The organism is Paenibacillus tuaregi (genome assembly GCF_900086655.1).
Lineage (GTDB): Bacteria > Bacillota > Bacilli > Paenibacillales > Paenibacillaceae > Fontibacillus > Fontibacillus tuaregi.
Genome location: NZ_LT575476.1, coordinates 1528958 through 1586628, shown reverse-complemented (window position 1 = coordinate 1586628; position 57671 = coordinate 1528958). Strand labels below are relative to the sequence as shown.

The window sequence follows — 57671 nt, the reverse complement described above, 5'->3', positions numbered from 1 at the left end:
TATTCAGTTCAACAACAAAGGACTGTCGTCTGCCATCCCTTTTGAGGAATACCGGACAGCATATCACTATGATGCGCTGCTGAAGGAGGATCAGACCGAGCGGTGGAGCATCGAGACCCCAGAGCAGAAGAACACGATCTTTCGCGGGGATTCTCTGAATAAATTGTTAATGACCAAGGTTCTGAAGAATGACGTCTCTCTCAAGCCGGAGGGGGTACTCATCCTGGGGATGGATGAAAAGGAGATTCGGCGGATTTATGATCCGGGCGGGGAGGATGCTACGGTAGTCATTGTCAATGCTGACGGGAGTATCCTGTCGGACAGCCGTGGACAGTGGGCTGGCCAGAGTGTGCGCCAGCTCCCCTTTTTTAAAGAGAAACTGCAATCGGTCCATCAGATCGATACTATTGTGGATCAGGATCAATGGATTTTCACCCGCAACCGCAACCCCATCTCCGGATGGCAGGTGCTCGTGTTCCAGCCCAGGGCCGATCTCTTGCAGCGCTTAAGCCGGATTCAATGGTTAACCGCGCTTGTTCTGCTTGTCACCTTAATGCTGAGTATTCCAGCTTCCTGGTTCTTGGGCAGGGTTATAACGCGGCCATTGTCCACACTGCTCACTTCCATGGGCAAGCTGCAGCAGGGGGACTTTACCCAGAAGGTGAACACCGAAGGGCTGGATGAGATCGGCCGGCTCGGCCAGGGATACAATGTAATGGTGCACAAGATCAGGGAGCTGATTGATGAGGGGTACAGCTCCGAGATTCGCAGGCAGGACGCGGAGCTTAAGCTGCTCCAATCGCAAATTAATCCGCATTTTCTGTACAATACACTGAATACCATTGCCTGGACCGCTCAAAAAAACGGGGATGACCAGGTAGCCGACATGATCTATTCCCTCTCAAGCATCTTCAAGATCAGCCTGAATCAAGGCAATGACATGATCGAGCTTCATAAGGAGATGGAGCTTGCCGAGCACTATTTATTCCTGCAGCAAATGAGATTTGCCCGCAGGCTGACCTATGAACTGGACGTGGCTCCCGAGGCCAGAGACATACGTATCCCTAAACTAATTGTGCAGCCGCTGATTGAAAATGCGATTGTTCACGGTATAGAGCCGCTGCCTAGTGAAGAAGGTATGATTCTGATCCGTGCCTCGCTCCTGCCAGGGAAGCCAGATTGGCTTGAAGTAGAAGTCACCGATAACGGTGTCGGGATACCCGAACAGAAGCTGGCAGAGATTACTGAACAGCTCCAGCCAACACCGGTGCTTGGTCCCGGAACCTCTGACAGCTTTGCCCTGGTAAATATCATGAATCGCATTCGGCTGATCTTCGGAAATGAAGCCGAGCTGAACATCCACAGTGTGGAGAATTCCGGAACCCGTGCGACTCTGCGTCTTCCGATACCAAGGAGGTAGCTCAAATGCTCAATCTGCTCGTCATTGAAGATGAAACAACGACCCGCGAGGGGCTCCTGACTATGATTGACTGGGGATCACTCGGGATTCAAATATGCGGCCAGGCTGCGAATGGTCTTGAAGCCTGGGAACTGCTTCAATCCATCCCCGCCGATCTGCTGCTGTCCGACATCCGAATGCCTATGATGGATGGTCTTCAGCTCGTCGAGAAGCTCAAGGAGCACGGAATGGATGTCTCGTGCGTGCTCCTGACGGGTTATGGGGACTTCGAGTATGCGCAGAAGGCGCTCCGTCTAGGTGTCGAGGATTATATTATCAAGCCATGCCATCCCCGGGAAATCGCAGCGGTATTCCGAAAGACAGTTACCCGCTTGCTTGAGAGAAGACAGACGGAAGATGCAGTCTCAGGAATCCGGCGTCAGCTGGAGCAGAGTCTGCCTGTGGTCAAATCCCAGACGATCCGGCAATGGCTGACGGTGCCGAAGCAGTATGGAGAAGACCGGCTCTCTCTGGCTAAACAGCTGGGCATCGCCATTCTCACCCGAAATGTGATTCTCATCGCCATACGTCCAGATGGCAAAGCCATGCAGAAGCTGGGTTATAGCGAGAGTGATATGCAGCTTATCCATTTTGCAGCTGCGGACATCGTTCGCGAGACTCTCAGCCAGATTCTCCGTCAGCTTATTGAGGTGATCCGAAGTCAGGATATGATTATCGCCCTGTGTAACGGAACCCATGATCTGATACAGGATAAGCTCCAGGCTGGGGTAGTCCAGCTTCAGTGCAATCTGGAAAGTTACTTGAAATTATCAGTCAGCGTAGGGATCAGTGACGTGCATCCGAATCTGGACAGCCTCGCAGAAGCATACGGGGAAGCATTACAAGCTCTGGAGCGCCGGTTCTATCAGGGGGAAGGAGGAATCTACCGCTACACTGAAATCAGCACTGCCGAATCTGGGGAAGCTTCGAAATCCTTAGCCATACTGGTCGGACTGGAGCAGTCTTTGATTGAGCATTTGAGCAGGGGGTTATTTGCGGAGGGAATCCGGTGTGCCGAAGATTGGCTGGGGCATCTGCAAACGGGCCAATCTTTGACCCGAAGTGAGATTAATCTTCAGGCTCTTTCCCTGCTGGCCCGAATCATCCAACTTGCCAAGGATCTTCCGGACAGTGGGAGTCCTTCCGGCGTATCCAGGCTTGTGGGGCTGGCCGGACAGATTGAACACATGGACACCCTGGAGGAAATTTCGGGCCTAATATTCCGCGTGATCCGTCAATTGGCGGAGCTGATGAATCCGCAGAAGATTCAGCCCCGCAAAATTCAGCAGGCCGTCGAGTACATTAATGAGCACTACAATTCTCCCTCCCTTTCTCTTGGAAGTGTAGCCCGGGATTTGTTTGTCTCCAGCACCTACCTGTCAACCTTGTTTAAACAGGACCTTGGTGTTAATTTCCTCGATTATGTTCACCAATTCCGGGTGGAACGCGCCAAAGCTAAGCTTCAGTCCAGTGACAGCAAGGTCCAGACCATAGCCCGGGAGGTTGGTTACAGCGATGAGGCCCATTTTACAAGAACGTTCAAGAAATGGACCGGACTCTCCCCTTCCCAATACCGCAAGGAAGTGATAGGTCCATGATTGGGCCGACCCAAATCAGGGGAAATATAAGCATGGAGTAAACAATTGATCCACAGTAGGGGAGGGTGTAACCATGAGTGACCATGTAACGCATCAAGAGGATGAGGATCTGGTAACCCAACGGGACATTGACAAGGACAGCGGGATGTTCGTTGAAGGTTCTTACCCGGACAGCGTGAAAATTCCTGATCGGTTAGCTCATGAGCGGCCGGATGGCACACGTCCATCGATAGAGGAATCAGAGGGGAACCGCTAACCAAGCCAAAGGCCATGAATCTCTATCCGGGTAGGGATTCATGGCCTTTATGTGTGTTCATGACTTCCATATTTAACTCAGACTCCAGCCATGGAAGCACCACTGTAAACGTTGTTCCTTCACCTTCAACACTCTGCACGGTTATGGAGCCGCGGCATAGCTCCGTCACCCGCTTCACAATCGCCAGACCAAGCCCGTTCCCTTCCCTGGCATGTGAACCTTCAGCCTGGAAAAAGGCTTCAAATATGCGCTCCCTCACAGGCTCCGGAATCCCGCTGCCTTCATCTTCAATGCTAATACGGACGCTTTGCTCTAGTGAGGTTAATCTGATAGAAATGCAGCTTCCATAACCCGAGAATTTGATCGCATTGCTGATCAGATTAATCCAAATTTGCTGGATCAGTTCCTCGTCACCCAAGTATATCGTCTTGGGCAGCTCAAGCTCGAAATCCAGCTCCTTCTGCTGCCATTCCTTCTCCAGCAGCAGAATTGTCTTGCGGATCTGCTCATCCAAGGCAAAGGAAGATCTTTGGGTGATCATCGTCTGATTCTCCACCCTGGACAGCTTCAGAATGTTGGAGGACAGCTTGGTCAGCCGCTCCGTTTCTTCGATAATGACGCCCGTATATTCCAGAAATTTGTCCCTTGGCAGAGATTCTGCCTGGATTAGCTGGGCAAACCCATGGATCGAAGAAATTGGCGTCTTGAATTCATGAGAGACACTGCTCACAAAGTCTTTTCGCAAGTATTCAATATGCTTCAGCTCTTGGACCATCCGGTTGAAATACTGGGCAAGCAGAGCGACCTCGTCCCTGCCCTTGTATGGAACCTGAACGGTGAATTTCCCTTGGGCCACCTCCCGGGTGGCTTCTGTCAACTTTTTCAAAGGCTTCATGATCTGCCGTACGGCAATCAGGATCAGTACAGCTCCAATAATCGCACAATTGATGATTGTATTAACCATCATCTGGGCAACGGGATCGAAATAAGCTCCAACATGGGGAGTCAAGAGCACGTACTGCTCCCGTAGTCTGAACAGGGTGGCGCGAATCTCCCGGTTCTCCCGCTGCGTGCTTACATAGATGCTTTGCCCCGTTTGAAGCAACTTCAGCTGTTTGGCATCCAATGTAACCGGAATATCCTGAACCCGGTAGTAGGCATCCGTCTGATAAAACGAAGTCCTGCTAAGCCGGATAATCTCCTCCGCCTCCAAATTGGTTTTCTCTGCAAGCTGCTTAATCAACCCCGATTCCGTCATCAACTGGGTCTCCATATCTTTGATCACTTTATCGAAATAGAAATTGATTGCAAACGTAAAGGCAAGCTGACAAGAACCAATCAGGATGCCCATAAAGATCAGAACCAGCTTGAGACGGATGGATGTAAAGCCAAGCCTCCTCATCCCCGCTTCTCCGCCTTGTACCCCAGACCCCGGACCGTCACAATCCGAAAAGGGCTCATCGGCTCCAGCTTCTCCCGAATCCGCTTGACATGAACATCAACCGTGCGCTCATCAGCCTCCGAATCCAGCCCCCATATCTCGTCCATCAGCTGCTGCCTAGTGAAGATTTTCCCCGGATAGCTCAGCAGCTTGAACAGCAGGTAGAATTCTTTCTTGGGCAGCTCAACAATCTGATCATGACCTAAGGATACCGTCAAGGTGTCATAGTCCAGAATGCTGTCGCCGATGACAATCCGGTGCTCACTTGCGATCTTTGCTCTTCTGAGCAGGGCAGCTACCCGCAGCAGCATTTCTTTCGTATCGAGCGGCTTCACCATATAATCATCGGTCCCGGCCATAAAACCTTCGCGTTTATCCTCATATTCTTCCTTAGCGGTTACCATCAGAATCGGAAAATGGTAATTAGCTTCCCGCAGCCGCCGGGTTAGCTCATAACCGTCCATTTCAGGCATCATGATATCGCTAATCATCAGGTCCACCTGGCTGCTCTCCAAATGACGCAGCGCTTCTGAACTGTTCGCCGCCTGGAGAACCTGATAATTGTCCTGTTCCAGCGAAGCGGCAATCAATTTTCTGAGATTTTTATCGTCCTCAACCACAAGCACACGAATCATAGAGATCTCCATTTCATAAGACAGTTAATGAATTAAGTGGAAAAAATGCCAGTTCAAAAGCAGGATTAGATAACTATTAATGATTACAGCTGTAATAATTTGTAGGGATGACAGGTGTTTGGATTGCGCACTCTTCCTGCCTCTGTAAACCGAATAGACCAACAGCAGATCTGCAAGTACAGCTAGTATCCAGTTTATCACAATTCCAGTATTTAACTGTGCAGCCGTCACATCTTGATTAAACATCACATTCGCAAGCAGAATCAGGACATTGATGACGATAATACTGCCGCATAGAATGACACCTTGAATCAGCCGTTCTACCGGACTGGACGACCCTCTTCCTTTTCTTTTACGAAGGAACCATCTTACGAGCAGAACAAGAGGGGCAATCAGGAAGAACAGCATGTCAGTCACAGCAATCGCCGCATAAGCAAGAAGTGCCGGGACAGCGCGGCCTGAACCAAGCGGAACAATATCTGTCGCCCTGCCCTTGCTGAGCCGAACCACCTTCCCGTTCTGCATTTCCGCATAAAGCTCGGGTGCGAGCTTCTGAAGCCGCGGTTCGGCACCCGGGTTCAGTCTATATACCTGAGGGGCGACCTGTGTGTATTCACCTGACAATCCCATTACGTTAATGACAAGATCATGTTCCCCCTTCGCCTCAAGCTTCACCAGCCCCAGGTAACTCATGAATTCCTGTATCGTGGAAAATGTGTTCTGTGCAATTACATAGCTGCCGGCCACCTCGCTTGACTTCTGCAAGTTCTCACCTGATGCTGTAGTCTCCCGCTTAGGGGTTTTGGTGAGGAGATCAATCACCCCTGAAGTTAAACTCTGCTCCACTTCAGCATTGGTCAGCACAACAACCCCCAGCTGTTCATCAGGCACTACCGCAAAATCGCTTGAAAAACCCATCGTATTCCCACTATGTCCTACCGCATGCGGCTTGGTGTTGTATTCCCAGAATCCGTGCGCGTTGCCGAGGAAATCCTTATACGGAGTATAGCTCTGGGACAACATGATCCCGAGCGTCTCCGGCTTGACGAATAGCGGACTGTGCCCGGAGGTTAACGCCTGGGCAAAACGCCCCAAATCTTCTGCTGTTCCCTGCATGGCTCCAGCCGGATATAACGGAATATAGTATTGATCTCTCGGCTCAAAGCCTCCACGTTCAGCAGATACATATCCCGTCGCTTGTGCGCGGGCCAAATCCGGATGATCCTTAAGTGTAGGGTGACCAGACGTATGGTTCATCCCAAGCGGGCGCAAAACCCGGTTCATTTCATAATCAGAGAAGCTGTGCCCGCTCACCTTCTCCACCGCAAAGGCTGCAAGCGCTGTGGAGTAATTGGAATACGCCATCACTTTTCCAGGTTCAAAGACCTGGGCGGGCTGAACGGATAACAAGGTCTCTTCCAGGGACATCAGCTTCTCGGGGGACTTTAAAAACAAGCCTAGCGGATGCTGTTCAAAACCAGCAGTATGACTCATCATATCGAGCATCGTAACCGGCTTGTCATAACGCAGTTTATCCGCGAATTGTTTCGGGAAATATGCCTTGACGTCTTGGTCCAGCTTCATCTTTCCCTGCTCCACAAGCTGCATTACCGAGGTCCAGACAAACATCTTATTAATCGAACCATAGTTAAACACCGTCGTGGCAGGGTCAACAGGAATTTGTTTCTCCACATTGGCGTAACCATACCCCTTGGAGAAAATCACTTTGCCCGCCTTGGTTACGACAACGGCGGCCCCTGGACTTGATTTCCCAATATACTTATTCACATACTTGTCGATTTCCTGCCCAAGCTGAGCGTATGGGATGCCTGAAGGCGTTCGTTCCATATGGATGCCCTCCGCCGCATTAGCCGGGGACGCAAGAGCTGGGGATGCAAAGACCGCAATTAGCACCACACTCAGCAAAAAACTAGCCATTTGATTCCGAAATCTTGTGTTCATCTTAACTTTCCTCCTGATTATAGCCATTCTGGATAAGTGCAGGCTTTCATTTGATGACTGAAGTATATCGGAGGAAAATGAACTGATTATGAACTTTCGGGCATGTTCTGAGCAGAACAAAAAAACCGCCATGAGCCCATCCTGCTTGCCGGCTTGTGCCGCCGCAGAATGGTTCCATGCCGGTTACCTATATACAATGAACTTATGAAAGTTACCCTATTCGAAGCGCTGCGATTCCGAGTGTTCTTTAAGGCCGCTGTTGTCTCCGAAATGCTTGAACTAGATATCCAAGTAGGGGCATTTCGAAAGACAAAGGCGGACGCTCCGCTCCTTCAGAATCGCTCGTCCTCTCCGCTGAGATCGGGACGGACTCAGCAAGATTATCCACCGATATGGGACATCTCAACGCGGGGCTCGTCCCCACCCTGAGTTCCCCGGTCGAGCGAATACTTATCGTGACGGTGTTCCCAAATTCCCCGGACATAGTCTGCAATCTCTTCATCCGTCTGTCCGGCTCTAAGCCGTTCCCGCAGATCATAACCCTTCGAGGCGAAAAGGCAGGTATACAGCTTTCCTTCAGCAGACAGTCTGGCCCGGGTGCAGGAGGAGCAAAAAGCATCCGTCACCGAAGAGATGATGCCGATCTCCCCTTTCCCATCCAGGAACCGGTATCTGGTAGCCACCTCCCCTGGATAATTAGGCGCGAGCGGCTCAAGCGGCCATTCCTCTCCGATCTGCTTCAGCAGCTCCTGCTTGCCTACCACATGCTCCCGGTTCCAGCCGTTGGAATTGCCGACATCCATATATTCCACCATCCGCAGAATGATACCCTGTTCCCGGAAATATTCCACCATGGGAAGAACCGCGTGGTCATTGAACCCTCTCTGGACCACCATATTCACTTTGACCAGAAGCCCCGCCTGTTTAGCTGCCTCGATTCCATTTAGAATGGGCTTCACCTTCGACCGTCCCCCGTTCATGTACATGAACGTCTCATCGTCCAGGGAATCCAGACTGACGGTAACCCGCTGAAGGCCAGCTTCTTTCAGCATTGCTGCTTTAGAGGCAAGCAGGCTGCCATTGGTCGTTAGCGACAAATCCTCTGCTCCCTGGATCGCCGCCAATTTTGCTATAATCTCCGGCAGGTCCTTCCGCAGCAGCGGCTCTCCCCCGGTAATCCGAAGCTTGCGTACTCCAAGAGAAACGAAGATCTCGGCTGTTCTGCGGATCTCTTCGGCTGTCAGAACACTCTCCTTCGGAAGAAACGCGTAGTCATCATCAAATATTTCAGCAGGCATACAATAGCGGCACCGGAAATTGCAACGGTCGGTTACAGAAATCCGCAGATCCCTCATTATTCTGCCAAGTTCATCGTGGATGGTCATAGAAGTCCCCCCATTCTTCCTTCCGAATAAATTGATCCTATTAGAATACCACTTTGGAAGGGGATTTGTCTGTACAATCTGTAATTCGCTGCGGGTGTGTATATACGTTACAGGAATTATTGCGAATAAAGCCAACCGTTGTAATGCCAAGCTGGTCAGCTAGTTCAAGCGCCAACGCCGTTGGGGCTGATTTGGACAAAATAACTTCACAGCCGATCTTCGATACTTTAAGCAGAATCTCTGAAGAGATGCGGCCGCTGAACACAATGATTTTGTCCTCCAGTTTCATCTCCTGCTTCAAGCAGTAGCCATAAATTTTATCAAGCGCATTATGTCTTCCAATATCGCTTCGTGCGAGCAGTACGTGCTCACGATCACAGAGCGCCGCGCTGTGCACCCCTCCTGTGCGCTGGAACAAATCCGCACCCTGCAGCACCTCGTCCATCAGCCGGAAGATATCTTCGAAACTTAGCGTGACATGAATACCTTCCATCACCTTGGCTGTTCGTGCATCACCGAAGAACACAAAGCCTGCTCTGCTGGCACCACAGCACGAAGTAATATATCTTTTGGTGAACAGTTTCTGCAGCTGCCCGTTCCACCTGTCCGTCTTGACGTGCACAAAGCCCTTCTGCTCCTGCACCCACAGCTCCTGGATATCCTTGTATTCCTTAATTACCCCTTCTGAAGCGAGATAACCGACCGCCATGTCCTCAATATATTCCGGTGAACATACCATAGTGGCTAATTCTTCCCCGTTAACCTTCAGTGTAACCGGATGCTCCGTAACAATCAGATCGTGATCTTGGGTTATGCGCCCCTGCCGATAGCGGATCACACTGCGTTCATGCTGCTGCTCCATCGTGGCCCTCACCCTTGCTCAATCGGATTTTCGAATATAAATACAGATACCGCCATGTCCTCGTCCACCTTCACATCCGTGAATAAATGGACCAGCCTGGAACCACACAATTCCTCCATGCCGTCCGGAACACGATTCGCATACAGCTTCTTAATCATGTGTGTTCTCGCGTTATGCACCATCTGCCTGCCTTCCGGCGTCTGGGCGATAAATTTCTCCGATGGGGTAAAATTCCCATACATCTTCGTAATGGCCATATTCTCAACAAAGGTGGTATGGATTCGTTCGGGCCCTTTCCCGAACGTGTCCTTGCGCACCTTTCGTACAAGGTCATTGAAAGCAGCTTCTTTTCTCATATCGGTCACCTCATCCGTGAGCATCCATTCCTTCATTCTCTTCATTGTAGGCACGAATGGCAAAGAGGTGCAATCTTGTATTTTCCCTGTAGAGGAGTATAATCAATTTAGTCACAAAATTGTCTGAAAATCCCGGATTGATGCATTAGTAGGTCATTGCTAATGAATTACTCCACTTTAAATTTACTGTCCAGCAGGAATGAACAGTGAGTTTGGGGTGGAGTTTTTTTGTGGCCTCGTCCTGCAAAGTGCCGGAATTCAGAGCTATATAGACCGGAAGCCGGGGATTCACTCCGCAGGCCGGTGAAGTATGAATTAAAGGGGTTGTCCAATGAGCGAGCGAATGTTGAGCATTACAATTAACGGGGAATCATATGAAGCCGCCCCCGGTATGACCATCTTGGACGTCATGAATCTGGCCGGAATGCAGCACCCTCAAATCTGTTACGTCCCGGAAGTGGATCCTATCCAGACATGTGATACCTGTATTGTGGAGGTCGATGGCAAGCTGAGCCGGGCCTGCTCCACGAAGGCCGCCAGCGGAATGAACGTGCGGACAGGCACAGATGCCGCAGAGGCGGCAAGGACTGAGGCGATGGACCGCCTGCTGGAGAACCATTTACTGTACTGCACGGTCTGTGATAACAACAATGGAAACTGCAAACTGCACAATACTGCCGAAATGATGGGAATTGAGCATCAGAAATACCCATATCAGCCCAAGGTTGATCCCTCCGGGGTCGATATGTCACATCCGTTCTACCGGTACGATCCGAACCAATGCATCGCCTGCGGACAGTGTGTGGAGGTCTGTCAGAATCTGCAGGTCAATGAGACCCTGTCTATCGACTGGGAAGCAGAACGCCCGCGTGTAATCTGGGATCAGGGCTCCGAGATCAACAACTCCTCCTGTGTCAGCTGCGGGCAGTGTGTCACGATCTGTCCGTGTAATGCGTTGATGGAGAAGTCCATGCTCGGTGAGGCCGGATTTATGACAGGCCTTGGCCAAGATCTGCTGTCCCCTATGATTGAGCTGGTGAAGGAGGTTGAGCCAAGTTACAGCGGAATTTTTGCGGTATCCGAAATTGAAGCGGCCATGCGGGAGACCAGAACCCGCAAGACCAAGACCGTATGCACGTTCTGCGGGGTAGGATGCTCCTTCGAGGTATGGACCAAAGGACGCAAGATTCTGAAGATCCAGCCTTCGCACGATGCTCCGGTCAACGCGATTTCCACTTGTGTCAAAGGCAAATTCGGCTGGGACTTCGTGAATAGCGAAGAGCGGCTGACGGTGCCCCTGATCCGTCAGGGTGATGCTTTTGTGGAAGCAACCTGGGATGAGGCTCTCTCCCTGGTGGCTGAACGTCTTGGCACCATCAAGAGAGAGTTCGGCAGTGACCGTCTTGGATTTATTTCGTCCTCCAAGATTACCAACGAGGAGAATTATGTTATTCAGAAACTGGCTCGTCAGGTATTTGGAACGAACAATATTGATAACTGCTCCCGCTACTGCCAGTCACCGGCTTCAGACGGTCTCATGTCCACGGTGGGCATCGGCGGAGATGCCGGAACGATCCAGGATATCGCTTCCGCTGGACTGGTCATCCTGGTGGGCTGCGCCCCGGCTGAAGGACACCCGGTCCTAGCCTCCCGTATTAAACGGGCGCACAAGCTGCATGGACAGAAGCTGATTGTAGCCGACCTGCGCAAGCATGAAATGGCAGAGCGCTCTGACCTGTTCATCCGGCCGAAGCAGGGAACTGATTTTGTCTGGCTCACCGCGGTCACCAAATATATGATTGACCAAGGCTGGCATGATCCGAGCTTCATAGAAGAGCATGTGAATTTTTATGAGGAATACAGGAATGTGCTGGACAAATATACCCTGGAATTCGCCGAACAGGAGACTGGGCTGTCCCGCGCGGAGCTCATCCGGATTGCCGAAATGATCCGGGATGCCGATGGAACGGCCATCTGCTGGGGGATGGGCGTAACCCAGAACATTGCGGGTTCCCATACGTCTGCGGCCATTTCCAATCTGCTGCTGGCTACCGGCAACTATATGCGTCCCGGAGCAGGAGCTTATCCGCTCAGAGGTCACAATAATGTGCAGGGCGCCTGTGATATGGGTACCCTGCCCCCATGGCTCCCGGGTTACCAGCACGTGTCGAACGATGAAGCCCGCAGACGGTTTGAGGAAGCTTACGGGGCAGCCATCTCCCCTGTTCCTGGTAAGGACAACATCAAGATGCTGAATGATATAGAGACTGGCGAGCTCAAAGGCATGTATCTGGTCGGTGAGGATATGGCATGGGTGGACTCCAACGCCAACCATGTACATGAAGTGCTGTCCAAGCTGGACTTCCTGGTGGTTCAGGATGTCTTCCTGTCCACAACCGCCCAATTCGCGGACGTCATCCTTCCAGCCGCCCCCTCTCTGGAGAAGGACGGAACCTTCTCTAATACGGAGCGGAGAGTACAGCGCCTGTATCAGGTGTTCGAACCGCTGGGCGATTCCAAGCCGGATTGGTGGATCACCTCCCAGATTGCCCGCTATATGGGATTTGATTGGGGATACACCCACCCATCCCAAATCTTTGACGAGATGGCAAGCCTGACCCCGTTCTTCTCCGGCTGCTCATACAATACGCTGGAAGGCTGGGACAGCTTCCATTGGGGATCAGCCTCTGGTGAGAACACCCCACTGCTGTATACAGACGGCTTCTACTTCCCGGACAAGAAGGCCCGCTTCTCTCTGGTCGAATATATTCCCCCAGTGCAGTATCCGTCTGAATTCGACCTTGTCCTTAATAACGGACGCCTGCTGGAGCATTTCCATGAAGGCAATTTGACGAATAAATCCGCAGGGATCAACCGCAAGTTTCCGGATGTCTTCGTAGAGGTGTCGCCCGAGCTAGCGAAGGAACGGGGAGTTGAAGACGGCTCGCTTGTACGGCTGGAGTCCCCTTACGGCGCAATTAAGCTTCGGGTGCTCGTTACCGACCGTGTCCGTGGAAATGAGGTTTATGTGCCAATGCACTCAAGCAGTCATGAGAGTGCGGTCAATCTGCTGACCGGAACTGCTGTCGATGTGCGGACCCACACCCCGGCTTACAAGCAGATGAAAGTCCGCATGCAGGTTCTAAACGTGAAGGGGGTTAACCCGCTCCCGCATACGAATCCGCGTTACAAGGCAAGAAATCCACAGAATGGCGTAGAGGTGCAGCGCAAATGGAACCGCCCGGACTACGTATCTCTGGTGGATTAGAGAGGAGAGGAGCTGATCTTATGGCCAAGCCGATATCCCTGATCCGAAAAAAACTCCTGACCGAGGAGGAACGCCAGGAAGCCACCATCTCCAAGCTGAAACAGCAGCTAGCGGAAAGCAATGAAGCGCTGGAGAAGTCGCTGTCCATTCTAAGAGAGCTTCATGATTCCGGGCTCCTCGAGGCCGCCGAATCCATGCTGAAGGCCAAAGCCAAAATCGCGGAGATTACACTTGGGCAGATCTCCCGCCCGGAAATCACGAATCTGATCAACAACGGAATGGCAGCAGCAGGGGCTCTAACCAGCCTGGAGCCAGAGATGACCACCAAGCTGATGAATGGACTTACAGCGGGCATTCAGGAAGCCCAGTCCCCGGATGAGAACCGAATTAGCATGTTCAGCCTTATGAAATCCTTGCGTGACCCCGATGTTAACCGGGCCGTCCGCTTTGGGCTTCGTTTCCTTAAAGGACTTGGACGGGAGCTGGGATCAGACGGCAAGCAGGACTGACATGGATTGTCCGGATCAAAAATTTATTGCTTACTCATTGCAATGATTAGATTATTTATGACCCGTGAGTAACACAAACAGCCTTTACCCGGCACAATGCCTGGCTAAAGGCTGTTTTATATTTAGAGACAGCTGTATATAAAATGGACTTTAGAATTTACCGTTCTCAGTTCATTTTATATAAATGATTTTATTCTATGTTTTCTCGACATGCAGCAGGGCAGCAGGCTTGACGGTATAAGTATCCTTCAATTGCTCCTCGGATATCACATTTAGTTTAAGCAGACTTGAGATTTTGGCCGAATCCGGTCTTGACGCCAGGCGCCAGAGCTCAGGATCAGGAAGAGCTTGGTACAGCTTGCTTCCATCATATTCTTTGCGCTCCTGATAAACCAGCTTTACCCGGTAATGCCCTATTTCCGCTTGTGTAAGCTGCTGCTCCGTCATATAACCGATAATATCTGCCCTAAGCTCGGTCTGCTCCTGCTCCAAGGACTTCTGCTGCTGTTTAAGCTCATAGTAGCGCGCAATTTTTTTATCCATAACCCGCCTCCTCTTCTGTTCCCAATATATGCGGCGTTTTGGGCGCGCTAGAAGGTTCAAGGTTGAATTTCATGCACCAAATTGTACCTTTAAGATGTTGGCATATATTATACTGGAATTATATTCATTTATATTTGCAGCCCTCACTATATTGATGAAAGAGGATGAGACATGGGACCTTTTCGTAGTGACTTGCTCAAAGACAAAGTCGTTCTGATCACCGGTGGAGGCACTGGGTTAGGGCTTGCTATGGGCCAGAGATTCGCCGAACTTGGCGCACTTCTGGCGATTACAGGCCGCAGGGAAGAAGTGTTGAAGGAAACCTCTGATTCTTTAGTTGCAAGCGGTTACAAATCGTTTTATCAAACCTGCGATGTCCGTGACCCTTCTCAAATTCATGATCTTGTAAATGCGGTTGAGCAGCATTACGGCCATATTGATGTGCTGGTCAACAATGCTGCGGGCAATTTCATCAGCCCGACCGAGCGTCTGTCCCCGCGGGCCGTGGATGCGGTGCTGAACATCGTGCTGCACGGGACTTTCTACACGACCCTAGAGGTCGGAAAACGTTGGATTGAGCAGCAGCGCCCCGGAACCATGCTCAATATTGTAACCACCTACGCCTCAACCGGATCAGGCTTCGTGACCCCGTCCGCAGCGGCCAAGGCGGGGGTGCTCGCCTTAACACGCTCGCTTGCTGTAGAGTGGGCCCCCTATGGAATCCGGCAGGTCGCGGTGGCACCTGGTCCCTTCCCAACCGAGGGGGCATGGTCGCGCCTCTCGCCCACACCGGAGCTGGAGCAGAAGATGCTGGACCGGGTGCCGATGGGCCGGGTAGGTGATCCCGGGGAGCTCTCCAATCTGGCCGCCTACCTCATCTCCGATTATGCGGCTTACATTAATGGCGAAGTCGTCACCATTGACGGAGGTGAATGGCTGCAAGGAGCAGGCCAGTTCAATGACCTGCGGGCGGTGACAGAGGAGCAGTGGGATGTACTCGCCCAGCTGACCCGGAAGAAGAAGCAGGGATAAAGAACATACAAAGCAGGAGATCCGGGGATCTCCTGCTTTTTGTGCCACGTGTATAGCCCATTTCTACTTGGATTAGCACCCAATTCGGGTCACTTGCCATAGCATAATAGTGAAATCGAACCGAAAGGAGCTTCATAAATGAGTCATAATAGAAATGAAATAACCAGGGAGCCGGTTGCCAGTCCATACGGCCATGGCCATGACCATCATGACGGTATGCATCATATGCATTACCCTACTTATCATCCCTATCAGTATTATCCTCATCATCCAGGCCATCATTACCACCACCATCATCACCATTACCACTATCATTATCCGAGTATGCCTGGGCATAAGCCTTATCAGGGTTAAATGGATGGGGCTGGCCCAAAACTCATTTAACCCAGAGAGAATACTTTATCTGTTATAAGGTCGCTGCGGAACGAAGCAATCCTCCAATCGCTCTTGTCCCCGAATATCCTGAATTCAATCTAAGAGGAAAATATATCGGGGACAAATGCGACCGCTACCGCTTTTCCAAAATTGCTTCGTTCTCTCCGCTGCTTCGTGCGTCACCAATAAAAAACACAAAAAGACTCTTTCCTTGGTTAAATAGATATGCAGCCCACCATTTACGAAAAGGGATGATTTCTTTGTCATTCCATATAGACCTTGAAGCCGGATGGCTTTCGATTGCCCATAATTTGCTTCAATAGGCGGCCATAGATCGAAATAAAGAAACAACGGCTCAGGAATAATCTTCTGGGCCGCTGTTTCTTTATATTTTGCATCATAATTTTAGGAAATGCGCTACCGCTTACTTATAGTCAACTTGTTTTGGGACATCTCCTTGTCATCCCTATCCCCGGTAATGCTTCAGGATTTCCTGCAGCTTCAAGGCTAGCCCGAGCTTGCCCTCCACCTTGAGCGAACCGGTCATAAAAGCCACCGTCGTATTCAGATCATTGTTCAACAGCTTGCGCAAATTGCCTTCGGACAGAATCAGTGTGCAGTCTGCGGCTGAATCACTCTTTTCCAAGACACGGACCACGCCATTCTTAAAGTGAACCTGGTAAGTTCCGCCCTCTTTCAAATTGAACTGATATACGGAATCCAATGAGGCCAATGGCTCTGGCCGCTCGTTCATCTCTGTGGCTAATTCCATGAATTCCTCCTTAATCCCCATCCGGCTGCCCTCCTGCTCCCGGATCTCCGGAGATCGGCTTATCCAGTACACGGAAGGTTCCTGTTCCGAAGGCCAGCAAGTCCCCATTCTCCTTATGAGCGTAAGCCTCCGCCGTCATCAGCTTGCGGGTGCTGTGAATGATCCGGGCCGTAACAATAACCCGTCCTTCACTTGTCGATGCCACATAGTTCATGTTCAGATTAATGGTCACCACACTGGATTCCGGCCTGGCCAGCATCAGCACGAGGCCCATGGCAGAGTCAATCACAGAGGCATGAACTCCCCCATGAAGAATCCCCATTAAGTTAAGATGATGCGGCTGGATGTCAAAAGAAACCACGGCCCGCGTGTCATCCAGTTCATCAATCCGGCATCCGAGATAATCCCAGAACGTATTTTGGGCCGCACGGGCAAGCCGTTCCAGGTTCGGAAAATGTTTTGCGGATTCGGCTTCCAAGTTAATGCCCTCCCTTGCAGTAAAGTGTAATGATGCATTATTACCAGGAATGTGAAAGACCGCTTCAGGTAATGGTCTTTCCCGACAGCGGCCGTGCTTCTAATCTTAATACACCACAGGGGCTGATCTGCGAGTGGCATCATCGCTCAAGCTTTCGCCGGTAGAGTTAGGATTCATGTTTACAAGTTATATAAAATGAACTTATGAAAGTTACCTTATGGGGCGCTGCGATGCCGAGTGTTCTTACGACCGCTGTTGTCTCCGAAATGATTGAACTAGATATTCAGTGGGGGCATTTCGGAGACAAAGGCGGACGCTCCGCTTCTTCAGAATCACTCGGGATCGAAGCTGAGTAAGCTTAATTTTTAAAGTTCGTTTTATATAAGAGGATAAGCCAACCGCCCTTACGCCTTTTCCTTATGCTCTGCGGCCTGACGCTCGTTCTCTTCATCAATCAGCTTGCGCCGCAGCACTTTTCCGACCAGTGTCTTCGGAAGCGCTTTCCTGAATTCATAAACCTTAGGAACCTTGTAGACTGCCAGCCGTTCCTTGCACCAGCTCTTCAATTCAGCTTCCGTTGTCAAGCAGCCTTCTTTAAGTACAATATATGCTTTTACCGTCTCTCCCCGGTAAGGGTCCACAGTCCCGGCAACGACCGCTTCTTCCACGTCTGGATGCTCGAATAGAACCTCTTCCACCTCACGCGGATATATGTTGTATCCGCCTGCAATGATCAGATCCTTACGCCGATCCAGAATGAAAAAGAACCCATCCTCATCCATCCGCGCCAGATCCCCTGTATAAAGCCATCCATCACGCAGAGATGCGGCTGTCTCCTCCGGACGGTTCCAGTATCCCTTCATCACCTGTGGTCCACGAACGATCAGCTCCCCGATCTCGCCAAGCGGCAGATCCTCTCCAGTCAGGGCATTCACGATACGCGCTTCCGTATCAGGAAAAGGAATGCCGATGGAGCCGGTCTTTCTAAGCTCCCAGAAGTTATTCGCGTGGGTTACCGGCGAAGCCTCCGTCAGACCATAACCCTCGATCAGTTTGCCGCCGGAGATTCTCTCGAACTGCTCCTGCACCTCTACAGGCAGGGGAGCTGCTCCGCTGATACAAATATTAATGGATGATAAGTCATACCGGCTCACTTCAGGATGATTGATCAGAGCAATATACATGGTCGGTGCTCCGGGAAAAATCGTTGGCTTCATCTTATCAATCATTTTAAGTACCTGATTAATCTCGAAACGGGGGAGCAGCAGCAGCGTTCCCGCATTGTATATGGCCAAATTCAACAGCACAGTCAGGCCAAATACGTGAAAAAACGGCAGGGCCGCCATGTAAATCTCCTTCGCTTTCCTTGCCTTGTAGAACCAGAGCTGGGATTGAATCGTATTGGAGATCAGATTCATATGCGTCAGCATAACTCCCTTGGCTACCCCGGTTGTGCCACCGGTGTATTGAATCAGCGCCAGATCAACCCCGGCATCGACCTCCACATGACAGGGCTGTTCAGAAGAATGCTTAAGGAACTGCTTAAACGCCAGCACCCGTTCATTGTACTGAACCACCGCGGACATCCCGTCTTTTTTAGCCTTAATTGGATAGAGCATATTCTTTGGAAAAGGCAGATAATCCTGCATACCCGTGACAATGATATACTCCAGCGGATGTTTCTCCATCGCCTTGTTCACCCGCTCCACCAAGGCATCCATCGTCACAATCAGGCGGACACCCGCATCGGTTAATTGATGCTCAATCTCCCGCGGGACATACAGTGGATTCGTCATCACCGCCACCGCTCCCGTCAGCAGGGTGCCGTAGTAGGCAATCACTCCCTGCGGACAGTTCGGGAGCATAACCGCGATCCGGTCCCCTTTGCGAATACCCAGCCGAAGCAGGGCATTCGCAAAACGGTATACGGATTTCAGCAAGCTTTCATAAGTTATTTTCTTACCCATAAAGTCCAGGGCCGTGTGGGCAGGATATTGAGCTGCTGAGTCAACCAGAAATTGTGCCAAATTTTGATTCGGATAATTGTAAGAATGCGGGACCTCTTTTGGGTAATGATTGAACCAAGGTTTGTTCTGCATTCAGACACCCCAATTCTAAACGAATGGTTACAGCACGTATTGCTCCGCCTCAATGACCTTGGATGCAATATCCCGTTTCAATTCAACCATATTGATCGGGGATCTCTTCGTCAGCTTCTTGAGAATGGACAGCTGTGTACGGAGTGTGTCCCCGGATTCCATAGCTGCAAGAACTTCTTTGGCCCAGGTCTCAATGTGGCCAAAGGCCTCATGGACAAACACGGTAGTCATCTCCACCGCCAGCCGGGCTTTGTCTTCGCCGGACCGTTCGATCATTTTGCGCGTGCGCAGCAGGGCGCTCTCCATCGCATATACCTGAATCATCATATCCGCCAGATGACTGAGAATTTCCTGCTGTTCTTCAAGCTTCATCTGATATTTCTGTACAGCCTGGGCTCCGGCCATCAGGAAGATTTTTTTGGCCATGGCCAGGAGATGGGTCTCCTGATCAAGCGTACCTTCAAAGACTTGGCTCGGAATCGGCTGCATCAGCTCGGATTGCAGTGCCATTGCTTTTTGCATCAGCGGCAGCTCACCCTTCATCGCACGTTTGATCAAGGTGCCCGGAATCAACAGGCGGTTGATCTCATTTGTGCCTTCAAAAATCCGGTTAATCCGCGAATCCCGGTAATTGCGCTCGACCCGGTACTCCTGAATAAAGCCGTAGCCGCCGTGGATCTGCACGCCTTCGTCAACCACAAAATCGAGGGTTTCGGACCCAAACACCTTGTTGATCGAACATTCAAGCTGGTATTCGGCAATCGCTTTGGCCGATTGGTAGCCAACGTTCTCGCTGGCATGATCCACCTCGGCCAGACCCACGTCGAACAGTCCCGCAGTCCGGTAAGCCATGCTCTCAAGCACATAGGTTTTGGTGTTCATCTCGGCCAGCTTTTTGCCGATCAGCGGGAAGGAAGAGATTTTCTTGCCGAATTGGGTACGCTCATTGGCATATTTGGCAGCAAGCTCAATCGTGTCCTTGGAAGCGCCTACACAGCCAACGGCAAGTTTGAAACGCCCAATGTTCAGGATGTTGAAGGCGATCAGATGGCCTTTGCCAATCTCCCACAGCAGATTCTCCACCGGCACCTTAACATCCTCAAGAATCAGGGGACACGTGGATGAACCTTTAATCCCCATCTTCTTCTCTTCCGGACCGATGCTTACCCCTTCCATCGTGCGTTCAACAATAAATGTACTAAAATCCTTGCCGTCCACTTTCGCATACACGATGAACACATCCGCGAAGCCGGCATTTGTAATGAACTGTTTGGTTCCGTTCAAAATATAATATTCGCCATCCTCACTAAGTGTGGCTGTCGTTTTGGCTCCAAGCGCATCTGAACCGGAAGAAGGCTCGGTTAAGCAGTAAGCGGCAATCTTTTCCCCTGAAGCCAGAGATGGCAGGTACTTTTGCTTCTGGGCTTCGGTACCGAAATACACGATCGGCAGGGTTCCAATTCCCACATGAGCCCCTACCGACAGGGCAAAGGCGGAAGCCTTGGTTAACTTCTCGCTGATCAAAGTTGAGCTTACCTTGTCTAAGCCAAGTCCGCCGTATGCTTCAGGAACTTCCGCCCCCAGCAGCCCCAGCTCCCCGGCCTTGCGGAGCAAATCTGCAGTCAGCTCGTAATTCAGCTTCTCAATCTCTTCGTCACGCGGGGCAATTTCACCTTCAACAAAATCCTCGGTGGTCTGGGCAATCATGCGATGCTCTTCGGTGAAGTCTTCCGGAGTTATGATCTGCTGATGATTTACGTCCTCAATCATAAAGCTGCCGCCAATCACTTTGTTCATCGTTGTACTCATGATTATTCGCTCCTTTTATCGTTCATGTTATTGTGCGTGAACTTCAAATACACCGGCCGCGCCCATTCCGCCGCCAATACACATCGATACAACACCATAACCTCCGCCCCTGCGGCGAAGCTCGCTGATCAGCGTGGTCGTAATCTTGGTTCCCGTACAGCCCAGCGGATGCCCTAAAGCGATTGCTCCGCCGTTCACGTTCACCTTCTCCTCATTAATGCCGAGCTCGCGGATGACCTGCACACACTGGGAAGCGAAGGCTTCGTTGATCTCGAACAGGTCGACATCCTCAAGGCCGATCCCCGCCATCTTCAGGGCCTTCGGAATCGCCTTCACCGGGCCAACCCCCATGATTTCTGGTTCCACCCCGCTCAGCGCAAAAGATTTGAACGTAGCCAGCGGCTTCAGACCAAGCTCATCCGCCTTCTCCCGGCTCATCACCACCACGGCGGCAGCACCGTCGCTAACCTGGGAGGAGTTGCCTGCGGTCACAGTCCCGTCGAGCTTAAAGGCCGACTTCAGCTTGCCAAGCCCCTCTGCCGTTGTATCACTGCGGACTCCTTCATCCGTATCGAACAGGAATTTCTTCCGGGTGACCTTGCCCTGGTCATCCACGCTGGTCAGCTCGGCCTCGAACGGAACAATCTCATCCTTGAATTTGCCCTCTGCGATTGCAGCCGCGGCCTTCGCATGGGACCGTGCCGCAAAAGCATCCTGATCCGCGCGGGATACGCCGAAGCGCTCGGCCACTTCCTCTGCCGTGTGCCCCATGCCGATGTAAACTTCCGGCATGTCTTCTACCAGCTTCGGATTCGGAGAAATCTTGAAGCCGGTCATCGGCACATGGCTCATGCTCTCCACGCCGCCGGCCACGATGATGTCGGCATGGCCCAGCATAATCCGCTCGGCTGCAAAAGCGATGGACTGCAGCCCGGATGAGCAGAAGCGGTTAATCGTCAACGCGGGCACGGTGTTCGGGTACCCCGCGTACAGCGACATGATCCGGGCGAAGTTCAGACCCTGCTCGCCTTCGGGCATCGCGCAGCCAATAATGACGTCCTCGACGTCTTCTTTCCTCAGCCCTGGCGCACGCTCAATGACGGCTTCCAGAACCACCTTGCCGAGATCATCGGCCCGGGTCTGCACCAGGCTGCCTTTCTTGGCCTTGCCAATAGCGGTGCGGGCCATCGATACAATTACTGCTTCTTTCATCGTTCTCACACTCCTTGGGAAGTTAAGATTTAAGCCGCTCATCACGTCAAAACACAGGTGTGACTTGCAGTTTCTTGCCCGCTCAGACGGCCTGGCAGTTGCTGTCCTTTCCTCGGCCGACCACTCCACTCCGGTTCAGAGCTAACGCTTTCGCTCCTTGGCCGACCACTCCGGCTGCGGAACATCCTTACGATCGCTGTTGTCCCCGGATAATTTGAATGAATCATCCAAAGATTTTATCCGGGAACAAAGGCGAACGCTCCGCTTCTTCAGGATTGTTCCGCTTCCGTTGCTCCGTGCGTAGGCATCAGTTTTAGATGAATTACTTAAATGGCCTTGCAGAGCCTTCCTTTCGGAAACTTCCTGCTTTGATCACTTACTTTGCGGCAAACTCCAGATTGGTCATGGCGACCACTCCGGTTCAGGGCTAACGCTTTCGCTCCTTGGCCGATCACTCCGGCTGCGAAACATCCTTACGATCGCTGTTGTCCCCGGATAATTTGAATGAATCATCCAAGGATTCCATCCGGGGACAAAGGCGAACGCTCCGCTTCTTCAGGATTGTTCCGCTTCCTCCGTTGCTCCGTGCGTAGGCATTGGTTTTAGCTGAATTGCTTCAAGGTTCTCTGTCACGTTACTTCCAGTTTTGTCCCTAGGTACCCGCTTCGGGGCTTCGCTAACGCTAACTTTTAGCCCACGCCTAATTTCTCAGCGCTTTGCCTTTGGTAAGCATGTGCTGCATCCGGGCCTGCGTCTTCGGCTCGCCGCAAAGGCTGAGGAACGCTTCACGCTCCAGGTCGAGCATGTACTGCTCCGTCACCAGAGTTCCGGCAGGAACATCACCGCCAGCCAGCACATGAGCCAGCTTCTTGGCAATCAAGAGATCGTGATCGCTGATGTAACCTCCCTGCCGCATGCCGATCGCGCCAAGCTGCATCACTGCTTTGCCTTCGGCCCCCACAACCCGGATTTTCTCCTCCGGGATCGGCTCATAACCCTTGGAAAGGCCAAGTACGGCCTGCTTCGCTTCATAGATGGAGTAGTCCTGATTCGTTACAACCCTGTCGGTTGGGCGCAGGTACCCAAGACGCTTGGCGTCATGACCGCTGCCGGATACCTTGGCCGTGCCCACAGTCTCGAACACCCGGTTGATAAACGGCTGCAGGTCTGCATCCGCACCCGGCTGGCTTTGGCTGGCTCGAAGCGCGAATTCTTTACAGCCCCCACCTGCCGGGATCAGCCCTACGCCTACTTCAACCAATCCGTAATAGGTTTCGGCTGCGGCAATAACTTGATCGGCTGGCATACAAGCCTCTACCCCACCACCCAAACACATCCGGTGCGGAGCGGCAACGACCGGCTTCTCCAGCCGTTTGACCTTGTACATCGTGCTTTGGAACATCCGGATGATATCGTCAATCTCATCCCATTCCTCATCCTGCGCTTCCATCAGCAGCAGCATGATGTTGGCGCCGACACAGAAGTTCTTGCCCTGATTGGCAATCACCATGCCGAGGTAATTGCTGCGCACTTCCTCGACGCTTTGCTGAATCATCGACAGAATGTCTGCACCGATGGCATTATTCGGAGAATGGAATTCCAGACAGGCCACCCCATCCCCGAGATCAATCAGGCTTGCGCCCGAATTGCCCTTGATGGTCTTGTTCTGCTCCTTTAAGCTGCGAAGCGAGATGGCTTCCGGGACATGTTCGACTTCTTTATACTGGGTGGTGCTGATATGAACGGAATACAGCTTCCCGCTTTCATTTTTGTAAAACGACGTGTTTCCAGCAGCAATCCAATCCTTAACCCACTGAGGTACGTTCAATCCTTCAGCTTCCATCCGCTGGGTGGAACGGACGAGGCCGATTGCATCCCAAGTTTCAAAGGGCCCGAGATCCCAGGAGAAGCCCCATTTCATGGCATCGTCAATCTCCCGGATGGAATCGGAGATTTCCCCGACCTTTTCGGCCGAGTAGATCAGCACCTGCTTAAGAATGTTCCAGGCCAATTCCGAGTAGCGATCCTTGCCAGCTAACAAGGCTTTGGTCTTTTCCTTCGTGCCCTTTGCGGTCTTGGCTGCTTCAAGTGAAGCACCTTTGGGCTTCGTCTGGGGGACGTATTCCATGGTCGCCAGATTGAGCGACAGGATCTCACTGCCCTTCTCCCCTTTTTTCTTCAGGTAAAAGCCCTGCCCGGTCTTCTCTCCAAGCCATTTACGCTCGGTCATACTCTTCAGAACTTCCGGTGTACAGAACACCGCCTTCTCCTGTTCATCCGTCACATTGTGGTATACATTATCAGCAACGTGCACGAAGGTATCGAGGCCGACCAGATCCAACGTACGGAAAGTCGCGCTCTTCGGGCGGCCCATTGCCGGACCTGTGACGGCATCAACCTCTTCCACGGTATAACCGCCGTTCTTCTGCATTTCCTGGAGTGTCACAAGCAATCCGTAAGTCCCTATCCGGTTGCCGATGAAGTTCGGCGTATCCTTGGCGAGCACTACACCCTTGCCAAGCACCTTCTCACAAAAGACCTTCATTGCGGTAACCAGTTCGGGATCGGTATCGTTCCCTGGAATAATCTCAAGCAGCTTCATATAACGCGGAGGATTGAAGAAGTGTGTTCCGAGAAAGTGCTTGCGGAACTCCTCTCCGCATTCCGCGGCCATAGCGTTGATGGAAATTCCCGAGGTGTTGGAGGAGACAACCGCACCTGGTCCACGGTGCTGTTCAATCTGCTTCAGCAGGCTTCTTTTTACGTCCAGGTTCTCAACGACCACCTCGATAATCCAGTCCACTTCCGCGATCTTTGCGAGGTCATCCTCCAAATTTCCCGGTGTGATCCGGGAAGCAAAAGCTTCATCATAGAGCGGCGCAGGTTTGATCTTCGCCAGCTTCTTGATCGCAGATGCAGAGAAGCGGCTCCGTACCGACGGATGCTCAAGCGTCAATCCTTTCTTAGCTTCTTCTTCAGTAAGCTCTTTAGGCACAATATCGAGCAGTAGGGTCTGAATCCCTACATTGGCCAGGTGGGCTGCAATTTGTGAGCCCATGATACCGGAGCCGATAACGGCCGCTTTACGAATGGATAAGTTCATGATCATCTCGCCTCCAATTCAAGTTCACGATTTAGCGCTGCCGGAGTATCCCCAAATACGGACAGCTCCAGAATTTCCGCAATATCCTTGGCTTTAACCTGGTCTTCCACTTCCTTCATCTTGGTGCCATCCTCCATCATCGTCAGGCAGTAAGGACACGCGCTGCTGATGACGGTTGGATTCACTTCGAGCGCCTGCTCGGTGCGGGCGAGATTGACTCTTTTGCCAGAGGTCTCCTCCATCCACATCATGCCTCCGCCTGCCCCACAGCACATCCCGTTCTCACGGGAACGGGTCATTTCGACCAGTTCCACACCCGGAATCGCCTTTAGCACATTGCGCGGTTCGTCATACACATTGTTGTACCTGCCCAAATAACAGGAGTCGTGATAGGTGATGCGCTCATTCACTTCATGCTTGGGGGTCAGCCTGCCTTCCTTAATCAGCTGATCTAACAGCTGGGTGTGATGCAGCACCTCGACCCCTTCGAGCCCGAATTCCGGGTACTCATTTTTGAATGTATTGAAAGTATGAGGACACGCGGTCACGATTTTGCGCACGCCATACTTCTCAAACGTAGCGATGTTCTCCATGCACAGCTGCTGAAACAGCATTTCATTTCCCATCCGGCGGGGCGTATCGCCCGAATTCTTCTCCTCGTTGCCGAGGATCGCGAAGCTTACACCCGATTCATTCAGGAGCCTTGCGAAAGCGCGGGAGATTTTGCGGCTGCGCAAGTCGTAAGAGCCCATAGAGCCTACGAAGAACAGGTATTCAAAGTCAGGATGATCCTTCACCGTCGGCACCTTGATGCCCTCCACTTCACCGGTCCACTGGGCCCGGTCATTGCGGTTCAGCCCCCAAGGGTTGCTCTGGCGTTCAATATTCTGAAGCGCCCGCTGCCCTTCATTCGGCATGCTGCCCTCCATCAGCACGAGATGGCGGCGGAGGTCGATGATTTTATCCACATGCTCATTGCCTACAGGGCATTGATCCTCACAATTACGGCAGGTCGTGCAGGACCAGATTTCTTCTTCCGTCATGACATCCCCGATCAGGTTCATTTCCAACGGGTTCTTCTCCTGGTGGGTCCAGGTCGACTTCTGCCAGGCAAGTGTTGGGCGGATATCGGTAATACCGTTGGCTGTATTCCAGTTCACTTCATGAGTCTTCGGCTCTGCCAGGGCATAAGCCCCGCTCCCCCCGCCAAAAGCGAACTCCGGCACATACGGTGATTTGCCTGTAATGGCTGTGCCCTTCTCCGTTAGATGGTCGCGGAGCTTGGTGATCAGATGCATTGGAGACAGCACCTTCCCGGTATTGGAAGCCGGGCATACATTGGTGCACCGCCCGCATTCCACACAGGCGTAGAAATCAATCATCTGCTTCTGGGTGAAATCTTCTATTTTGCCAACCCCGAACGACTCAGCCTCTTCATCCTCCAGATCCAGCTTGTGCAGCTTGCCAACCGGCTCGGACCGGCGGAACCAGATATTCACCGGTGCGGTAATCAGGTGAAAATGCTTGGACTGCGGAACATACACCAGAAATGCAAGCAGAATGAGCAGATGTGCCCACCAGAACGTGTAGAACAGCGCCGCTGCGGCTGCAATAGGCAGTGACCCGAATAAAACCGCAATCATTGAAGAGATCGGCGCGTACCCGGAAGCCGGGATGCCTAACCATACGCGTTCAAATCCGAGGGACAGCAGCACGGACAGCATCAAGGAGAAAATAAAAATGACAACGATGCTCGGCTTAAGTCCGCGCTTGAGCCTGGCCAGCTTCTCCCCGTAGCGCCGGTATGCCGCATAACCCATCGCTATAAGAATAAGGAATACCGTAATCTCCTGAAGCAGACCAAATACGTCGTAAGCGGGTATCGGCAGGTGATTTCTACCGTTCGTCAGCCCCTTAATGATGAGGTCAACCGCCCCGAATTGCAGAATGATAAATCCATAAAAAATGACGATATGCATAATGCCGCTCTTCGGGTCCTTGAGCAGCTTCTTCTGCCCAAATACCTGGGCGAGAAATTCTCCCCACCTCCCTTTGCTTTGTGCCCGGAAGTCCGAAGGCTTGCCGAGCTTAACGTACAGCCAGCGGTGATACACGGCCTTGTAAAACAGATAGAGCCCGTATCCGGTGACCGCTAGAAATAGAAGAAGATTTACGATTTGCCATGCCATCTTACATCCGTCCTTTCTGCTTCACTTCGGTATCGCTTGTGATGGCCAAGCTTAGAAAGCGATTACATTTATGTTGTAAAAATAAATCTTAAGCTGAAAACATTGACATCTGGCGTTGTTTCCCATAAGATTAAGAAAAAATGAATGAGTATTCATTCAGTTATTACGAATTCTAACACTGAGGTGGCACTATGGCAAGTAGGAAAATGGAAAAATATGAGCTGATCCTGGAAGCTGCACTCAAAGTCATTGCTGAGAATGGCTTTCATGGTTCTCAGATTTCAAAAATTGCAAAGGAGGCTGGTGTGGCGGACGGTACGATATATTTATATTTTAAGAAAAAGGAAGATATCCTTATTTCTCTGTTTCAGGAGCGCCTTGGCGACCTGATCGCCGCCTTTAATGAAAGTGTGAAGGAATCCAGCACGGCGGATGAGGCCCTGAGAAAAGTGTGTGAGATTCATTTCAGTGAGCTGGAGAGCAATGTGAACCTGGCCTACGTAACCCAAATTGAGCTTCGCCAAAGCTCGCTGGAGCTGCGGGTAGCCATTGGGAACGTCGTGAAGCCTTATATTCAGCTCATTGAGCATATTCTGGAGAAAGGGATTCAGGAGAAATCGTTCCGGCCCGATCTGGATGTGAAGCTGACACGACTCTTAATCTTTGGAGGGCTGGACGAAGCCGTAACATCCTGGCTAATTTCAGGCAGGAAGTATTCCCTTACCGCCCAAGTGGATAAAACGGTGGAATTTTTTCTTAAAGGCCTTAAGTAAGTAAATGAAGCATAGGTGTACAATCTCTTTACCTTAATCCCAGAGAGGAGTATGGCACATGAATATCTATGTCTTGTTGAAGCAAACGTTTGATACGGAAGAGAGAATCGTGATTCAAGATGGGGAAGTCTCTGATGACGGTGTCAAATATGTGATTAATCCTTATGATGAGTATGCTGTGGAGGAGGCTTTGCGTCAAAAGGAGCAGCACGGCGGAAATATTACCGTGCTCTCCATAGGTCCCGAACGTACGGCCGAAGCGCTTCGCACGGCTCTAGCCATGGGTGCCGATGATGCCGTCCTGATTACGGATGAGCGGATTCCTTCCGATGAATTCAGCGTATCCAAGGTGCTCGCCGCATATCTGGAGAAGCAGTCGTATGATCTCATCCTCGGTGGCAACTTCTCCGTGGACAGCGGCGGTGGACAGGTGGCGGTCCGTGTTGCCCGGCTTCTGGGTATCCCGCACACCTCATCCATTACCAAGCTGGAGATTAACGGCACGCAGGCTGCGGCCCAGCGTGATGCTGAGGGCGATACGGAATCGCTCATCGTCACGCTTCCGGCTGTCTTTACCGCTCAACAAGGGCTGAACGAGCCGCGCTATCCTTCTCTCCCGGGCATTATGAAAGCGAAGAAGAAGCCGTTCCAGACCTTGACTCTGGACGACGTAGGGATCAGCGAGGCTGATCTTGCGGCCAGAACCAAGCGGGTATCCCTCACGCTTCCGCCCGCCCGCAAAGCCGGCCAAATTCTCAAGGGGGATCTTCCTCAGCAGGCTGCAGAGCTCGTTCAGCTGCTGCGCACAGAAGCGAAGCTGATCTAAATTCAGAGTTCAGGCTGCTCATAGACGTAGAAATTCTAAAATCATATGTACAGAGATCGATCAACCATAAATAAGCGGATTAACCGCAGAGGCACATAATTCAATCCTTGGGAGGTTGTCTGATATGAGTCATACGTATGTGGTGGTTGCAGAGGTCCGGGCAGGGGCTTTGCGTCAGGTTACATTGGAAGCGCTTCAAGCCGTGTCCTTAATTAAAGAAGTTGGAGATACGGTCGCCGCGGTCATTCTCGGTTCACAAATTACCCAGCTTGCAGGTGAACTGGCCGGTTATGTGAATGATGGTAAGGTCTATGCCGTAGACCACCCTGACTTGGAGAATTATAACGCGGAAGTCTACTTCCGCACGTTGACCTCCGTTCTTGACCCGCTTCAGCCTCACGCTGTGGTGTTCGGACATACCGCAGCCGGCCGGGATCTTGCGCCTATGATTGCTGCGCATCTTGGGGCGGGCCAAATATCCGACGTGACTGCAATCGAGAATAGCGGCGCAGACACGCTGTTCACCCGGCCAATCTATGCGGGCAAAGCCTTCGAGCAGAAGCAGTTCGCGGATGGGCCGCAGGTCATCACCATCCGGCCGAACAATATTCCGGCTGCTGAACAGACTGGCAGCCCTGCGGAAATTGTGGACCGCGAATATACGCCTGCCGCAGACCTGCGCTCGGTCATCAAGGACGTGGTGCGCAAGACCTCCGGCAAAGTGGATCTGACCGAAGCCAAGTTTGTGGTCTCGGGCGGGCGTGGTGTAAAGAGCGCGGATGGGTTCAAGCCGCTGGAGGAGCTGGCGGATGTGCTTGGAGGGGCGGTCGGTGCTTCACGCGGCGCCTGTGACGCGGGCTACTGCGACTACGCGATGCAGATCGGGCAGACCGGCAAGGTGGTGACGCCGGAAATTTACATCGCCTGCGGCATCAGCGGCGCGATCCAGCATCTTGCCGGCATGAGCCAATCGCGTGTGATTATCGCGATCAACAAAGACCCGGAGGCACCGATCTTTAAGGTAGCGGACTACGGCATTGTAGGGGATCTGTTCGAGGTCATTCCCCTTCTGACACAGGAATTCAGGAAGGTACTCGTGTAAATTAACATTGGCTTCCCCGCGATATTCGTAAGAAGCTCAGAATAAGCAGCCTGCAGGTGCAAACTGAACTATGACCCACAAGAAGGACACTTTGAAAAAAGTGACCCTCGTGTGGGTCTTAGTTCGTATCTTAAAGCAGGCTGCTTTTTTTTCTGACAAGAACAAGATTAGCAGCAGAATCATGAACATGTTAAAGTTACTATATTATGTTATTTAATATAATGACTGATTTTATTACTAAGGGAGAATCCGATGAACCAGCAAGCACAAACCTATTGGGATGAATACTGGAAACAGCAAGGCCGGGAAAAGCTAAAGCGCGTATCCGCATGGCAGTTCGGGGCAGATCCAGACCATCTCGCCCAATTAGTTATCGATGGTGTTAAGACCGCAACCTGCTCTGGATTAGTTTTTTATGAAATGGAACAAGAGCCCCTGCCCTCCGTTGACGACTACAGCATTATCTTAAACAGCGATGACAAGCCAGTGGCCATAATTAGAACCGCTGAGGTAACCGTCATGCCTATGAATGAGGTGCCAGAGGAATTTGCAATTGCTGAGGGTGAGGGAGACCGATCCTACCGCTACTGGAAAGAAGCCCATGTAAAGTTTTTTACCGAGGCGTTGAGCAGTATAGGTCTGCAATTCTCGGAGGATATGATGTTGGTGTGTGAACGTTTTGAATTGGTTGATGTGAAGCGCAAGTAAACACCTGCGGATTCTATGTCTATTAGGCACAGAACATTTCTGTACCGCTTATCATAAACCAACAGCATGGAAAGAAGCGTTCGTTCTCGGAACCCTTCGAATCTATACCGATCCCCTAAACAAAGCAAGGAGCCGTCTTTACGGACGGCTCCTTGCTCTATAAATTTCTACATGATGGAAGCCCGGGTAATAAAGCTGTCCTCATCATCAGAGTAGAACACAAGAGCGCGCTTTCCCAAACTATAAATGACTACATAGTTCCCTTCTTCTTCATTAACATATTCCTCACTCGGCTTGCCCAGCCAGTTCTTCACATGGGACACGGTAAGATTCTGCTTCTCCACATTTAGAAGCAGCTCTGTCACCACAGATGAGTCATTCATATCATGGGTGTAATCATCGAATCCGATAAAGGTGGAATTGTATTCATAATAGCCGTGCCACTCCCCATTCGACATTACCTTAGGCTTACCCAGAACGCTGCCTACCGCCTTAGCTGTTAAGCCCAGCTTGACCTTCGGATTGCCCGGCAGAACGCCTTTAACTGCTGAATTCTTGAGCTCGGTCAGATAAGCCCGGTCTCCTGTGCCAGCCTGGTTCCAACTGGATGTGTTCCCGTAAGAAGAATCGTTCCGGCGTAAAGTCATCGTAGCCAGATGAAGCGCAAAGGTATCAAACACATACTTGCCTTTGGAATTGTCATACTGTCTAGTCTGGATCTTCATGCCCGGAAGCATACGCACGCCACCGACCTTCCCAGCTCCCCAAAATGCGTCATAACGCTTGCCGTCTTTGTCTGCGAAGGTAAGCAATTGCAGTTTGCCGGATTGTACAACAAAGGAGCGGAACAGATCAAAATTCGAGGTTCCGTATTCGGTCATGATGAACAGGTCGGGTGTATTTTTGCTGATTCTCTTCAGGACGTAATTCTTCTTATCCGGAGGAACTACCGTATGCAGGCCCAAGTTTACAGTTTGCACAGCTGCGTATCGTTCCCCGCTCTTAAGCAGGGCAGCCTGATACTTTCCTGTATAACTAGTCTGACCTTTCTTGTAGCCTAGCTGGTAACTGTCCTCCTGAATTTTCCCCTTCTTCTCATCCTTTGCAAATATGTACAAGGTGTATAAATTATTCGCTGCGTCATACAGCGGATACGACAAACGGCTGATCTTGTTGAGCTTGGAGGCCTCAATCGTGCTTCCTGCTGCCTGCACCGGAACAGCTTGAACAGCCGGAAGAGCAAGTGAGAATACGAGCAGGCAGGGGATAAATAGACGGGCAAATAACTTCATTCTGTCTCTCCTTCATGTATAATGTTTGGTAGTTTCGCAAGGTTGTAAATTAAACATAGCTATTCCCTATATCGGCAATATACTTGACCAGCTTTAATCTGATATAAAGTTGAACAACAGAAGTACCTTTCAAAGGAGATATTTTCATGTATACCGTTATGATTGTTGAGGACGATCCCAAGATCGCGGAATTGCTTAAGAACTACATAGAGAAATATGGGGACCGGGCTGTGCCGGTTCAGAGCTTCGACCGGATTCTCGATCAGTTTCAAGAACTGAGCCCCCACATTGTGCTTATGGATATCAATCTTCCAAGCTTTGATGGTTATTACTGGTGCCGCCAAATCCGTACTCTCTCAACTTGTCCGATTATATTTATTTCCGCACGCAGTGGAGAGATGGACCAGGTTAGAGCGCTGGAGCACGGGGGCGACGACTATATTACGAAGCCATTTCACTACGAAGTTGTCATGGCTAAGATTCGCAGCCAGCTCCGGAGAGTGTATGGGGATTACGCAGCCAAAATGGAGGAACGCACTGTGTCGCGGTCAGGGCTTATTCTTTATCCCGAACGGATGGAGTTGACGCTGGGCCGCAGAACAGTCTCTCTGACCAAGAGGGAATCTGTGCTTATCGAGGCGCTGTTGGAACGGAGCCCAAGGTCCGTCAGCCGGACGGCGATTCTGGATAAACTGTGGGATGACTCTTTTGTCGATGATAATACGCTGAGTGTAAACATCACCCGTGTTCGCAAGAAACTTGCGGACCTGGGGATCGAAGACGCTCTGGAAACGATGCGCGGAGTAGGCTACCGATTGAACATTACCTGGAAGGACGCGGATGAATCATGAGGCTGTTCCTGCGCGAGCATATCCCGCTCTTTATGTTCTGGATCGTCCAGCAGATCCTTGTGCTTCTGGTTTATTGGTATGACGGCTACGATCATCCACTCACTGCCTTATACGCCAGCTTCTTAAGCTTGGTTATGTTCCTTGCATATCTCATCTACAGATACTACACACACCGTCAGTTGTATACCAGGCTGTCCCATACACCAGCCAACCTCAAGGATTCGATATATCAAGATGAGCCAGCCCCTCTTCCTTCTGCAATAAGCAGATTGCTCGATATTCAATTCAGGCACTACCAAGAGCAGCTCAAGAAATATGAACGGCAAAGACAGGAACATCTGGTCTTTATGAATCAGTGGGTGCATCAGATGAAGACTCCTCTGTCGGTCATTGATCTGATCACCCAAGGTGAGGATGAGCCGCAGTATGAGAATATTTCGGAGGAGGCCGACCGGATGCGGCAGGGGCTTGAAATGGTCCTGTATATGGCCCGGCTGGAGACCTTTGAACAGGACTTCCATGTAGACCGGACCCTGCTTCGGAGTCTTGTTCAAGAGGTCATTCATGAGAATAAACGGTATTTCATACGCAGCCAGGTCTACCCCGATAATCAGGTCAACGATCAATTTCACGTGACTACAGATGCCAAATGGCTGCGGTTCATCCTGCAGCAGCTCCTCACCAATGCCATTAAGTATTCCTCAGGAACCCGAAGTACCATCCGTTTCTCCGCCCATACGCGGGATGAAGCGCTCGTCCTCGAGCTTCGTGATGCTGGAATCGGGATTCCGAAATCGGATATCTCCCGGGTCTTCCGTCCCTTCTTCACAGGTGAGAATGGGAGAACTTACAAGGAATCCACCGGCATGGGGCTGTACTTGGTAAAAGAGGTGCTGGACCGGCTCGGCCATGACATTGAACTGGAGTCCAAGGTTAATCAGGGCACAACGGTACGCATCATTTTCCCATACTCATAAACAGTAAGAAGTCCCGTTCAAAGTTGAGCGGGACTTTATGTGTTATATAAGTTGAGTTGAACCAAGTTCCCTCTAACCCACTAACCTTACAAAGCTGTCAGGTAAATGAAAGAATAACCGATAGGGGAATTCCCTATTCAGCATTACACTTATAAGGAACCCAATCAGATTAGGATTCAAGACAAAGATTGTAACCAGTACCTGAGATGAAGCGTTACTTAAATGACTATTGTTGCAGGAAGTACAAACATTGATTTATGAAGGGAGTTTTGACATATGGAAATATTAAAGGTTAACCATCTCAGCAAAATATACAAGGGTGCAGTATCCTACGAAGCTCTATCCAAAATCCAGCTGACCATAAATCAAGGAGAATTTGTAGGAATTATGGGGCCCTCTGGCAGCGGGAAGACCACCCTGCTGAACCTGGTGTCCACCATAGATTCCCCCACCTCAGGTGAAGTGCTGATTAATGGGAGGAACCCCCACACCCTGACTCCGGATGAGCTGGCTGTGTTCCGGCGCAGAGAACTCGGATTTGTATTTCAGTCCTTTAATCTTCTGCATACCCTTACAGTGAAAGAGAACATTATTCTGCCTCTGGCACTGGATGGTATCTCTGTGCAGGAGATGAATACACGTGTGAACCACCTGGCTGAGAAGCTTGGAATCACGGCGATTCTGGACAAGCGCACCTATGAAATCTCGGGGGGCCAGGCTCAGCGCACAGCCATTGCCCGGGCTCTTATCCATGAGCCCAAGCTCGTTCTGGCGGATGAACCTACCGGAAATCTGGACTCGAAAGCCGCTCGCGACGTAATGGGCATTATGGAGAAGCGGAACAAAGAGGACGGCACTACCATGATGCTGGTCACCCATGATCCGGTAGCCGCAAGCTACTGCAACCGCGTAGTCTTCATCAAAGATGGCGAGCTGTATAACGAAATCCACTACGGAGACAACCGTGCGGCCTTTTATCAGAAAATCATCAATGTACTGTCACTCATGGGAGGGAATGCCGATGAATTTCAGACAATTCGCGTTTAACAACGTCGTACGCAATAAACGGACTTATATTGCGCATTTCCTGAGCAGCGCCTTCTCGGTTATGATCTTCTTCATTTATGCGCTCTTGCTCTTCCATCCGGATTTGCAGGGCCAGCTTGTGTCCAACAGCAGTACGATGAGCATGCTGGCTACCATGGGCATGCGGGTCTCCCAATATATCGTCTTCATCTTCTCGTTCTTTTTCCTGCTGTATTCAGTCAGCGCCTTTCTGAAGCTGCGCAAGATGGAGTTCGGCATCCTCTTGATGCTCGGGATGTCCCGCAAACAGCTGCACAGGCTTCTATTTACCGAAAATATCTTGATCGGATTCGCCTCCATCCTAGCCGGGATCGGATCAGGACTGATCTTCTCCAAGCTGATCCTGCTGGTCTGTGCGAAGATACTAGCCATTGATAAAGGACTCCCGTTCTATATTCCTCTGAATGCAATCTGGCTGACCGCAGCGGCGTTCGCAATCATGTTCGTGGTCATCTCCCTCTTCACTTCCGTAATGGTCCGAAGGGGAGAACTCGTGGACCTGATCAAATCAGCTGAGAAACCGAAGCCGGAACCGAAAGCATCCCGATTGCTCGCCCTGCTGGCTGTACTCTTGATTGCTTCCGGATACGCGTGTGTGTTTGTTTTTGTCTTCCGGAGGGTATTTAATCTGATCCTGCTGGCTGCCGGAGTCGGCCTGGTCATCTTGGGAACCTACTTCCTGTTCACACAGCTTAGCGTATATGTTATTCGGAAGCTCAAGAAGAATCAGCGGTTGTTCTTCCGCCGCACCAATCTGCTAACCCTATCTGAACTGGCCTACCGGATGAAAGACAATGCCGTTATGTTCTTTATGGTCTCGATTATTTCAGCAGTGGCCTTCACCGGAATTGGAACATGCTTAGCTATCGGCGCTCCGGGACTTGCGGAAATGACAAATCCCTATGCGTTTAAATATTCGTCAAATCCGGATAATCCATTCGAAACTCAGCATATCAAGCTCATTGAACAGGAATTGACTAAAGCTCATTTTCCCTATCAAATGGGGACTACCACCCCGGGCTACACCGACAATGGACTGACTCTGATCAAGCTAAGCGACTTCAACAGCCTTGCTACCGCCCTGGGCCACCCTGCCGAGAAGCTGGGAGATCAAGAGATGATTATTGCGCCCTCTACTGTAACTGAACTCGAGGATTACAAGCGCAATGGAATCTACGAACCTGAACCTGAAATTATTAAGGAGAACTATCAGAAGAAATTCAAGGCCATTAAGGCACTTGATTATATTGTCATTCCTAATATTGTTAACCTGCGCCTGGTCTCCGATCAAGCTTACAGCACTATATTTGCTCATCAGGACAAGGCCTTGATTACGAAAAATTATTTCTTCGTTGTCAAAGACTGGCAGCACTCCCGGGATGTCTCGGCACAATTATCCAAAACGATAAGCAAATTTGACGAGCGGGGTAACTACTCCTTCACCGCCCTTGTAGATGACTGGATTTCAGCAAGGCAGCTGAACGGGATACTGTTCATCCTGAGTGGATTGGTGGGCATCGTCTTCTTTACCTTCGCCGCCAGCTTTATCTACTTCCGTCTGTATGCGGACTCGGAGCGGGATGAACAGCAGTACAAGATGATTGCCAAAGTTGGATTAAGCCGGAAAGAATTAAGAAAGACGGTCACCCGTCAGCTGATCCTGATGTTCTTCCTGCCGATTCTGCTAGCTGTAGTACACAGTGCCGTGGCTTTCACAGCCCTGCAGATGTTAGTTTACTACTCGGTGCTCAACTATGCTTTAGCAGTCTTCGCCTCGTTTATTGCGATTCAAATTGTATATTTCCTGATCATCCGGGTCCGTTATCTCACGCATTTGTACAGGAAATTAATCTCGTAAAATCCGATAATTCCAGATAATTAAAGGCTGCCCTGTGTGTGGTATGATCCCCGCACCAGATCAGCCTTTTTTTTTATAGTTTATGCGTCTCTACAGCAATCCATAGTAATAATCCATGGCAAATACTCAAAGAGGTGTTACGCTATCTCCACTTGGCACGTCTTTCCCGTGTTCTTGGCGCATTCCGCCTATTGGCATAGCATTTCCTGTGCTATCTCGGAAATACAAGGGAAGTCCTTCGGAAAGAAACAAGCTCGTGTTCGCTGGATTTTGACGCTGATGATGAATGTGAATATGCGGCTCACTCGAACTTCCGGAATTCCCGGCCTTTGCGATTAAGGCCCCCTCATCCACATGATCCCCCGCTTTTACTTTTATGGAGTTCTGCATAAGATGGGCAATTACCAAATAAGTTCCCGTTTCATCCAACTTGATATAAATGTGGTTGCCTGCCATAGACTCATGCTCATCGGTACCCGGCGCATGGTCACGGTCGTCATCATAAGCTTCCACAATGGTTCCGGCTGCCGGAGCCACCACGTCTGCCCCATAGATTCCATAATCACTCAAGTTAGGGCTGCCCATGCCCGCCGGCTTCATCAACAAATCATATGCCCATCTTTCACTAGGCACCACCACATGAGGATAATTCGTCTTAATCGAGTCCCCTCCCCATCCAACCAGTACGGTTTCCTTAACAGGAAGCCGTACAGTAACAGCTGGCTTTACCCGATTCACATCTGCCGGATAAGCAATCTGTAGTGAACCCAACAGCCAGCACATCGGCCAGGTGCTTATTATGGCTAAGATAAATATGCTGATCCAGCGCATGCGTACCTTCTTCCTCTTGATCAAGGACACTATGAAGTACCCTAGGGACACGCATAACGAGACTACTCCCACGATGGAGAACACCTGAAGCAGCCACCAGCTTGCAACACCAGCCACACCGCCAACCCAATAAACACTTCCCCAGCATAAACCAGGGACTACTATCAACAAAATCAATAGTGCAAAAGAGAATTTCCCTGTTCGAAACATAATTCATCGTCCTCCTTCCTATGTATGCTTCGATTGTATAGGAGGAGTCTTACAACCTTTTAGAGAAATACTTACGACTTTTTAAAGATTTAACCTTCATTATCCTGAATTCGCCAGCCAGGAAGCCTAAGTGTAAAACAAGTTCTTTCTGTGTTACTCTGCAGGGTTATAGAACCATGATGCAGTTCAGCGATACTTTTGGCAATCGCCAGCCCCATGCCTTTCCCCCCCGTATGGCTGCTTCTTGACTTTTCACCCCGATAGAAGTTCTCAAACACGTAAGGCAGGTCTTCAGGAGGGATGGGGTCCCCGTAGTTAATCATTTGTACTACCAACTCTGTCCCCTCGGCATGCAAGCGGAAGGTTAATCTCCCACCTGCCTTGCCATAATTGACAGCATTACTGACAATATTCTGGAGCAGCCTCACGAGTAAGCGGCTATCTGCCTTGATGCAGGGGATTTCTCCTTCAATCTCCATCTCAAAGACCATTCCCTCATTCTCCAATTGCGGCATAAAATCAATCACTACCTGCTGAATCAGTTCCTCCGCATCCAGCTTCTCGAACGTTAATTCAACACTGCTTAAATTGAGATAGCTGTACTCCAGCATTTCTTCGATCTGATCTTTTAACTCGGTGCCCTTTCGTCTGGCCACCTGTATATATCGGGAACAAGCTTCCTGGTCCTGGGCATGCTCCTGAATTAATTCAAGATACCCTAACAGAGAGGTGAGCGGCGTCCTCAAATCGTGCGAAATATGGGCGATCATCTCATTTTTGGATTGCTCCGCCCGCTTCTGGCTTTCTATCTTTTCCCTAAGCTGGTTCACAATTTGATTAATGTTGCCTGACAATTCGCCAATTTCATCGGCGGAATGAACGGGCAGGTGAACACCGGTATCTCCTTTTATCACCTTGCCCATTGCAGAGTTCACTGAAATTAAACGACTAATCAAGCCCTTCGACAATAGAAAAAACAAAAGTGCGGCGATGATTAGAAAAACAGCAAAATACATGAAGGAATAATCTTCTTCAATCATGGACAGAGATTGCGCACTTATACCGGCCAAAGAAATGACTATCGACTGGGCCAAAGCGATGAATCCAGCCGACAAGCTGATGCTAAGAATCACCCTAAGCAGTAGCTTAAAACCAATTCCATAAATCATCTTATTTCTCAATTCTATAACCGACTCCCCAGACATTTTTGATGATCCTTGGATTTCTCGGGTCCTCTTCAATTTTGCTTCTTAACCGGGCAATGTGAACCATAACAGACCTGCTGCTGCCCTCTATAGATCTCTCTTTCCATACCTTCTCAAAAATTTCCTCCAGCGTGAACACCCGGTTCGCGTTTCTGGCAAGTAGAAGCAGAATATCATACTCTGTCTTTGTTAATTTAACAGGCTGGCCGAATAAAAATATACTTCTGGCACCAATGTCTATCTTTAACTCATTGATATGTATAAAGTCCTTTTCCTCCTGAAGGTTCCGTTCCGCCATGTATATATATCTCCGCAGCTGCGCTTCCACACGCGCCGCCAGTTCGATTGCGCTAAACGGTTTAACGATATAGTCATCTGCCCCTGTTCTCAATCCCACAACTTTATCGATATCGGTTGACTTAGCGCTTATTAGCAAGATGGGAATATCAGAATACTCACGAATTCTTCTGCAAATTTCAAACCCATCCATATGAGGCAGCATAATGTCCAATATGACCAGGTTAATTCCACCCTGGGATATCATCTCCAAAGCTTCTTGTCCTATTGAAGAAGTTGCTATGGAATATCCTTCTCTGCCTAAATATTCGCTGATCAAATTTACGATATCGGGATCATCATCCACAATTAAAATCTTCTCATTCCCCATAAATCTCCCTCCCTTTTCGGAAATTTATTATCACATGTTCTTAACGTGTGTGCAAAAAAAGCCCACTCCAGAAGCATTTTGCTTCCAGACAGGCTTTTGCACCTCTGAAACTCCTATGGTGTTTTTCGTGTCCCCACATGAACAGAAGCCGTATACCTGAACAAGAAGTACCCCAGTACTGCATAAACAGCAACCGGGATCAAGCCGGACAGGGATATGTAAGTGAACGGAAAAAACAGCAATAACGCCTTCAACCACAATCCATATGGCAGATACTTAATGTTGTCTGTCGTTAGCATGATCCATGCTCCAAGCAAGAAGGCCCAGTGAGACAAAGTAAACAGCGGAATCGAATAAAAAAGGAAGTGCAGGCCCGACTGGCTTGAATAGGGAAGCAGCCAAACTAGAAGTTCATACAAAAAGCCGATGCCCAAACCGCCAAACACCAAATGCATGTCATATTTCCTTAATTGATGATACCACTTGAACAATTCAAGCCATTTGCGTAATTCTCTTGTTAATACCGTAAATTGTTGCAAATACATTCCTCCTAAGGTTTATTTTGATCGGGCAGATGCCGTCCCTGCTCGGAAATTTCCCGCTTGCTGTCCGCCTCGTATTCCACAAAGCTGGTGTGTTCCACCTCGTAAGTCTGACCACAATTCGTGCAAAATTTAGCTTCCACATTGCTGGTGGAACCGCATGACTTGCAGGTCTTGTAATCGTTGATATTATCAATGTGCAGCAAATTCTGCTCAATGGCCATCTTCAGCTCAAATATCCGGTCCATCTGTCCGGATATCTGATCCTGGGGCAGCGGATAAGTCCCCTGCTGGACCGACTCGTAGACCATTTTGCCAATAGCTTGAAACTGCTTGTCAATTTCATGCTGCATGCTGTTATTCTGCAGCTTCAGGCGGTTCGTCTCAACCACGTTTTTTGCCTTGTTGCCGGCTTCTGCCATGCCGGCCTTGAATTTATCTAAAAAACTCAAACCATTACGCCTCCTTCATCTCCGTGTTGTAATTTCTGCCTAAAGTAGCTCTTCGACACCTTTCCCCTAAATCCTCTTCGAGCCGCCAATAATCCTTCCAAACAGAGCCAACGCTTCTTAAGCATAAACGAATGATATAATACGTTTGTTACAGACTCAGAGGTTCCATAATTCATGAAAAACAAATTTAAAATTGCTATAATCAGTATATTACAAGCGATTGGACTGAATAACTTATGGCCTTTGGTATTAATAGACAAGAACTTAACGAGTGGAAAGATCAGATCAGACAGGGCAACATTGCTTTTTTGACGCACTATTGGCTTGAGCCGCGATTTCCCGGCATCACCACCGTAACCAAAGTGGGCTGTGCCGACCTGGATAAGCTTACCGCGTGGTGTGTGCAAAATGGTCTTAATCCCAAATATATTCACAATCGTCAGCCATATCCCCATTATGATCTTATTGGCCTCAAACAGCAGTCCATTCTACAGAAGGAGCAGATGTGGGATCAAATTGAACGGTTCAAGCTGCTTGATCACACACCTCCGTTCTAAAGCTTAAACATAAGGGAATTCCAGCTTGATCTGTGTGCCTTCGCCCACACGGGTCTTCACTTCAATCGTACCTCCTAGGGCATGTACCAGGGCTCTTGTGACCGCCATTCCAAGTCCGGTCCCCTCCGATCTTCTCTCTGTATTCGTTCCCCTGTAGTAGCGCTCGAACAGAAGCGAGGCGGTAGTTTCATCCATCCCTTCCCCGTTATCGCGGATCGTTACCGAATAGGTGCTCTCCGCCAGATCCCCCAGAATTACGGTTGCCACCGTCTGCGGCTCGTTATGAAGCAGTGCATTGGCAATAAGATTATCGAGGATGCGTCTGAACCAAGGATGGTAGATTTCCGCCTCCACTGGGCGATCGGCAGGCACGAAATGAACCTGGCCCTCATCATAAGCGGGATAGCAGCGGATTTGTTCTACAACGTCTGCAAGATATGCATTCAGCTCCACACGTTCCCTCTTGGGCGGAGAAGCCTCGTTCTTTAGACGGTAGGTCAGCCCAAGATCGTTGATCAGGTCATCCATATAAGCCGATTTCTGTCTAATGATCGTGGCAAATTCGCGGATTTCTTCATCTGTCCAGTGGAGCGAATCCGACTCCAGCATATGAGCATATCCCTTAATGGTAGACAGCGGTGTCTTCAAGTCGTGTGTTACCCCCGCAATCCATTCCTCCCGGATCGTCTCCTGCTTGGAACGCAGAGCTTCATTAGTCCGAAGCGTGTCTGTCAACCGGCGCAGTGAGCCCATCACGTCTTTATATACCCGGTATCTCCTTCTCTGCTTGCCTTTTCGGTCCTGGCTCCGTGGAAGACCCTGCCGATCCAGCGGTTCCTCGTACACGCCCTCGCCCAGCTTGCTCAGCCACTGCATCATATGCATCATAGGTGAACCAAAACGATGGCCATACCAGAACGAGAACAGAACCAGAGTCACCAGTGAAGCGACAGCTATAGCCCCCAAACCCGTGAGTATAATCCGGATTTCCGGGAACATACTCGGGGTTTCACCCGGCTTGGTTCCAGTTAAAGGTTTATTCAGAATCCATGTATTTCCCTTGGACTGATCATAATAGAATAATAACTCGGCGTTATATCGGTAGCCGTACCTTGATCTGAGAACCAACTCAGATAACTTGTAGGTGCCTGGCACACCATTGGGCTTATTAAAAGAAGCAATTTCCGCCCCGTTTGAATCGAGCAATTGAATCCAGTCATGCTCCTTCTTAAGCTGCTCCTGATCAGCTTCTGGAAGCTCGAGCTTGTCCCCATTCTGCTTCATTCCGGCCCGGAGCAGCCGCTCCAGGCTGCGGTCCGCTTTATTCTTTGGCCTTCCATACAGCAGGGTGTACGTGACTCCGTCTTTTTCGTCAACATACAGGCCAAGACTGTAAGGAAAAGACATGGTCTCCGTCCAGTACGACATGATCTCTCCTGAAGCATACTTCCGCGGCACATCTGCAGGAGTATAGTAGCTTTGGGTAACATTTCCCCGGTCATCCAACAGCTGCAGCCACCCTCCTGAATCACGAACCTTCTTAAGAAGGCCCTCGTCAAAATGAACCCCCTTCTCATCCTGCACCGAAGTATCGATAAGCCTCATTAACCCTGCCTCCTGAAACTCCCTATTGGATTCGAGTTTGTTCAGTTCCTCCAGAATCCACAATGAGGCCGCTACCGCAATCGTCATCAGTACAAGGCCAACCACAACCAATTGACCGATAAAGCGAAAGACGAGCCTGCGCCTAACGTTCATGCTGCCCCATCGGAGTCACAAGCTTGTACCCCATCCCCCGTACATTAATCACGTACTCAGGACGGGACGGATTCACTTCAATCCTCTCCCGTATCCGGTGGATGTGCACCATGACCGTGTTGTCCTCACTGATCCCGTCCATGCCCCATACCCGCTCATAGAGCTCTGTCTTCGTAAAGATCCGGTTCGGATTCTGGCACAGAAACAATAGGAGCTGATAGACAAGCGAGGGACATGGAACCAGGTTCCCTTCCACCCACAGTTCACCTGACTCAGGGTACAGCTGGAACCGGCCAAAATCATAACTGCTTCTGACCGGAGAACCCGTTGACACATCCTTTTGCCTCAAATGACGCCGAAGCTGGGACTTAATTCTGGCTACCACTTCAAGTGGGTTAAACGGCTTGGTAATATAGTCATCTCCTCCAACAGCAAAACCGGTCAGCTTGTCAAAGTCGGAGTCCCGGGCGGTAAGAAAGAAGATCGGAGCATCCGTATACTGCCGGATAAATGGGCAGATCTCAATGCCGCTGAGTCCGGGCATCATGATATCCAGCACGATCAGATCATATGGACTTGCTTTACAGGCCTCCAGCGCCTTTTCTCCGGTCTCAGCCGTGTGTATATGTATAAAACCTTCCTTTTGCAGCACCTTCTTAAGCATTTGGGTAATTGCCGGCTCATCGTCAACCAGCAGGATTGAAGCTTGATTCATCAAATTACACACTTCCTCTCTCCCCATATTTTAGCATCCTCCCCAAGAGGCTTGGAACTCTATGAGTCTTAACTTAAGCTTAACTCTTCTCAGGACGAATTAAGTTTACTTTAAGTCTCCATTCAACCCCTGGTAAGGCTGTATGTTTATGATGGGAACACACATGGGTCTCCTTGACCTATAACAGACCATTTAGAAAGTGAGGAATACATCTTTATGAAACCCGTCTATTGGTTTATCGCTCCCACAGCCCTGCTGCTTGTCTTCGCTGCGGCATTTTCGTTCAGGAATCAAGAGAAGGTCGAAGCGGCCGCTTTGGTTGCAAGCTCAGCCTCAATCTCACCCGACCAGCTAGCCCCAGCCCTCCTTAAAGGAAGATTCGATTGGGTATACTCCAGGATGACTAAGGAACTGCAGAAAGAGGTCCCTAAAGAGGAGTTCAAAAAACTGATGACCCAATTCCATAAAGGAATCGTGACTTACAGACCCGAAATCAGATATCGTCTGAACGGGGTGTTGGCCGCCATTGGGCTAAGCCAGGATAAGACCAAGGGCTATCAGGTCATCTATAATTCCAGTAAACAAATTTCCAGTTTCATTGTTCAATCCGAGCTGCCAAGTGAGAAGAAAGCTGCCAAAGATCTGACCAAGAACGTCTACAGCCTTCCGTTCAAAGGCGACTGGTTCGTATTCTGGGGAGGGACCAATGTGCTGGTCAATTACCACTATGCAATCCCTGCGCAGCGTTATGCTGCCGATTTGGTTAAAGCCGTTAACAACTATTCCTACAAAGGAGATCCGAAGAAAAATGAAAGTTACTTTGCCTTTGCACAGGACATTATTGCTCCGAAGGAGGGTACAGTAGTTGAGGCCGTGGACGAGTATGAGGATAATTTCCCGGTGGGGACCACCAATCCGGATAATCCACCTGAGGGCAACCACGTGGTAATAGACCACGGCCATGGAGAGTACAGCCTGCTTGCCCACCTGAAGAAAGGGTCTGTGAAGGTGAGTAAGGGCGACATAGTAAAAAAAGGGGATCTTCTCGCCTTATGCGGAAACTCCGGAAATTCCAGCGAGCCTCACCTTCACTTCCAAGTTTCGGATCATCCCTTGTTTACCGAAGGCAAATCACGGCTGGTCCGCTTTGAAGGAAATCCGGAGGTGCTGATTGGCCGGACACTTAAGGGAAGCAAATAACCGGGAACCGTACTTTTAAAATGTAGATATAAAAAAAGAGAGCCTGTTACAGGCTCTCTGCTTTGTTATACTCGCTGTCTTCCTCCAGCAGTTCCTCTTCCTCAGGCTTCTCCCTGCCGATCAGCAGGAATATCGTAATCAAGATGAAAGCAACCAGAGCCATGAGAGGAATGGTAATAAAACCAAACCAATCCAGATAATCCACATTACACGGAACGCCTACGCGGCAGGGTGCGATGTCAGACAATCCGGGAATTTTCTGTTCAGCGTAATGGAACAGCGCAATGAGTCCACCAATAATATTGAGCGGAAGTGTATACCGGATAATGCTCCGGTCATCACGGTAAGCCGCAATTCCCAGGAGGATGACCTGCGGATACATGAATATCCGCTGGAACCAGCACAGCCGGCACGGTTCAAAAAGCATAACTTCACTCAGATACAGACTGCTGGCTGTGGCGACCAAGGCCACTAGCCAGGCCAGATATAAGCTGTACTCTCTGATGATGGAATTCCCCGGCTGCCTGCTCATATTATTCACCCGCCAACGCTTTGTCGACCGCCTGCTTCAGACTGCTGTAGTCCTTGTAGTCGCCTGAATACTGCGTATCGTTGATATAGACTGTTGGCGAGTATTTAAGACCCAGCTCATCAGTCTTAGCATTGTGCTCGTCCACTTCGTTTTGATAGGTTTGTTTCTCAATATCCTGCTGAAGCTTCGTGTAGTCAATCTGCAGATTCTCCCGCTTGGCCAGATCAACCAGATAGGCTGGGGTAATCCGCCCGCTGTTCTCTGCTCCCTGTTCCCGGTACAGTGCGTCATAATATGTCCAGAACGCATCATTGCTCTGGTGATATACCGCCTGTGCCGCCAAGGCAGCCAGATTGGATTCATCCGGATTTTTGCCTGCCCCGATGAAGGAGAAGTTCATAAAGTAGAAGGATACCAACCCTTTATCAATGTAATCCTTCTTAAGCTGAGGCTTAACCTGCTCAGTAAACTCCTTACATGCCGGACACTGATAGTCCCCGAACTCCACAATCTTGACCTTGGCATCCTTGCTGCCAAGCACCGGCAGCTTGTCATAAGGGAATTCCCCTTTTGCAGAGGTGCTGGACGACTTGGGATTAAGACCAATCACTACAATAATCAGAATTAAAAGGACCGCCACAGAGGAGAACCAGATGAGACGTTTCATTCTTTGTTTCTGCTTTTGCTGCTCCAGCTTGCGTTGGTTCAGAGTTGTATTTTTCTTTTTGGGCTGCAGTGTAATCCCCTCTTTCTTTATGGTATACTGCCACAAATTCTAGATATTAAACGGCTGTTCGTCAAGCGTTATAGGAGGATAAATATATACTATATTCCAAATATATCTGGGAAAATTGGCCATGACATGTTAAAGGGCTTACCCCTGGCCGATTTTAGCGGTCCGGAGCAAGCCTTTTAAATTGTGACAATTTCTTAAATTCCGTTAACATTCCCGATGGCTATCCAATTCACGAACCCATAATTTTGCGGGCTTCCTGGCTGGCGTGTCAGCTCAAGGACCGCCGCTTCAGGCGTCCGGGACTTCAAAGAAGCGTGAATGGTCGGCTGATTCGTCATCGCCACCAGCGTATAATTCTGGTCGCCAAACGGCTCTTCAAACTTAATCATTAATTCCACATGATTCTCCCGGCCCTGCATCAGGAATACGGTCATGCCGAACTGCTGAAGGGCGTGGACCCCTTTTCGGCTCTGCACCGGTGTAACAGCAAGCTGGTCAAGCCCGATGCTCCCCACATCCAGATGTCGTGAAGTCACAGAACCTTCCGCCAAATGATGGGACTGCACACTCTCCTCAGCCAAATGATAACTCTGGATGGATACCGGGCAAATATGATCAGACGAGACGGTTTCTTTTTGCAGCACATCACCATCCACACTCTCTGCTTTCAAATGCTGCCGGGAAATGCTCTCATCCTCAAGATGAATGCCTTTAATTCCTCCCTCTGGCAGCAGTCCTTCCGAAAGTATCTCATTAGATAAGTGCTCTTTAGCAATCACCCCATGCTGTAAATGCCCCGAAGTTACCGCCTCTTTGGCAATATGCCGGCTGTCAACGGAGTTGACGACCAGGTGTTTGGAATGAACGGAACCCGAGGCGAGCTTCTCTGAAGTAATCGACAGGTTCTGAAGTGTGCTTCCCGCAATCGCCTGTGGACCCAAATGATGCTCCAGAATCGAACCGGCTTGCAAATGCTCAGAAGTCACGGAATTAGAAGCCAGATGATAAGCCTGCACAGAACCTTCGGCTAACTTTTCCGAAGTGACAGCCCCTTCCTGTAAGGCAGCACTTCCTACTGCTCCTTCCACCAAATGATAGCCGTGGACCGCCTCAGGCTTAATATGGTCCGCCCCCAGCGAATTCTCAGCGATATGTTCGGAGGTCACTACCTGTTTCCCAAGCGATCTCGCGCTTACCGCCCCATCTGACAGATGATAATCTTGGATCGCCTCAGGCTTAATATGGCCCGCCCCTAGCGAGTTCTCAGCGATGTGTTCGGAGGTCACTACCTGCTTGCCAAGCGACCTCGTGCTTACCGCCCCATCTGACAGATGATAATCTTGGATCGCCTCAGGGCCAATATGGGCGGAGTCTATAGAACCTTCCGCCAAGTGATGAGACTGCACACTCTCCTCAGCCAAATGATAACTCTGGATCGATACCGGTGAAATATGATCAGACGAAATGGCTTCTTTCTGCAGCACGTCACCGTCCACGCTGCCAGCGATCAGATGCTTCCGGGAAATGCTCTCATCTTCAAGATGAATGCCTTTAATTCCTCCCTCTGGCAGCAGTCCTGCAGAGAGTATCTCTTTAGATAAATGATCTTTAGCAACCACCCCATGCTGCAGATGTCCCGAAGAAATCGATTCTTTAGCAATATGCCTGCTGTCAATGGAGCTGGTTGTCAGGTGCTTGGATTGAATGGAACCTGGGGCGAGCTTCTCTGAAGTAATCGATAAATTCTGAAGTGCAGCTCCCGTAACCGTCTGCGGACCTAAGTGTTGCTCCAGAATCGAACCGGCTTGCAAATGCCCAGATGTTACGGATTCGGAAGCCAGATGATAAGCCTGCACAGAATCCTCGGCTAACTTTTCCGAAGTAACGGCCCCTTCCTGTAAGACAGCACTCCCTACCGCTCCTTCCACCAAATGATAGCCGTGGATCGCCTCAGGCTTAATATGGTCCGCCCCTAGCGAGTTCTCAGCGATATGCTCAGAGGTCACCGCCTGCTTGCCAAGCGACTTGCCGGTTACGGCTCCTTCCGATAAATGGTGAGGCTGGACCGCCTCAGATTGGATATGGACTGCTCCTACCGAGTTCCCAGCAATATGCTCGGAGGTCACCACCTGTTTGCCAAGGGACCTCGCACTTACCGCTCCTTCTGACAGATGGTGAGGTTGGATCGCTCCCTCCGCAATCTTCGAGCCGCTCACACTCTCGTCAGTCAAATGGCGTGTATTCACCGCTCCTTCTGCGAGCTTCCCGGCGGTAACCGCCCCGTCCTGTATGGATGCTTCTGTCACGGAATCAAGTCCAAGATGCTGCCGCTGAACTGTACCCTCCTGCAAATGATCCGGGCCAATTGCGTGTGAAGCAATATGTTCGAGTTGAACTGCTCCTTCTGCGATGGCTCTAGAATGAATCAGACCTGAAGATAGATGATAGGATTGGATTGCCCCCTCCGCAATCTTGGAAGGAGTAACGCTCTCTTCCACCAAATGGCGGGCACTCACTGAATCCTCCGCCAGCTTCTCAGAAGTTACAGTTCCATTCTCCAAGATGGCACCGGAGATTCCCTCGGAAGCAAAGTGACGGGAAGTCACCGAGCCTTCCGCCAAATGATGCGACTGGATGCTCTGTTCATTCAAGTGAACGCCCTGGATGGATGCTGGAGCGACATGTTCGCTTGTTACGGCTTCTTTCTGCAGCACGTCTCCATCAACACTTCCGGCAGTCAGGTGCTGGCGGGTAATACTCTGGTCATCAAGGTGAACTCCCCGAATCCCCCCCTCTGGAAGCAGTCCTGCCGAAAGGATCTCCTGGGATAGATGCGTTCTACTCACCACACCGTGTTGGATATGCCCGGATGCAATAGCTTCTTTGGCAATATGTCTGCTGTCTACCGAGCTAACGGCCAACTGTTTGGATTGGACAGAGCCCGGGGCCAGCTTCTCGGAAGTGACCGACAGGTTCTGAAGCGCGCTTCCCGACACCGTCTGCGGACCCAAATGATGCTCCTGAATTGATCCGGACTGCAGATGCTCAGAGGTTACCGAGTCAACAGCCAGATGAGAAGGCTGAACAGAGCCTTCGGCGATCTTGTCAGATGTGACTGTGCCGTTCTTCAGAGCCGCTCCGCCAACTGCGCCTTCCGCCAGATGGTAATCATGTATAACCCCGCTCTGAAGATGGTCTGCTCTTATGGAGCCGCTGGCAATATGCCCGGAGTTCACCGCCTGTTCAGCCAGAGACTTGGCGGTTACAGCTCCTTCCACAAGATGCCGTGACTCAATGGCCTCCTGCGCGATTTTCGAACCAATGATACCCTCCTCTGCAAGATGGGACGTATTTACCGCTTGTTCTGCCAGCTTCCCGGAGGTAATGGCGCCATTCTGCACAATGGACTCTGTTACGGATTCCGGGGCAAGGTGCGGATTCTGGATTGATCCGTTCTGGATATGCTCTGAACTAATCGTATTTGGCGCAATATGAGCGGACTGCACAGCAGCGGCCGAGATAAATCTGGATTGGATCAGGTTTGGAGATAAATGATGCGGTTGGATCGTTCCTTCGGCAATCTTGGAGGCAATCACGCTGCCTTCAACTAAATGCCGGGCACTTACCGCATCCTCCGCCAGCTTCTCAGAGGTGATTGCCCCGTTCTCAAGGACAGAGCCGGAGATACTCTCGGAAGCAAGATGTCTGCCATGTACCGAACCCGACGCTAGATGAGCCGCTCTGACCGAACCGGGAGAGATATGCTCGGTATGCACGGAGCCTGCGGTTAGATGTCCAGGTCCAATGGCATCCTGTGAGATATGCTTGGACTCAACCGCTCCCGAAGCCAAATGATTCGAGCCAACTGATTCGGCCGTAATATGCTCAGCCCGCACCGCTTTCTCCGCCAGGAGTTCAGAAGCAATTAATCCCTTGGATAAATGCTGCTTCAGTACACTGCCTGCGGCCAGCTTGGATGAAGTGACGCTCTCATCAGCCAGATGGAAAGTCTGCACAGCCTCCCCGGCGATCTTCTGGGAGCCGACCGAGCCGTTCTCCAGAGCTGCCGCTGAGATGGCCTCAGAAGCCAAATGCTCCCCATGTACAGCTCCCTGTGCAATATGTCTGCTCACGACTGAGGTATCTGCTATATGACGGGATTGGATGATCCCCGGGCTCAGCTGATCTGTTCCCACGGATTCGGGAGCCAGGTGCCGCGTCTGAACCACACCCTCCTGCAGATGATTCGCGCTGATCGTCTGCTCGGCAAGATGCATGGCCCGAACGGCTCCAGCGGCAAGCGAATCTGCTTGAATCAGCTCCCGGGACAAATGGTGAGTCTGAATGCTGCCTGAAGCGATTTTGGAGGACGTGACACTTCCTTCCGCCAAGTGAACCGTAGTGACAGCTTCATCCTGAATTTTGCCTGAAGTAATCGCTCCCTCTTTCACCGAAGACTCGGTCACCGAGCTTGCCGCCAGATGAGCTTCCTGGACGGCTCCCCGCTCTAAATGCGTTGGGCCGATTGACTCTGGAGCCAGGTGCCGGGCTTGAACCGAGCCTTCCGCGATGGCTTCAGCATAGATAGACCCCTGAGCCAAATGTCCGGCCTGAATAGCGCCTTGCGAGATTTTAGAAGCTGTCACACTTCCTTCCGCCAGCTTACCCGAGGTCACGGCGAGATCATTGATCTTATCCGTAGAGACACTCTCAGGAGACAGCTTCAACGAAGTGACCGCATGGTTCTGCAGATGATGCTGAAACACAGAACCGGCGGACAGATGGTGCTCTTTAATGGCCCCGGAGTTAATAATCTCCGTGGTTACAGCCCCATGCCGGAGAGCCGCGGTATCTACAGCACCTCTCTCGAAGTGAGCGGTGCCAATCGAACCCTCCTCAATGTGAAGCGATCCCACCGCTCTTTCCTGCAGAGCACTGCTGCTTATACTGTTCTCGGCGAGGTGCCCCTCATGAATGGCTTCGAAGTCAATGTGCTCCGAGGTGATGCTCCGGCGGCTGATGGCCTCGCTGCGGACCGCGGCTGGCGCGAGCTTATCCGCCGTAACACTGGCATTCGCCAGCTTCCCTTCGGTGATGCTTAATGACTGGATATGCCGTACGGCAACCGAGTCATCGGCTAAATGCTCCTCGAGTACAGCCTTCTGTGCAATTTTACCGCTATGCACGGCCCCTTCCTGAATGTGCCGTTCCAGAACCGCACCGGCTGTGATATGTCTATCCTGGACCGAGTCCGGCTTAAGATGCTCAGAGCCAACAGCCCCAGGCGCCAACTGGGGACTATGAATTGCACTCTTCCCAATGTGTCTCGTTATTACGGCCTCATCGCCGATTTTATGAGCAAGGATGCTTTGATCCGCGATTTTGGACGATGTAACAGATTGCTCTACAATTTGTGCCGTGCCTACAGACTGATCGGCCAGCTTGGTTGAAATGATGCTTAAATCCGCGATATGGCGGCTCTCAACTTGCTCCTCCCCAATCTGCTCGGCGCCTATGATCCCCGGCTTGATATGTGTCCGATCCAGCGCGTAGGGTGCAATGTGGCGCGATTCAACAGCCTGCTCCTGAATATGCCGGGAGTGAATCGCATCACTCTCCAGCTCCACAGCACCCACACTTCCCGGCGCAAGAAGCCCGCTTGCATTAATCCCCGGCGCCAAATGATCGGAGGTGATCGTATGCGGCGCCAGATGACGCCCCTCTACGCTGCCTTCCCTCAGCTTCTCCCCTGTAACTGCTCCGTCTTGGAGCTTGGACTCAGTTACAGATAAATCACTCAGTTTGGACGTATCCACAATTCCGTTGGATAAATTAATCGACTGGATGGAGCCGCTGCGAATTTTCTCAGAAGTCACCGCCTGGTCTTGAAGCAGATCTGAGGTAATGAGACCCCCGCTTAAATGGCGGCTGCCGATCGAACCGTCTGCAAGCTTATCTGAGCTGATGACTTTATCCGCCAGCTTCTCCGCCGTTATGCTTCCGTCCTGAATCTTCTCCCCGCTAAGAGTCCCAGAAGCTATTTTATGCCCCTGGATGGAGCCATCCACGAAGTGTTCGCCCGTTAATGAGCCGGGAGCCACCTTCGATCCGGTTACGGCCCCTTCGGCAATATTAAGGCTGGTTACCGCATAATCGGCCAACCAGGCAGTGCCTACCGAGCCATACTTGATTTTTGACGAATCAATCGTATATGGGGCAATTTTCTCACCTGTAACCGATGCATTCATAATATCATCGGTATACACAACCGGATGGCGGACGGGAGTCCACGTTTCCTCCTTGCTTGCGGGCTGTTCAGACCGGAGCTCGGGAGTGGTCTCTACTGCTTTCCTCTCCTGTACCTCCTTCAAAGTCGGGTTCGCTTCTTCCTTAACAGGGCCCTTTACTTTTTCAGGAGGTGGGCTTATCTGCTCCGGCTCCAGAACAGCTTGAGCCTGATGCAGCTCAACCTCAGATGTTTCTAACTTTGGGGTAGTGGTGGTCATTTCTAGCAAACTTAGCTCATTGAAATCGGGATCTTCCTCCCGGTATGTGAGCGGTCTGGTTCTGACCGGTTTGCTGACTTTTCCCTTCTTCAAGCCGATCTCTCCTTCCTGGCTGCTTTCATCTGCCATATCATATGCAGGTAGGTAGGCACTTGTCACAGTCCATGCACACAGTAAAAAGGCCCGGGTCGCGATGACACGGGCCTTCCTTCATCTATTTGATTAGGATATGGCAAATTTCAAGCCTCTTCCGCACCTTTGGCATCAGCGGTTTCATCTCCTGCTCCCTCAGCAGCTTCTCCACTTGGCTCATCCACCGCCGTATCGGCTGCACGAGGCAGAACAATGGAGGCAAGCAGGCTTTCCTCTGACGAGATCAGGGTTACCCCTTCAGGAAGCTTCACTTCAGCCGCCGTAAGCTTGTCTCCTGCTCCCAACCCAGTTACGTCGATATCAATCCCGGCTGGCAGGGAATCCGGAAGACCTTCGACCTCAAGCTCCGTCTCCTGAATTTGCAGAATACCCCCTGTTTTGGTTCCTTCTGCCGTACCATTATAGTGAATAGGCACTTTAACACGAATCGGCTTATTCTTCGACACATGCTGAAAATCAACATGAATCACCTTGCCTCCCTGCTGCTGCACGTCCTTAATCAGCGCAGGAAAGCTCTCCCCATCCGTAATGGACAGCTGGAAGAATTCAGACCGGCCCGTACGGGCCACTTTCAGCAGCTCCTTGGCATCCACATGCAGTGATACGCTGCCAATCTGGGTTCCGTAGACCACACCCGGTATCCGCCCTTTTTCCCGCAACTGCCGCAGCGAGCTATTGGATAAATTGGTTCTTTTCTCAGCGTTCAGTTTAAGGTTATGCTCTGTACTCATCGTTCACGACCTCCTCGAGTTTATGGCGCAGCGCATTTACGCTCCGCAGGCTTTTCAGTCAGTCTGAGCGTTGCTTATTCTATCCCAAAGATCCCCAAGCAGGAGAAATCTAACGAGACAGAATAAGGGCCATATCATTTATTTACCCAATAATGCGCCCAAGCTTTCATATTTTGGGTAAAAAATAGTTGAAGAAGCAGATTAATTTTACATTCTCTTATAAATTTTACACAGAATTTACAAAAGTCAGCTTTTATATTGGTCGCTAAGGAGTACAATGAAGGGAGTAATTCCTAAGTAATTGCGTATTAATCGGAGGTCGTTAGGCTGATGACACAACATCATTTAAAAGAAGATGGTTCTCGTTATCTGAACAGGGACCTAAGCTGGATTGAGTTCAATTCGAGGGTCCTTCAGGAGGCCCAAGATTCCATGACTCCCCTGCTGGAGAGGGCCAAATTCCTGTCCATCGTGTCCAGCAATCTGGATGAATTCATGAGTGTACGGGTTGCTGGAATACAGGACCAGATCCGGGCTGGATACGCCAAGAAGGACTTTACCGGGTATACCCCCGCAGGCTTGTATAAACGTCTTATCTCCCGTGTTTCCAAAATGGTACAGGCCCAGTATCGCACCTACCGCGATATTATGCGGCAGCTAGCCAAAGAGCATATTCAATTTCAGAAATACGAAGATTTGAACACCACCCAACGCAAATCGATGGAATCGTACTACCATGACATTATTTTTCCTGTGCTCACTCCGATGGCTGTGGATCAAAGCCGACCCTTTCCCTTGGTTCACAACCAGTTTGTCTATCTGGCCGTCGTCTTGAAACGGGAAGGGGACAATCCCGAGGAGGAGCCCTATTTCGCCGTGGTGCAGATTCCGTCAAATCTGTCCAGATTCGTACCGCTCCCGCATCACTCGAACAGCAAGAAGCAGTCCTTTATTCTTATTGAAGAATTGATTAAACATCATATTCAGACCTTGTTCAGCGGTTATATTCCGCTGGCTGTCAATGAATTCCGGGTTACGCGCAACGCCGACTTAACCATTGATGAAGAAGGTGCTGAGGATCTGCTGGAGGAGATTGAGAAGGAGCTTCGCAAGCGGCGCTGGGGAGCTCCTGTGCGCCTGGAGGTTCAGAAAGGCTTTCATCCTTATGCGCTCGAGCTTCTGCAGGATGAATTCGAAATTAAGGATTCTGTCTTCGAAATTGATGGCCCCCTTGATCTTACCTTTCTGCGGCATTTCACCGGCGCAGTGAAAGGATCTCCAAAGCTGAGGTATCCTCAGGAAGATCCTCCATATCCCCAGGAATTTGATGAAAATGAGGATTTCTTCGAGGTGCTAAAAGAACGGGATGTGCTGATGTACCACCCGTACGAGTGTTTTGACGCCGTCACCGACTTCATTGTTCAGGCATCGGAAGACCCGCAGGTTATGGCGATCAAGATGACGCTCTACCGGGTCAGCGGGAATTCTCCGCTTATTCGCGCGCTCGCCGATGCCGCGGAATCCGGCAAGCAGGTCACGGTCGTGGTTGAACTGAAAGCCCGCTTCGATGAGGAAAGGAACATCGCCTGGGCCAGAACGCTGGAGAAGGCGGGATGTCACGTGGTCTACGGGCTGGTTGGCCTGAAGACCCATGCCAAGATCCTGCTGGTCGTCCGTCAGGAAGGCCCTGATCTCAAAAGGTATGTTCATGTTGGAACAGGTAATTACAACGACATCACTGCCCGTTTGTACACCGATATCGGCATGTTCACCACACACCCTGCCATAGGGGAGGACGCCTCCGAGCTGTTTAATTTGATTACCGGCTATTCGACGCTTCATCATTGGAAGGCTTTGATCCTGGCTCCGGATAACATGCAGGCCAAGCTCGCTGAGCTGATACAGAGGGAAATCGAACATGCCCAGGCCGGAAGACCCGCCCGGGTTATTGCCAAGATGAACTCCTTATCCAATCAGGAGATGATCGATACCCTGTATGAAGGCTCCCAGAACGGGGTAGACATTGATCTCATTGTACGCGGAGTATGCTGCTTGCGGCCGGGGGTTGAGGGCCTGAGTGAGCGGATTACCGTGCGAAGCATTGTGGACCGCTTCCTTGAGCATTCAAGGATATATTATTTCGAGAACGGCGGTGAACCGGAGGTGTGGATTTCCAGCGCGGACTGGATGACACGCAATCTGACGCGCCGCATCGAGCTGATGTGCCCGGTGTATGAGGAAGCGGCGCGCCGCATTCTGATCCAAATTTTGCGGTTGTCCCTGAACGATAACGTCAAAGCACAGAAGCTTGTAGCCAGCGGCAAATACGAGAGAATCGTAAACGACCTCCCGTCCTGCCGCAGCCAGTTCGCAGCTCTTGATATTATGGCGTGGAAGAAACGAGAACTTCCCACTTCAGTTTAATATCCCACGCTTTGTGGAAAGCTTTCGCTGCCGTATCCAGTTCCCTAAGTTCAATATAGGGCTGGGTGCGGCATTTTATTTTGAGCAGCAACGTTTTGTTATCACGCTCTGTCGCTACCGAGATCACGGGCTGCGTCTCACTCGAATCCAAGGCTATCGCAATCTCGAGCAGCGCGGCAAGACGGGCGGCCAGCTTGTCATCCTGATCTTTCAGAATGCTGTTATGATACAGGCTGAAGCTTGTCTGCTTGCCGTTCTTGGCCCGGTGTTCCGCGATTAAGGCGGCAAGCACAATTTCACGGTGTGTGAGCCCTCCAAGCGGGGCATTAAGCAGCCAATACATCGTATGCTTCTCAAATTGATGATACCAAAGCGAGCTTCCGATCTTGTAAAGCATTGATGATACATAGAGAAGCCTGGAAGCTATTCCAGCATCCTCCCCTTCCTCCCACAGCCGTTCCAGCAATTGGCCTGACAGCAGATTGACTTGTCTTAAATGCTTAAGAGACGCCGTGGAATGAAAGGCCAGCAGCGAACCCACCTGCCGCTCAACCACCCGCTGCGGCTCAGGAAGAGTACTGCTTATAATGTCATGAAGCAGGCCTTCACGAAGACCCGTACCACTGATCAGACAGCTCCGGGACTTGATATATTTATAAATGGTATGCAGGATAAGCACCCCTGGAACGATAATGTCCACCCGGTTCTTGGATAAGCCCCCAAGCCTTCTTCGCTGCTCTACAGATATCGAGGGGAGCAGATCTGCGTAATAATCAATGCTCTCCTTCCCAAGCTCATAGTGATGGGTCACCTTAAGCGGGTATTTGCTGCGTCGCTGGTCGAGCTTCCCCAGGGAGCGGATCGTCCCTCCAAGCCCAATAAGTGGGAGATTCGGGTGGCTGGATAACCACTCATAATTTCGCAGATGGCTCTCCACTTCATTTTGCAATTGGAGACTGGCTTGATCTGACCAACCGGAAGCTCCCGCATACTTGTAATTCGAATTAACCGCTCCAATCGGAAGAGAGATGCTGTGTAATAATTCCCGATTGCGGAATAAGGTGATCTCTGTACTGCCGCCGCCGATATCAATAATGAACCCATGGCTCACGCCGATCCCATGGGCAACGCCCATAAATCCGAAATAAGCCTCTTCTTCACCCGACAGCAGCTCAATTTCAAGCCCGGTATGGCGGTTCAGGGTCTCCACAATATCCAGCGCATTCCCCGCATTACGAATCGCTGCCGTGGCTGCCACACGGACCCGCTCACATCCATAGGATGTACATATATTCCGGAATTCGGACAACACAGGCACAATGGCCATCATTCCCTCCTGGGTCATGTTGCCGTCCGCATTAATCTTCTCGCTAAGCCTGGCCGATTCCTTGCATTCCTTAACGACTCTATATGCGCCTTTGGGAGTTACCTCGTAGACCACAACCCGAATCGAGTTCGATCCAATATCGATAATGCCTACAGTGCTGCGATTGTCATTCATATGTATACTCCTTGTATATCGGTATAAATTCATTATAAACCTATTCATTTCAGCCAAATCAGACGCAATCCTTGAATTAGATATCTAATGGAGCCTTTCGGAGACAAAGGCGGACGCTCCGCTTCTTCAGAATCC

General features: G+C 50.6%; 46 protein-coding genes (1 of these 46 cut by a window edge). 19 read left to right on the top strand and 27 right to left on the bottom strand.

The window, feature by feature from the left end:
- From BN6628_RS07300 to BN6628_RS07290, 3 genes are all read left to right on the top strand, one after another.
- Positions 1 to 1420: the 3' portion of a cache domain-containing sensor histidine kinase gene (locus BN6628_RS07300; protein ID WP_068616023.1), read on the top strand. It extends 377 nt beyond the left edge of the window; only the last 1420 of its 1797 coding nucleotides appear in the window; the start codon falls outside the window, past its left edge; the stop codon is at positions 1418 to 1420.
- 5 nt (positions 1421 to 1425) lie between these two features.
- Positions 1426 to 3057 carry a response regulator transcription factor gene (locus tag BN6628_RS07295; RefSeq protein ID WP_068616021.1) on the top strand — a complete coding sequence of 544 codons (1632 nt, stop codon included), beginning with the start codon at positions 1426 to 1428 and terminating at the stop codon, positions 3055 to 3057.
- A 73-nt stretch (positions 3058 to 3130) separates the two neighbouring features.
- Positions 3131 to 3313, top strand: coding sequence for a hypothetical protein (locus BN6628_RS07290; protein WP_068616019.1), 183 nt, complete (start codon positions 3131 to 3133; stop codon positions 3311 to 3313).
- A gap of 22 nt (positions 3314 to 3335) precedes the next feature.
- Here the strand turns inward: BN6628_RS07290 and BN6628_RS07285 are convergent, their stop codons facing one another.
- The 6 genes from BN6628_RS07285 to BN6628_RS07260 form a co-directional block, all read right to left on the bottom strand.
- Complete coding sequence (locus BN6628_RS07285; protein ID WP_068616018.1) at positions 3336 to 4715, bottom strand: sensor histidine kinase; 1380 nt, start codon at positions 4713 to 4715, stop codon at positions 3336 to 3338.
- The gene (locus tag BN6628_RS07280; RefSeq protein ID WP_068616015.1) at positions 4712 to 5389 is read right to left on the bottom strand and encodes a response regulator transcription factor; all 678 of its coding nucleotides are present in this window, start codon (positions 5387 to 5389) and stop codon (positions 4712 to 4714) included. Before BN6628_RS07280 ends, BN6628_RS07285 begins: the two co-directional genes overlap by 4 nt.
- Positions 5390 to 5413: 24 nt before the next feature.
- A complete protein-coding gene (locus BN6628_RS07275) occupies positions 5414 to 7351 on the bottom strand; it encodes a serine hydrolase domain-containing protein (protein WP_068616013.1) in 1938 nt (645 codons plus the stop codon).
- A gap of 380 nt (positions 7352 to 7731) precedes the next feature.
- Positions 7732 to 8736, bottom strand: coding sequence for a GTP 3',8-cyclase MoaA (gene moaA, locus BN6628_RS07270; RefSeq protein WP_068616011.1), 1005 nt, complete (start codon positions 8734 to 8736; stop codon positions 7732 to 7734).
- A 40-nt stretch (positions 8737 to 8776) separates the two neighbouring features.
- Positions 8777 to 9598, bottom strand: coding sequence for a formate dehydrogenase accessory sulfurtransferase FdhD (gene fdhD, locus BN6628_RS07265; protein ID WP_068616010.1), 822 nt, complete (start codon positions 9596 to 9598; stop codon positions 8777 to 8779).
- 8 nt (positions 9599 to 9606) lie between these two features.
- Entirely contained in the window at positions 9607 to 9954 is a 348-nt protein-coding gene (locus BN6628_RS07260; RefSeq protein WP_068622060.1) for a Na-translocating system protein MpsC family protein, read from the bottom strand.
- A gap of 331 nt (positions 9955 to 10285) precedes the next feature.
- Between BN6628_RS07260 and fdhF the strand changes: the two genes are divergently transcribed.
- A complete protein-coding gene (fdhF, locus tag BN6628_RS07255) occupies positions 10286 to 13222 on the top strand; it encodes a formate dehydrogenase subunit alpha (RefSeq protein WP_068616008.1) in 2937 nt (978 codons plus the stop codon).
- Positions 13223 to 13242: 20 nt separating this feature from the next.
- Positions 13243 to 13731, top strand: a complete 489-nt coding sequence (locus tag BN6628_RS07250) for a helical membrane plugin domain-containing protein (protein WP_068616006.1) — start codon at positions 13243 to 13245, stop codon at positions 13729 to 13731.
- Positions 13732 to 13926: 195 nt separating this feature from the next.
- On the opposite strand, the gene BN6628_RS07245 is transcribed toward BN6628_RS07250, so the two are convergent.
- Entirely contained in the window at positions 13927 to 14274 is a 348-nt protein-coding gene (locus BN6628_RS07245) for a hypothetical protein (RefSeq protein ID WP_068616004.1), read from the bottom strand.
- A gap of 171 nt (positions 14275 to 14445) precedes the next feature.
- On the opposite strand from BN6628_RS07245, the gene BN6628_RS07240 reads away from it, so the two are divergent.
- Together BN6628_RS07240 and BN6628_RS25540 are read left to right on the top strand one after the other, a co-directional pair.
- A complete protein-coding gene (locus BN6628_RS07240) occupies positions 14446 to 15306 on the top strand; it encodes an SDR family oxidoreductase (protein ID WP_068616002.1) in 861 nt (286 codons plus the stop codon).
- 138 nt (positions 15307 to 15444) lie between these two features.
- Positions 15445 to 15660 (top strand): hypothetical protein, encoded by a 216-nt coding sequence (locus BN6628_RS25540; protein WP_082926829.1) that lies wholly within the window; start codon positions 15445 to 15447, stop codon positions 15658 to 15660.
- A gap of 487 nt (positions 15661 to 16147) precedes the next feature.
- Here the strand turns inward: BN6628_RS25540 and BN6628_RS07235 are convergent, their stop codons facing one another.
- The gene (locus BN6628_RS07235) at positions 16148 to 16474 is read right to left on the bottom strand and encodes an SCP2 sterol-binding domain-containing protein (protein WP_068616000.1); all 327 of its coding nucleotides are present in this window, start codon (positions 16472 to 16474) and stop codon (positions 16148 to 16150) included.
- Positions 16464 to 16931 carry a PaaI family thioesterase gene (locus BN6628_RS07230; RefSeq protein ID WP_068615998.1) on the bottom strand — a complete coding sequence of 156 codons (468 nt, stop codon included), beginning with the start codon at positions 16929 to 16931 and terminating at the stop codon, positions 16464 to 16466. The genes BN6628_RS07235 and BN6628_RS07230 overlap by 11 nt, the downstream gene beginning before the upstream one ends.
- Positions 16932 to 17161: 230 nt before the next feature.
- Between BN6628_RS07230 and BN6628_RS26805 the strand changes: the two genes are divergently transcribed.
- Entirely contained in the window at positions 17162 to 17287 is a 126-nt protein-coding gene (locus BN6628_RS26805) for a hypothetical protein (protein ID WP_262363147.1), read from the top strand.
- 48 nt (positions 17288 to 17335) lie between these two features.
- Here BN6628_RS26805 and BN6628_RS07225 read toward each other — a convergent pair whose 3' ends face one another.
- The 5 genes from BN6628_RS07225 to BN6628_RS07205 form a co-directional block, all read right to left on the bottom strand.
- Positions 17336 to 19030: an AMP-binding protein gene (locus BN6628_RS07225; RefSeq protein ID WP_068615996.1), complete on the bottom strand. Its 1695-nt coding sequence runs from the start codon at positions 19028 to 19030 to the stop codon at positions 17336 to 17338.
- A 27-nt stretch (positions 19031 to 19057) separates the two neighbouring features.
- A complete protein-coding gene (locus BN6628_RS07220; RefSeq protein WP_068615994.1) occupies positions 19058 to 20839 on the bottom strand; it encodes an acyl-CoA dehydrogenase family protein in 1782 nt (593 codons plus the stop codon).
- Between the two features lie 27 nt (positions 20840 to 20866).
- The gene (locus tag BN6628_RS07215; RefSeq protein WP_068615991.1) at positions 20867 to 22051 is read right to left on the bottom strand and encodes an acetyl-CoA C-acetyltransferase; all 1185 of its coding nucleotides are present in this window, start codon (positions 22049 to 22051) and stop codon (positions 20867 to 20869) included.
- Between the two features lie 700 nt (positions 22052 to 22751).
- Entirely contained in the window at positions 22752 to 25154 is a 2403-nt protein-coding gene (locus BN6628_RS07210; protein WP_068615988.1) for a 3-hydroxyacyl-CoA dehydrogenase/enoyl-CoA hydratase family protein, read from the bottom strand.
- Positions 25155 to 25156: 2 nt separating this feature from the next.
- A complete protein-coding gene (locus BN6628_RS07205; RefSeq protein WP_068615986.1) occupies positions 25157 to 27343 on the bottom strand; it encodes a heterodisulfide reductase-related iron-sulfur binding cluster in 2187 nt (728 codons plus the stop codon).
- Positions 27344 to 27534: 191 nt separating this feature from the next.
- Here BN6628_RS07205 and BN6628_RS07200 point away from each other — a divergent pair, with 191 nt between their 5' ends.
- From BN6628_RS07200 to BN6628_RS07185, 4 genes are all read left to right on the top strand, one after another.
- On the top strand, positions 27535 to 28116 hold the full coding sequence (locus tag BN6628_RS07200) for a TetR/AcrR family transcriptional regulator (protein WP_068615984.1): 582 nt from the start codon (positions 27535 to 27537) through the stop codon (positions 28114 to 28116).
- A 58-nt stretch (positions 28117 to 28174) separates the two neighbouring features.
- Positions 28175 to 28942: an electron transfer flavoprotein subunit beta/FixA family protein gene (locus BN6628_RS07195; protein WP_068615982.1), complete on the top strand. Its 768-nt coding sequence runs from the start codon at positions 28175 to 28177 to the stop codon at positions 28940 to 28942.
- A 124-nt stretch (positions 28943 to 29066) separates the two neighbouring features.
- Positions 29067 to 30044 carry an electron transfer flavoprotein subunit alpha/FixB family protein gene (locus BN6628_RS07190; RefSeq protein WP_068615980.1) on the top strand — a complete coding sequence of 326 codons (978 nt, stop codon included), beginning with the start codon at positions 29067 to 29069 and terminating at the stop codon, positions 30042 to 30044.
- A 252-nt stretch (positions 30045 to 30296) separates the two neighbouring features.
- Positions 30297 to 30752, top strand: a complete 456-nt coding sequence (locus BN6628_RS07185) for an ASCH domain-containing protein (RefSeq protein WP_068615977.1) — start codon at positions 30297 to 30299, stop codon at positions 30750 to 30752.
- Positions 30753 to 30919: 167 nt separating this feature from the next.
- On the opposite strand, the gene BN6628_RS07180 is transcribed toward BN6628_RS07185, so the two are convergent.
- The gene (locus BN6628_RS07180; protein WP_068615975.1) at positions 30920 to 32044 is read right to left on the bottom strand and encodes a DUF4309 domain-containing protein; all 1125 of its coding nucleotides are present in this window, start codon (positions 32042 to 32044) and stop codon (positions 30920 to 30922) included.
- 146 nt (positions 32045 to 32190) lie between these two features.
- Between BN6628_RS07180 and BN6628_RS07175 the strand changes: the two genes are divergently transcribed.
- From BN6628_RS07175 to BN6628_RS07160, 4 genes are all read left to right on the top strand, one after another.
- Complete coding sequence (locus BN6628_RS07175) at positions 32191 to 32895, top strand: response regulator transcription factor (RefSeq protein ID WP_068615973.1); 705 nt, start codon at positions 32191 to 32193, stop codon at positions 32893 to 32895.
- Complete coding sequence (locus BN6628_RS07170) at positions 32892 to 33872, top strand: sensor histidine kinase (protein ID WP_068615971.1); 981 nt, start codon at positions 32892 to 32894, stop codon at positions 33870 to 33872. Before BN6628_RS07175 ends, BN6628_RS07170 begins: the two co-directional genes overlap by 4 nt.
- 276 nt (positions 33873 to 34148) lie before the next feature.
- Entirely contained in the window at positions 34149 to 34919 is a 771-nt protein-coding gene (locus BN6628_RS07165) for an ABC transporter ATP-binding protein (protein WP_068615969.1), read from the top strand.
- A complete protein-coding gene (locus BN6628_RS07160; RefSeq protein WP_068615966.1) occupies positions 34894 to 36816 on the top strand; it encodes an FtsX-like permease family protein in 1923 nt (640 codons plus the stop codon). The genes BN6628_RS07165 and BN6628_RS07160 overlap by 26 nt, the downstream gene beginning before the upstream one ends.
- A 126-nt stretch (positions 36817 to 36942) precedes the next feature.
- Here BN6628_RS07160 and BN6628_RS07155 read toward each other — a convergent pair whose 3' ends face one another.
- From BN6628_RS07155 to BN6628_RS07135, 5 genes are all read right to left on the bottom strand, one after another.
- On the bottom strand, positions 36943 to 37857 hold the full coding sequence (locus BN6628_RS07155) for a M23 family metallopeptidase (protein ID WP_068615964.1): 915 nt from the start codon (positions 37855 to 37857) through the stop codon (positions 36943 to 36945).
- 89 nt (positions 37858 to 37946) lie between these two features.
- Positions 37947 to 39038, bottom strand: coding sequence for a sensor histidine kinase (locus BN6628_RS07150; RefSeq protein WP_162272653.1), 1092 nt, complete (start codon positions 39036 to 39038; stop codon positions 37947 to 37949).
- A complete protein-coding gene (locus BN6628_RS07145) occupies positions 39028 to 39729 on the bottom strand; it encodes a response regulator transcription factor (protein WP_068615961.1) in 702 nt (233 codons plus the stop codon). Before BN6628_RS07145 ends, BN6628_RS07150 begins: the two co-directional genes overlap by 11 nt.
- A gap of 113 nt (positions 39730 to 39842) precedes the next feature.
- Positions 39843 to 40268 carry a hypothetical protein gene (locus BN6628_RS07140; RefSeq protein ID WP_068615959.1) on the bottom strand — a complete coding sequence of 142 codons (426 nt, stop codon included), beginning with the start codon at positions 40266 to 40268 and terminating at the stop codon, positions 39843 to 39845.
- A gap of 11 nt (positions 40269 to 40279) precedes the next feature.
- A complete protein-coding gene (locus BN6628_RS07135) occupies positions 40280 to 40723 on the bottom strand; it encodes a zinc ribbon domain-containing protein (protein ID WP_068615956.1) in 444 nt (147 codons plus the stop codon).
- 236 nt (positions 40724 to 40959) lie between these two features.
- Between BN6628_RS07135 and BN6628_RS25535 the strand changes: the two genes are divergently transcribed.
- The gene (locus BN6628_RS25535) at positions 40960 to 41280 is read left to right on the top strand and encodes a hypothetical protein (protein WP_082926828.1); all 321 of its coding nucleotides are present in this window, start codon (positions 40960 to 40962) and stop codon (positions 41278 to 41280) included.
- Between the two features lie 3 nt (positions 41281 to 41283).
- Here BN6628_RS25535 and BN6628_RS07125 read toward each other — a convergent pair whose 3' ends face one another.
- Both BN6628_RS07125 and BN6628_RS07120 read right to left on the bottom strand, forming a co-directional pair.
- Positions 41284 to 43038, bottom strand: a complete 1755-nt coding sequence (locus BN6628_RS07125; protein ID WP_068615953.1) for a sensor histidine kinase — start codon at positions 43036 to 43038, stop codon at positions 41284 to 41286.
- Positions 43028 to 43753, bottom strand: a complete 726-nt coding sequence (locus BN6628_RS07120; protein ID WP_068622058.1) for a response regulator transcription factor — start codon at positions 43751 to 43753, stop codon at positions 43028 to 43030. The genes BN6628_RS07125 and BN6628_RS07120 overlap by 11 nt, the downstream gene beginning before the upstream one ends.
- A 216-nt stretch (positions 43754 to 43969) precedes the next feature.
- Between BN6628_RS07120 and BN6628_RS07115 the strand changes: the two genes are divergently transcribed.
- Entirely contained in the window at positions 43970 to 44953 is a 984-nt protein-coding gene (locus BN6628_RS07115) for a M23 family metallopeptidase (protein WP_068615951.1), read from the top strand.
- A gap of 46 nt (positions 44954 to 44999) precedes the next feature.
- Here the strand turns inward: BN6628_RS07115 and BN6628_RS07110 are convergent, their stop codons facing one another.
- From BN6628_RS07110 to BN6628_RS07095, 4 genes are all read right to left on the bottom strand, one after another.
- A complete protein-coding gene (locus BN6628_RS07110; protein WP_068615949.1) occupies positions 45000 to 45485 on the bottom strand; it encodes a disulfide oxidoreductase in 486 nt (161 codons plus the stop codon).
- A gap of 1 nt (position 45486) precedes the next feature.
- Complete coding sequence (locus BN6628_RS07105; protein WP_082926827.1) at positions 45487 to 46152, bottom strand: DsbA family protein; 666 nt, start codon at positions 46150 to 46152, stop codon at positions 45487 to 45489.
- A gap of 263 nt (positions 46153 to 46415) precedes the next feature.
- Positions 46416 to 52820: a WIAG-tail domain gene (locus tag BN6628_RS07100; RefSeq protein WP_068615947.1), complete on the bottom strand. Its 6405-nt coding sequence runs from the start codon at positions 52818 to 52820 to the stop codon at positions 46416 to 46418.
- A 146-nt stretch (positions 52821 to 52966) separates the two neighbouring features.
- Positions 52967 to 53611 carry a 50S ribosomal protein L25 gene (locus BN6628_RS07095; protein WP_068615945.1) on the bottom strand — a complete coding sequence of 215 codons (645 nt, stop codon included), beginning with the start codon at positions 53609 to 53611 and terminating at the stop codon, positions 52967 to 52969.
- Between the two features lie 330 nt (positions 53612 to 53941).
- Between BN6628_RS07095 and ppk1 the strand changes: the two genes are divergently transcribed.
- Complete coding sequence (gene ppk1, locus BN6628_RS07090) at positions 53942 to 56035, top strand: polyphosphate kinase 1 (protein WP_068615943.1); 2094 nt, start codon at positions 53942 to 53944, stop codon at positions 56033 to 56035.
- On the opposite strand, the gene BN6628_RS07085 is transcribed toward ppk1, so the two are convergent.
- Positions 55995 to 57536, bottom strand: a complete 1542-nt coding sequence (locus BN6628_RS07085) for a Ppx/GppA phosphatase family protein (RefSeq protein ID WP_068615941.1) — start codon at positions 57534 to 57536, stop codon at positions 55995 to 55997. The genes ppk1 and BN6628_RS07085 overlap by 41 nt on opposite strands.
- Positions 57537 to 57671 lie beyond the last annotated feature (135 nt).

Coding starts and splice junctions, on each gene's coding strand:
- BN6628_RS07295 (WP_068616021.1), top strand. CDS start 1,426: ATGCTCAATCTGCTCGTCATTGAAGATGAAACAACGACCCGCGAGGGG.
- BN6628_RS07290 (WP_068616019.1), top strand. CDS start 3,131: ATGAGTGACCATGTAACGCATCAAGAGGATGAGGATCTGGTAACCCAA.
- BN6628_RS07285 (WP_068616018.1), bottom strand. CDS start 4,715: ATGAGGAGGCTTGGCTTTACATCCATCCGTCTCAAGCTGGTTCTGATC.
- BN6628_RS07280 (WP_068616015.1), bottom strand. CDS start 5,389: ATGATTCGTGTGCTTGTGGTTGAGGACGATAAAAATCTCAGAAAATTG.
- BN6628_RS07275 (WP_068616013.1), bottom strand. CDS start 7,351: ATGAACACAAGATTTCGGAATCAAATGGCTAGTTTTTTGCTGAGTGTG.
- moaA (WP_068616011.1), bottom strand. CDS start 8,736: ATGACCATCCACGATGAACTTGGCAGAATAATGAGGGATCTGCGGATT.
- fdhD (WP_068616010.1), bottom strand. CDS start 9,598: ATGGAGCAGCAGCATGAACGCAGTGTGATCCGCTATCGGCAGGGGCGC.
- BN6628_RS07260 (WP_068622060.1), bottom strand. CDS start 9,954: ATGAGAAAAGAAGCTGCTTTCAATGACCTTGTACGAAAGGTGCGCAAG.
- fdhF (WP_068616008.1), top strand. CDS start 10,286: ATGAGCGAGCGAATGTTGAGCATTACAATTAACGGGGAATCATATGAA.
- BN6628_RS07250 (WP_068616006.1), top strand. CDS start 13,243: ATGGCCAAGCCGATATCCCTGATCCGAAAAAAACTCCTGACCGAGGAG.
- BN6628_RS07245 (WP_068616004.1), bottom strand. CDS start 14,274: ATGGATAAAAAAATTGCGCGCTACTATGAGCTTAAACAGCAGCAGAAG.
- BN6628_RS07240 (WP_068616002.1), top strand. CDS start 14,446: ATGGGACCTTTTCGTAGTGACTTGCTCAAAGACAAAGTCGTTCTGATC.
- BN6628_RS25540 (WP_082926829.1), top strand. CDS start 15,445: ATGAGTCATAATAGAAATGAAATAACCAGGGAGCCGGTTGCCAGTCCA.
- BN6628_RS07235 (WP_068616000.1), bottom strand. CDS start 16,474: ATGGGGATTAAGGAGGAATTCATGGAATTAGCCACAGAGATGAACGAG.
- BN6628_RS26805 (WP_262363147.1), top strand. CDS start 17,162: ATGCCGAGTGTTCTTACGACCGCTGTTGTCTCCGAAATGATTGAACTA.
- BN6628_RS07225 (WP_068615996.1), bottom strand. CDS start 19,030: ATGCAGAACAAACCTTGGTTCAATCATTACCCAAAAGAGGTCCCGCAT.
- BN6628_RS07220 (WP_068615994.1), bottom strand. CDS start 20,839: ATGAGTACAACGATGAACAAAGTGATTGGCGGCAGCTTTATGATTGAG.
- BN6628_RS07215 (WP_068615991.1), bottom strand. CDS start 22,051: ATGAAAGAAGCAGTAATTGTATCGATGGCCCGCACCGCTATTGGCAAG.
- BN6628_RS07210 (WP_068615988.1), bottom strand. CDS start 25,154: ATGAACTTATCCATTCGTAAAGCGGCCGTTATCGGCTCCGGTATCATG.
- BN6628_RS07205 (WP_068615986.1), bottom strand. CDS start 27,343: ATGGCATGGCAAATCGTAAATCTTCTTCTATTTCTAGCGGTCACCGGA.
- BN6628_RS07200 (WP_068615984.1), top strand. CDS start 27,535: ATGGCAAGTAGGAAAATGGAAAAATATGAGCTGATCCTGGAAGCTGCA.
- BN6628_RS07195 (WP_068615982.1), top strand. CDS start 28,175: ATGAATATCTATGTCTTGTTGAAGCAAACGTTTGATACGGAAGAGAGA.
- BN6628_RS07190 (WP_068615980.1), top strand. CDS start 29,067: ATGAGTCATACGTATGTGGTGGTTGCAGAGGTCCGGGCAGGGGCTTTG.
- BN6628_RS07185 (WP_068615977.1), top strand. CDS start 30,297: ATGAACCAGCAAGCACAAACCTATTGGGATGAATACTGGAAACAGCAA.
- BN6628_RS07180 (WP_068615975.1), bottom strand. CDS start 32,044: ATGAAGTTATTTGCCCGTCTATTTATCCCCTGCCTGCTCGTATTCTCA.
- BN6628_RS07175 (WP_068615973.1), top strand. CDS start 32,191: ATGTATACCGTTATGATTGTTGAGGACGATCCCAAGATCGCGGAATTG.
- BN6628_RS07170 (WP_068615971.1), top strand. CDS start 32,892: ATGAGGCTGTTCCTGCGCGAGCATATCCCGCTCTTTATGTTCTGGATC.
- BN6628_RS07165 (WP_068615969.1), top strand. CDS start 34,149: ATGGAAATATTAAAGGTTAACCATCTCAGCAAAATATACAAGGGTGCA.
- BN6628_RS07160 (WP_068615966.1), top strand. CDS start 34,894: ATGAATTTCAGACAATTCGCGTTTAACAACGTCGTACGCAATAAACGG.
- BN6628_RS07155 (WP_068615964.1), bottom strand. CDS start 37,857: ATGTTTCGAACAGGGAAATTCTCTTTTGCACTATTGATTTTGTTGATA.
- BN6628_RS07145 (WP_068615961.1), bottom strand. CDS start 39,729: ATGGGGAATGAGAAGATTTTAATTGTGGATGATGATCCCGATATCGTA.
- BN6628_RS25535 (WP_082926828.1), top strand. CDS start 40,960: ATGGCCTTTGGTATTAATAGACAAGAACTTAACGAGTGGAAAGATCAG.
- BN6628_RS07125 (WP_068615953.1), bottom strand. CDS start 43,038: ATGAACGTTAGGCGCAGGCTCGTCTTTCGCTTTATCGGTCAATTGGTT.
- BN6628_RS07120 (WP_068622058.1), bottom strand. CDS start 43,753: ATGAATCAAGCTTCAATCCTGCTGGTTGACGATGAGCCGGCAATTACC.
- BN6628_RS07115 (WP_068615951.1), top strand. CDS start 43,970: ATGAAACCCGTCTATTGGTTTATCGCTCCCACAGCCCTGCTGCTTGTC.
- BN6628_RS07110 (WP_068615949.1), bottom strand. CDS start 45,485: ATGAGCAGGCAGCCGGGGAATTCCATCATCAGAGAGTACAGCTTATAT.
- BN6628_RS07105 (WP_082926827.1), bottom strand. CDS start 46,152: ATGAAACGTCTCATCTGGTTCTCCTCTGTGGCGGTCCTTTTAATTCTG.
- BN6628_RS07095 (WP_068615945.1), bottom strand. CDS start 53,611: ATGAGTACAGAGCATAACCTTAAACTGAACGCTGAGAAAAGAACCAAT.
- ppk1 (WP_068615943.1), top strand. CDS start 53,942: ATGACACAACATCATTTAAAAGAAGATGGTTCTCGTTATCTGAACAGG.
- BN6628_RS07085 (WP_068615941.1), bottom strand. CDS start 57,536: ATGAATGACAATCGCAGCACTGTAGGCATTATCGATATTGGATCGAAC.